The 56,182-nt window shown below is 30.9% G+C and carries 41 protein-coding genes (1 of these 41 running past the window's edge); 18 read left to right on the forward strand and 23 right to left on the reverse strand.

Annotated features, from left to right (window positions below):
- Nucleotides 1–3: the 5' end (the start) of a DMT family transporter gene (locus ACTF56_RS06485; protein WP_438966097.1), read on the reverse strand. It extends 867 nt beyond the left edge of the window; only the first 3 of its 870 coding nucleotides appear in the window; the start codon lies at nt 1–3; the stop codon falls past the left edge of the window.
- A 350-nt stretch (nt 4–353) separates the two neighbouring features.
- Here ACTF56_RS06485 and ACTF56_RS06490 point away from each other — a divergent pair, with 350 nt between their 5' ends.
- The gene (locus ACTF56_RS06490; RefSeq protein ID WP_438966098.1) at nt 354–722 is read left to right on the forward strand and encodes a heavy-metal-associated domain-containing protein; all 369 of its coding nucleotides are present in this window, start codon (nt 354–356) and stop codon (nt 720–722) included.
- Nucleotides 723–765: 43 nt separating this feature from the next.
- Here ACTF56_RS06490 and gldD read toward each other — a convergent pair whose 3' ends face one another.
- The 4 genes from gldD to mutY form a co-directional block, all read right to left on the reverse strand.
- The gene (gldD, locus tag ACTF56_RS06495) at nt 766–1,323 is read right to left on the reverse strand and encodes a gliding motility lipoprotein GldD (protein ID WP_438966099.1); all 558 of its coding nucleotides are present in this window, start codon (nt 1,321–1,323) and stop codon (nt 766–768) included.
- A gap of 14 nt (nt 1,324–1,337) precedes the next feature.
- A complete protein-coding gene (gene gldE / locus ACTF56_RS06500; RefSeq protein ID WP_438966100.1) occupies nt 1,338–2,630 on the reverse strand; it encodes a gliding motility-associated protein GldE in 1,293 nt (430 codons plus the stop codon).
- A 69-nt stretch (nt 2,631–2,699) separates the two neighbouring features.
- Nucleotides 2,700–3,089, reverse strand: coding sequence for a single-stranded DNA-binding protein (locus ACTF56_RS06505; protein ID WP_438966101.1), 390 nt, complete (start codon nt 3,087–3,089; stop codon nt 2,700–2,702).
- 37 nt (nt 3,090–3,126) lie between these two features.
- A complete protein-coding gene (gene mutY, locus ACTF56_RS06510) occupies nt 3,127–4,170 on the reverse strand; it encodes an A/G-specific adenine glycosylase (protein ID WP_438966102.1) in 1,044 nt (347 codons plus the stop codon).
- 131 nt (nt 4,171–4,301) lie between these two features.
- Between mutY and ACTF56_RS06515 the strand changes: the two genes are divergently transcribed.
- Complete coding sequence (locus ACTF56_RS06515) at nt 4,302–4,595, forward strand: HU family DNA-binding protein (RefSeq protein ID WP_438966103.1); 294 nt, start codon at nt 4,302–4,304, stop codon at nt 4,593–4,595.
- A gap of 347 nt (nt 4,596–4,942) precedes the next feature.
- A complete protein-coding gene (locus tag ACTF56_RS06520) occupies nt 4,943–6,490 on the forward strand; it encodes an Rne/Rng family ribonuclease (RefSeq protein WP_438966104.1) in 1,548 nt (515 codons plus the stop codon).
- Nucleotides 6,491–6,712: 222 nt separating this feature from the next.
- Here the strand turns inward: ACTF56_RS06520 and pbpC are convergent, their stop codons facing one another.
- Nucleotides 6,713–9,091, reverse strand: coding sequence for a penicillin-binding protein 1C (gene pbpC, locus ACTF56_RS06525; protein WP_438966105.1), 2,379 nt, complete (start codon nt 9,089–9,091; stop codon nt 6,713–6,715).
- Nucleotides 9,092–9,145: 54 nt separating this feature from the next.
- Entirely contained in the window at nt 9,146–14,638 is a 5,493-nt protein-coding gene (locus ACTF56_RS06530; protein WP_438966106.1) for an alpha-2-macroglobulin family protein, read from the reverse strand.
- A 185-nt stretch (nt 14,639–14,823) separates the two neighbouring features.
- Here ACTF56_RS06530 and ACTF56_RS06535 point away from each other — a divergent pair, with 185 nt between their 5' ends.
- Together ACTF56_RS06535 and ACTF56_RS06540 are read left to right on the forward strand one after the other, a co-directional pair.
- Complete coding sequence (locus ACTF56_RS06535; protein WP_438966107.1) at nt 14,824–18,984, forward strand: choice-of-anchor L domain-containing protein; 4,161 nt, start codon at nt 14,824–14,826, stop codon at nt 18,982–18,984.
- A gap of 165 nt (nt 18,985–19,149) precedes the next feature.
- Nucleotides 19,150–23,301: a choice-of-anchor L domain-containing protein gene (locus ACTF56_RS06540; protein WP_438966108.1), complete on the forward strand. Its 4,152-nt coding sequence runs from the start codon at nt 19,150–19,152 to the stop codon at nt 23,299–23,301.
- 2 nt (nt 23,302–23,303) lie between these two features.
- Here the strand turns inward: ACTF56_RS06540 and ACTF56_RS06545 are convergent, their stop codons facing one another.
- Nucleotides 23,304–23,747 carry a nucleoside deaminase gene (locus ACTF56_RS06545; protein WP_438966109.1) on the reverse strand — a complete coding sequence of 148 codons (444 nt, stop codon included), beginning with the start codon at nt 23,745–23,747 and terminating at the stop codon, nt 23,304–23,306.
- Nucleotides 23,748–23,807: 60 nt separating this feature from the next.
- Here ACTF56_RS06545 and ACTF56_RS06550 point away from each other — a divergent pair, with 60 nt between their 5' ends.
- The 3 genes from ACTF56_RS06550 to ACTF56_RS06560 are packed head-to-tail and all read left to right on the forward strand — an operon-like array spanning nt 23,808 to nt 27,412.
- Nucleotides 23,808–24,698 (forward strand): energy transducer TonB, encoded by an 891-nt coding sequence (locus ACTF56_RS06550; protein WP_438966110.1) that lies wholly within the window; start codon nt 23,808–23,810, stop codon nt 24,696–24,698.
- A gap of 37 nt (nt 24,699–24,735) precedes the next feature.
- Complete coding sequence (locus ACTF56_RS06555; RefSeq protein WP_438966111.1) at nt 24,736–26,511, forward strand: 1-deoxy-D-xylulose-5-phosphate synthase; 1,776 nt, start codon at nt 24,736–24,738, stop codon at nt 26,509–26,511.
- Nucleotides 26,504–27,412 carry a DUF3078 domain-containing protein gene (locus tag ACTF56_RS06560; protein ID WP_438966112.1) on the forward strand — a complete coding sequence of 303 codons (909 nt, stop codon included), beginning with the start codon at nt 26,504–26,506 and terminating at the stop codon, nt 27,410–27,412. Before ACTF56_RS06555 ends, ACTF56_RS06560 begins: the two co-directional genes overlap by 8 nt.
- A 1-nt stretch (nt 27,413) precedes the next feature.
- On the opposite strand, the gene ACTF56_RS06565 is transcribed toward ACTF56_RS06560, so the two are convergent.
- The 7 genes from ACTF56_RS06565 to ACTF56_RS06595 all read right to left on the reverse strand — a co-directional run bounded on the left by ACTF56_RS06565 (nt 27,414) and on the right by ACTF56_RS06595 (nt 34,622).
- A complete protein-coding gene (locus ACTF56_RS06565) occupies nt 27,414–28,754 on the reverse strand; it encodes a deoxyguanosinetriphosphate triphosphohydrolase (protein ID WP_438966137.1) in 1,341 nt (446 codons plus the stop codon).
- Between the two features lie 21 nt (nt 28,755–28,775).
- On the reverse strand, nt 28,776–29,246 hold the full coding sequence (locus tag ACTF56_RS06570; RefSeq protein WP_438966113.1) for a GNAT family N-acetyltransferase: 471 nt from the start codon (nt 29,244–29,246) through the stop codon (nt 28,776–28,778).
- A gap of 36 nt (nt 29,247–29,282) precedes the next feature.
- Nucleotides 29,283–29,792, reverse strand: a complete 510-nt coding sequence (locus tag ACTF56_RS06575) for an RDD family protein (protein ID WP_438966114.1) — start codon at nt 29,790–29,792, stop codon at nt 29,283–29,285.
- Nucleotides 29,793–29,797: 5 nt separating this feature from the next.
- Complete coding sequence (locus ACTF56_RS06580; RefSeq protein WP_438966115.1) at nt 29,798–30,022, reverse strand: hypothetical protein; 225 nt, start codon at nt 30,020–30,022, stop codon at nt 29,798–29,800.
- 99 nt (nt 30,023–30,121) lie between these two features.
- Nucleotides 30,122–32,563: a ribonucleoside-diphosphate reductase subunit alpha gene (locus ACTF56_RS06585; protein ID WP_438966116.1), complete on the reverse strand. Its 2,442-nt coding sequence runs from the start codon at nt 32,561–32,563 to the stop codon at nt 30,122–30,124.
- 212 nt (nt 32,564–32,775) lie between these two features.
- A complete protein-coding gene (locus ACTF56_RS06590) occupies nt 32,776–33,753 on the reverse strand; it encodes a ribonucleotide-diphosphate reductase subunit beta (protein ID WP_438966117.1) in 978 nt (325 codons plus the stop codon).
- A gap of 302 nt (nt 33,754–34,055) precedes the next feature.
- Nucleotides 34,056–34,622 (reverse strand): DUF3109 family protein, encoded by a 567-nt coding sequence (locus ACTF56_RS06595; protein WP_438966118.1) that lies wholly within the window; start codon nt 34,620–34,622, stop codon nt 34,056–34,058.
- Between the two features lie 166 nt (nt 34,623–34,788).
- Here ACTF56_RS06595 and ACTF56_RS06600 point away from each other — a divergent pair, with 166 nt between their 5' ends.
- Both ACTF56_RS06600 and ACTF56_RS06605 read left to right on the forward strand, forming a co-directional pair.
- Entirely contained in the window at nt 34,789–34,989 is a 201-nt protein-coding gene (locus ACTF56_RS06600) for a hypothetical protein (protein ID WP_438966119.1), read from the forward strand.
- A 29-nt stretch (nt 34,990–35,018) separates the two neighbouring features.
- Nucleotides 35,019–35,627 (forward strand): FAD-dependent oxidoreductase, encoded by a 609-nt coding sequence (locus ACTF56_RS06605; protein ID WP_438966120.1) that lies wholly within the window; start codon nt 35,019–35,021, stop codon nt 35,625–35,627.
- 13 nt (nt 35,628–35,640) lie between these two features.
- On the opposite strand, the gene ACTF56_RS06610 is transcribed toward ACTF56_RS06605, so the two are convergent.
- Genes ACTF56_RS06610 through ACTF56_RS06620 form a run of 3 tightly spaced genes read right to left on the reverse strand, consistent with a single transcriptional unit; the run spans nt 35,641 to nt 38,256 of the window.
- On the reverse strand, nt 35,641–37,224 hold the full coding sequence (locus ACTF56_RS06610; protein WP_438966121.1) for a S41 family peptidase: 1,584 nt from the start codon (nt 37,222–37,224) through the stop codon (nt 35,641–35,643).
- Between the two features lie 4 nt (nt 37,225–37,228).
- Nucleotides 37,229–37,657 carry a deoxycytidylate deaminase gene (locus ACTF56_RS06615; protein ID WP_438966122.1) on the reverse strand — a complete coding sequence of 143 codons (429 nt, stop codon included), beginning with the start codon at nt 37,655–37,657 and terminating at the stop codon, nt 37,229–37,231.
- Nucleotides 37,658–37,659: 2 nt separating this feature from the next.
- On the reverse strand, nt 37,660–38,256 hold the full coding sequence (locus tag ACTF56_RS06620; RefSeq protein WP_438966123.1) for a HupE/UreJ family protein: 597 nt from the start codon (nt 38,254–38,256) through the stop codon (nt 37,660–37,662).
- A gap of 129 nt (nt 38,257–38,385) precedes the next feature.
- Between ACTF56_RS06620 and ACTF56_RS06625 the strand changes: the two genes are divergently transcribed.
- A complete protein-coding gene (locus ACTF56_RS06625) occupies nt 38,386–38,817 on the forward strand; it encodes a TerB family tellurite resistance protein (protein ID WP_438966124.1) in 432 nt (143 codons plus the stop codon).
- Between the two features lie 57 nt (nt 38,818–38,874).
- On the opposite strand, the gene fbp is transcribed toward ACTF56_RS06625, so the two are convergent.
- Nucleotides 38,875–39,879 carry a class 1 fructose-bisphosphatase gene (fbp, locus tag ACTF56_RS06630; protein ID WP_438966125.1) on the reverse strand — a complete coding sequence of 335 codons (1,005 nt, stop codon included), beginning with the start codon at nt 39,877–39,879 and terminating at the stop codon, nt 38,875–38,877.
- 113 nt (nt 39,880–39,992) lie between these two features.
- Here fbp and ACTF56_RS06635 point away from each other — a divergent pair, with 113 nt between their 5' ends.
- The 4 genes from ACTF56_RS06635 (at nt 39,993) to ACTF56_RS06650 (ending at nt 48,804) form a co-directional block, all read left to right on the forward strand.
- Nucleotides 39,993–40,469, forward strand: coding sequence for a GNAT family N-acetyltransferase (locus ACTF56_RS06635; RefSeq protein WP_438966126.1), 477 nt, complete (start codon nt 39,993–39,995; stop codon nt 40,467–40,469).
- 27 nt (nt 40,470–40,496) lie between these two features.
- Complete coding sequence (locus ACTF56_RS06640) at nt 40,497–41,750, forward strand: aspartate kinase (protein ID WP_438966127.1); 1,254 nt, start codon at nt 40,497–40,499, stop codon at nt 41,748–41,750.
- Nucleotides 41,751–41,866: 116 nt separating this feature from the next.
- Nucleotides 41,867–45,268: a hypothetical protein gene (locus ACTF56_RS06645; protein WP_438966138.1), complete on the forward strand. Its 3,402-nt coding sequence runs from the start codon at nt 41,867–41,869 to the stop codon at nt 45,266–45,268.
- A gap of 77 nt (nt 45,269–45,345) precedes the next feature.
- Nucleotides 45,346–48,804 carry a T9SS type B sorting domain-containing protein gene (locus ACTF56_RS06650; protein WP_438966128.1) on the forward strand — a complete coding sequence of 1,153 codons (3,459 nt, stop codon included), beginning with the start codon at nt 45,346–45,348 and terminating at the stop codon, nt 48,802–48,804.
- Nucleotides 48,805–48,857: 53 nt separating this feature from the next.
- On the opposite strand, the gene ACTF56_RS06655 is transcribed toward ACTF56_RS06650, so the two are convergent.
- From ACTF56_RS06655 to ACTF56_RS06665, 3 genes are all read right to left on the reverse strand, one after another.
- Nucleotides 48,858–50,558, reverse strand: coding sequence for a DUF6029 family protein (locus ACTF56_RS06655; RefSeq protein ID WP_438966129.1), 1,701 nt, complete (start codon nt 50,556–50,558; stop codon nt 48,858–48,860).
- 29 nt (nt 50,559–50,587) lie between these two features.
- Nucleotides 50,588–51,061 (reverse strand): TlpA family protein disulfide reductase, encoded by a 474-nt coding sequence (locus ACTF56_RS06660; RefSeq protein ID WP_438966130.1) that lies wholly within the window; start codon nt 51,059–51,061, stop codon nt 50,588–50,590.
- Between the two features lie 188 nt (nt 51,062–51,249).
- Nucleotides 51,250–53,115, reverse strand: coding sequence for a choice-of-anchor J domain-containing protein (locus ACTF56_RS06665; RefSeq protein WP_438966131.1), 1,866 nt, complete (start codon nt 53,113–53,115; stop codon nt 51,250–51,252).
- A gap of 88 nt (nt 53,116–53,203) precedes the next feature.
- Here ACTF56_RS06665 and ACTF56_RS06670 point away from each other — a divergent pair, with 88 nt between their 5' ends.
- The 3 genes from ACTF56_RS06670 to ACTF56_RS06680 all read left to right on the forward strand — a co-directional run bounded on the left by ACTF56_RS06670 (nt 53,204) and on the right by ACTF56_RS06680 (nt 55,656).
- A complete protein-coding gene (locus tag ACTF56_RS06670) occupies nt 53,204–53,935 on the forward strand; it encodes a T9SS type A sorting domain-containing protein (RefSeq protein ID WP_438966132.1) in 732 nt (243 codons plus the stop codon).
- A gap of 6 nt (nt 53,936–53,941) precedes the next feature.
- Nucleotides 53,942–54,979 carry an Omp28-related outer membrane protein gene (locus tag ACTF56_RS06675; protein ID WP_438966133.1) on the forward strand — a complete coding sequence of 346 codons (1,038 nt, stop codon included), beginning with the start codon at nt 53,942–53,944 and terminating at the stop codon, nt 54,977–54,979.
- A 227-nt stretch (nt 54,980–55,206) separates the two neighbouring features.
- On the forward strand, nt 55,207–55,656 hold the full coding sequence (locus ACTF56_RS06680) for a 6-pyruvoyl trahydropterin synthase family protein (protein WP_438966134.1): 450 nt from the start codon (nt 55,207–55,209) through the stop codon (nt 55,654–55,656).
- 70 nt (nt 55,657–55,726) lie between these two features.
- Here ACTF56_RS06680 and ACTF56_RS06685 read toward each other — a convergent pair.
- Nucleotides 55,727–56,182, reverse strand: a 456-nt coding sequence (locus ACTF56_RS06685; protein WP_438966135.1) for an OmpA family protein, incomplete at its 5' end; no start/stop codon positions are given.

Raw genomic sequence — 56,182 nt, forward strand, 5'->3', positions numbered from 1 at the left:
CATTCACAGAATTATTTTTTGCAATTAAAAGTTTATAAAGTGCAAAAATGCGTCTTTATTTTCAATTTAACAGTGCTTATTGAAGGCTTTTGTTTGTGATAATTGTAACATTTAAAAAAAAGAGAATTACTATCTTTGTATTTTAAATTATTCGTGAGAATTATGAAATCGCTACTAACAACAAGTTTGTTGCAAACAAACACCTAAATAGATAAGGAGATACCATATGAACAATAAAAATCAAATAATTATCTACATATGAAATCGCCATTAACAACAAGTTTGCATAAGCAAACACCAATAAATAAAGAGGCGATAACATATATGACCACTAACAAATAAATTTTACATATATGAAAATAGTAAAAAAAGCACTTTTAGCAGCAACAATATCCTTATTAGCTGTAAGTTGTAAAAATCAAGAAGTAAAAGTAAGTCAAGAAATTGCTTCAGAACCTGTTGAAAATATTAAACCAATTCCATCAAATCCAAAAACAGCTTCATTCGAAATTGAAGGAATGACCTGTGCTGTGGGTTGTGCCAATTTAATTGAAGGAAAACTTTCCAAATTAGATGGTGTTGCACAAGCTAAAGTTGACTTTGAATCTAAAACAGCAACTGTAACTTATGATGCAGATCTATTAGACCAACAAAAAATTACTAAAACTGTTGAGGCAGTTGGCGGTGGAAAATTGTATAAGGTTTCGAAAGTTAAATCTTAAAAAAGGTTTACAAGTTTTAAACAGAAAATCTAAAATACCAAATCTAATTCTCCCATTTTATTGTTTCCAACATATGTTTCATATCTTTTGTAATGTAGTTGGCCGCTGGCATAATGGAATCAAAATTAGGTTTGGCGTAAAAGTATACACTAGCTGTTACAAAGTTTTTAGTACTATCAGTTGCATAAAACAAGGCATTAGTTGCTGCGTCACCTCCTACAGAGTAAAACATACCGTAAACCCTATCATCAGGATTTATAAAAGGCTGTTCTATAATTTCATCTGCTTTGATTACGTGATTTTTATAGGTTAACTTTTGTGCATCTAAAAGCAAATCGTTTAAATCGTTATTTACAGATTTATAGGTTAAATAAACAGTAGCCTTCATTTTTGGATAGTGAATTTCTACAGCACCATTAGATTTATTTTGCAATTTAGAAAAATCATTAATTTCTAAACTAAAAGGATATTGAGTAAGGGTATCATAATACGCTGGCATTGGATATTCTAAACGAAGTAAACTTGTCGGTTTTGGAGTAACATCTCCACCACAAGAAACCAAAGCAATAGCAAAAATTATAAATAATATGTAGTTTTTCATTTTTAAGTCTTTAGTTATTGTAACGTAATTTTTAATTGTTTTATTCTACGTTTATCAACTCCAACCACTGTAAAAAGGCAATTTTCAAAAGTTATTTTGGTATTTTTCTTTGGAAAGTTTCCTGAAATTTCTAAAATAAATCCTGCCAAAGTTTCAGCTTCACCTTTAGATTCTTCAAACTTATCTTCATCAACTTCGATAACTCTGTAGAAATCTTTTAGACTAACTTTTCCTTCAAAAAGGTAATTTTTATCATCAATTTTAGAAAAACTAATGTCTTCTTCATCAAATTCATCACTAATATCACCCACAATTTCTTCCAAAATATCTTCCAATGAAACCAATCCAGAAGTACCACCATATTCATCAACAACAATTGCCAAATGATTTTTCATACCTTGAAATTCTTTTAAAAGATTATCCAATTTTTTGTTTTCTGGCACAAAAAAAGGTTCTCTCAAAAGGGTTTGCCATTCATAATCTTTATGATCGATAAACGGAATTAAATCTTTGATAAACAAAACACCTTCTATGTGATCAATTCCTTCCTTATAAACTGGAATTCTGGAATATCCTTTTTCGACAATTTTTGGCATAATTTCCTTGAACGATTCCGAATATTCAATGGCAAAAATATCAATTCTTGGACTCATGACTTGTTTTACATCGGTGTTTCCAAAGGTTACAATTCCTTCCAATATTTTTTGTTCTTCGGTAGTAGTTTCTTTTTGATCGGTTAATTCTAATGCTTGCGACAATTGGTCCACTGAGAAATTGGTTTTCTGAACACTGAACTTTTTTTCAATATAAACCGTAATGTTTCGCATTGGAACACTAATTGGACTCAACAATTGATTTAAAATTGAAACAGGAAGACTTACTTTTTTGGCAAAAGAAATCTTGTTTCTACTCGCATAAATTTTAGGTAAAACTTCCCCAAAGAGAAGAATTAGGAAAGTCAATAAAAGCACTTCAACCGAAAAACGAAGGATTTTATTTACAATGCCTTCAAATAATTTTTGATTTATAGATGAAAATAAAATTACAACACCAATATTGATAAAATTATTGGCAATTAATATAGTAGCTAATAGTTTTTTGGGACGCTGTAATAATTCGTTAATTAACTTCCCTTTTTGTGGACTGTGGTGATCTAAATCATCCAAATCTTTTTGATCTAATGAAAATAGTGCAACTTCTGAACCAGAAATAAAAGCAGAGCAAACAAGAAGAATAATGACTCCTAATAAGCCAAAAATCAAACTAAAATCTATTGTATTTAAAAAACTGGAAGGATCTGAGTCCAAATTGGAAAATATTAGTTAAACATTATAAAGAAAAAATCTTTATTATTTTAGACCACAAAATTAGTCATTTTACATATCACTTTCACCAGAATTGAAATTTTGTTTGTTAGCATCAGAATCTTTTTTTGTTGCTAAAAACGTAAATTCTGTAACTTGAATTTCGGTAGTGTACTTGGTAGAACCATCTTCAGCTTGCCAATTTCTAGATTTTATTCTTCCTTCAACATAAATTTTATCTCCTTTTGAAAGATATTTTTCACAAATTTCAGCAGCTTTATTTCTTACCACTAAATTATGCCACTCTGTTGAAGTGATTTTTTCACCAGTAGTTTTATTAATATAAACTTCATTGGTGGCTAATGGAAATCTTCCAATACAGTTACCACCATCAAAATAATGCATTTTTACTTCGTCACCTAAATGACCTATCAACATAACTTTATTCAATGTTCCGCTCATGGCTTATAATTTTATATATCAAATGTACTAAATATTTTTATTTGCCATAATAACTTTCTAAAAAATTATAAATTACAATTGGAAAAGGCATTTTTTTTATTTCATTAATTGACAAACCTTCTGGAATTATTTCATCTAATATAACTTTACAAAATTGAATGTGTAATTTTTGATGCGAAAGCTTATGAATTACTTTTTCTGCAACTAAAACTTCAATAGAATCAATTTTATATTCATTTTTAAACGTTTCGTTTATCGTTTCAATTAATTGAGAATTATCTAAATCTCCTTGAGTTTCTATCAAAGGAAACTCATATAAATTTTGCCAAATTCCTTTTTCTGTACGTTGGTTAATTATTGAATTTTCGTTTAAATCTTCAAAAATAATATAATTCAAAAACCTCGAAGTAACTTTTGTTTTTTTTGTCTTTACAGGCAAGCTGGCAACTTTTTTGTACTGAAGTGCAGCGCAACTGAACGATAAAATGCAATTGGTGCAATCAGGACTTTTAGGAACGCATTGTAAGGCTCCAAATTCCATAATAGCTTGATTATGTATATGAGAATCTTTAGAAGGCAAAACTTCTTGAGCTAGATTTTGAAATATTTTTTGCGTTGAACCCATTGAAATGTCGTTTTCAACATTAAAGTATCTTGACAAGACACGATACACATTTCCATCTAAAACAGCAACAGGTTCGTGTTTAGAAAAAGAGGCAACTGCTGCGGCTGTGTATGCTCCTACACCTTTTAACTTTAATAATTCATTGTACGAATTTGGAAAAACACCGTCTAGATGTTCAACAACAAATTTTGCAGTTGCATGAAGATTTCTTGCTCTTGAATAATATCCCAAACCTTGCCAAAGTTTCAAAACTTGTTCTTCATTAGCGTTTGCTAAGTCAAAAACTGTTGGAAAATTACTCAAAAAAGATTCAAAATAAGGCAAACCTTGAGCTACTCTTGTCTGTTGTAAAATTATTTCGGACAACCAAATTGTGTAAGCATCATTTGTATTTCTCCAAGGCAAATCCCTTTTGTTTTGTAAATACCAATGAATTAATAAGTTAGAAAAAGTCATAAAAATTGTTAATGGAACAAAAATAACTTTTATTATATTAAAATTTAATTGATTATGCTTGAAATATTGTTTTTTTAATTCCTATATTTGCACACTCAAAAAAAATTTGAATAATATTAATACGTAAGAAAATGACGAAAGCAGATATCGTAGCAAAAATTTCTGAAAAATTGGGTCTTGAAAAAGGAGACGTTCAATCTACCGTTGAAACATTTATGGAAGAAGTAAAAGATTCATTAGAATCAGGAGACAATGTTTATTTAAGAGGTTTTGGTAGTTTTATAGTTAAAACTAGAGCTGAAAAAACGGGTAGAAATATTTCAAAAAACACTACTATTAAAATTCCAGCACACAATATTCCTGCATTTAAACCAGCTAAAGTTTTTGTTGAAGGAGTAAAAACAAAAACAGAAGTTACAGTATAATTATTTATTAATCTAAACCAACAACATTATGCCAAGTGGTAAAAAAAGAAAAAGACATAAGGTAGCAACTCACAAACGTAAAAAGAGAGCGAGAGCTAACCGTCACAAAAAGAAAAAGTAGTTTAAAACTACTTTTTCTTTTTTTAAGTAAAAAAAAGAAGTTCTTTGAAACTAGCCGACTTTCAAAAGAGGCTATCGGGAAAAAATCCTGTAAAAAAATTAATGTTTAATCCATCTGTACTGCAGAGTAATTAGTAATTAGTTAATAGTAATTAATGTGTCTTTTCTCACACCATAACTATCAACTACCAACTATCAACTAAATAGTATGGATAAAAATGTACAACTTGAACAAAGAATTAATTATTAGATCTAGTTCAGACACTGTAGATTTTGCCTTATTAAAGGATGGAAAACTAATTGAATTACACAAAGAAGAAGAAAACAGTAGCGGAAGTAACTTTGCGGTTGGCGATATTTTTATTTCTAAAATAAGAAAACCAGTTGCAGGACTTAATGCTGCTTTTGTGAATCTAGGTTATGAAAAAGATGCTTTTTTGCATTATCATGATTTAGGCCCAAATCTTCATTCGATGACTAAATTCATTAAACTTGTAAGCGCAGGTAAAATAAAAGATTATTCACTCAAAAATTTTCCTTTTGAAAAAGAGATTGACAAAGATGGTAGTATCGCAGATATTATTAGTGCTAATCAATCACTTTTAGTTCAAATAGTAAAAGAACCCATATCTACTAAAGGTCCAAGAATTTCCTCGGAAATTTCATTAGCTGGTAGATTTGTAGTTTTAGTTCCTTTTTCAGATCGAGTTTCTGTTTCACAAAAAATAGAATCTAAAGAAGAAAAAGAACGATTAAAAAGACTGGTTCAATCTATTAAACCAAAAGGATTCGGAGTTATTGTGCGAACAGTAGCTGAAGGCAAAAAAGTAGCTGAACTAAACAAAGATTTACAAAATTTATTAGACAAATGGTCTAATATGTGTAAAAAATTACAAACAGCCCATCATCCATCAAAAGTATTAGGTGAAGTTAACAAAGCTGCCACCATACTTAGAGATGTATTTAATGATACTTTTACAAGTATTCAAATTGATGATGAAGAACTGTTTAATCAAACAAAGGACTATTTGCAAGAAATAGCTCCAGAAAAAGCGTCTATCGTAAAACACTATCAATCAAAAGATTTGCCATTATTTGAAAAATATCACGTAGAAAGACAAATAAAAACTTCCTTTGGTAAAACAGTTTCTATGAGTAAAGGAGCTTATTTAATTATCGAACACACAGAAGCATTACACGTTGTGGATGTTAATAGTGGAAATCGATCAAATAAAGCTCGAAACCAAGAAGATACTGCTTTAGAAGTAAACATGATTGCTGCTGCAGAAATTGCACGCCAATTGCGTTTAAGAGACATGGGAGGAATTATTGTTGTCGATTTCATCGATATGCAAAATCCTGACAATCGTAGAGTTCTTTATGAATTCTTAAAAGAAGAAATGAGTGACGATAAGGCCAAGCATAAAATCTTGCCTCCTAGCAAATTTGGATTAATTCAAATTACTAGACAAAGAGTTAGACCAGAAGTAAATATCAAAACTAGAGAAGAAGACCCAAATGAAAATGGGGAAATTGAAGCTCCAATTTTGATTATTGATAAAATTGCGTTTAGCCTTGAAAAAATTATTAAAGCCCATAAAAAAGTTACACTTCATGTGCATCCTTTTGTGGCAGCATACCTTGAAAAAGGTTTTCCATCAATACGTTCAAAATGGTTTTTTGAACATAAAAAATGGGTGAAAATCATACCTCGTGACGCTTACACGTATCTTGAATACCATTTCTTTGACGACAAAGGAAAGGCAATCAAGTAACACTGAAATAAATTCAGTGTAAAAAATATTAAACCGTTATTCTTAATTGAGTAACGGTTTTTTTAGTTTATAAATATACCTGAAGTCCACGACTTCCTCCTCTTAATCTCAAATCTCGTGACGCTTACACGTATCTTGAATACCATTTCTTTGACGACAAAGGAAAGGCAATCAAGTAAAAAAATAAAAACCGTTTAGATTAAGTTCTAAACGGTTTTTTTATTACTCAAACTCAACCTTTCTCCTAATTTCATTACCCAATTCATCAACAACTGTTATGATATGAAAACCCGTTTTAGCAGAAATTGGCATTTCATGAAAGGTTTTAGTGTTGCCTAAATAAGTATCGTCTAAATACCAAAAAAGTTCAGTTTCTCTGTTGGTATGGGCAACTTTAAAAATGGCTGGTTGAAGCTTACTTTCAAAATTTTTAGTTAAAATGATTTTGGTATTCGTTTTTGGATAAATAAAATCCATTACTTTTTCATCTGAATTTGAAACACAATCTGCTCGAAATGGTGGTAAAATCATGTAATTTGGATTGTTACTTTTATAATACCACTCCATAACTGGTGGCAAAACAAACCATGATTTTGAAATCATATTATCTACACTTTCACAAGTAGAATTCACTCTAAATTGTTCACTTTTATCCAAATGTATTAATTTATGATAAGGACAATTTTCTGTTTTCTTAGCTGTTTTTGGAATCCATTGTTTTTTGTAGGGACAATTCTCTTGAGCCAAATAACCTGAAATACCACAAACATTGGCTTCTTCTAAATCATTATAAGGAGTTTCAAACCATTTTGATTTTGGTAATAAATGAAAGACATCAAATAAAATAGGCGCTGCACTTTCTACACCTGTTAATAATGGTCTTCCTTCACCAGTTGCGTTTCCAACCCAAACTCCAACTACATATTCTTTGGTTACACCAATTGCCCATGCATCTCTACTTCCAAAACTGGTTCCTGTTTTCCATGCAATTTCTAAGGAAGAATCATAAAAACGCCAAGCTTCATCACCTTCTGGTCGGTTCACTTCTTTCATGGCATTAAACGTGTGCCAAATCGCTCCAGCTCCAAACCCATTTTTTTGTCGTGTTGGTTTTCCAAAATCAGATTTTTTATTAAAATCTAAATTTAGACTAGTCAATTCATTGGTACGATATTCATCATTGAATTTATTAAAATGATTCAACGAACTTGACATGTAAGCATAAGCATTACACAAATCCCACAAATTCGATTCGGCACCACCTAAAATTAGAGATAAACCATAATTACTTGGTTGTCTGTTAATATTGCTCAACTTTAGCTTTTGTAACTGTTCATAAAACTTATTCACCGAATAATCTTGCAACATCAAAACAGAAGGAATATTTAGAGAACGAGACAAAGCTCTGCTTGCAGGAACAGCTCCATCAAAAGTGAGATTGTAATTCTGAGGAGAATATCCTGAAATTTGTGTAGGAATATCTGGAATTAAAGTATTAGGTAAAAGTTCTCCATCATCAAGCATAGAAGCGTATAAAAAAGGTTTCAAAATACTTCCAGTACTTCTTGGCGCAGTAATTATATCAACATCTTTTTGGTGGTTTTTGTCGGTAGGACTATTTCCAACATATGCTATTACATTTCGAGTTTTGACCTCAACAACTAACACCGAAATATTATACACTTGATTTTGTTTGTATAAATTATAATATTGTCTTACAATTTCGTTTGTTTGTTCTTGAATATGACTATTAATAGTCGTTTTAACCTTTTCACCACGATTTGTTTTGGCAATTTTTTCAAGCAAATGAGGTGCAATTTGTGGTACATCAAAAGGTTTTTGAGGCAGTGTTTCTTGAAGTGCTAATTCATAAGTCTCTTTATCAATTACTTCATTTGAAAATAGTTTTTTAAGTAATAAATTTCGTTTTTTAAGTAATCGTTCTTGGTTTTTTCCTGGATAAATTAAACTTGGCGCATTAGGTAAAACGGCTAAAGTTGCGGCTTCTGCCCAAGATAATTGATTAGGTTGCAACCCAAAATATTTCCACGAAGCCATTTCTAATCCTACAACATTACTTCCAAAAGGTGCATGAGCTGTATATAATTGTAGAATTTCATCTTTTGAATGTCTAAACTCTATACGAGTCGCTAAAATGAGTTCTACTACTTTTTCGAAATAACTTCTACTTTTTCCATTTCTGTGTAAACGAATGACTTGTTGAGTTAATGTACTTCCACCTCGAACCACTTTATTGGCTTTTCGATTTTGCAAAAAAGCGTGATACATAGAAACTGGATTAAATCCAAAATGTTGGTAAAAATGTTGGTCTTCAAAAGCAATGATGCATTCTTTAAACTTTGTTGGAATACTATCACTTTCAGGAAAACGCCATTGTCCATCTTTGGCAATTTTAGCTCCTAATAATTGTCCGTCATTACTTTCTATGACTGTTGCGTAATTATTTTCGAATAATTTTCTGGGTAATGAAAAGTAATAAACTACCATCAAAATAAGGATGATGGTAGTTTTTATTTTATTGTTTTGGATAAACCTAAAAGGTTTTGAAAACCTGTTAGGTTTTTTTAAGTTTTTATTCATTGTTTTTTGATTAGACCTGACAGGTTTTAAATACCTGTCAGGTCTTCCAATCTATTAATCCTTTACAATTTTTACCCATTGTCCTTTTGTTCTAACAATGTAATTATTGTCATACATAGCTTCACATTGAATGCCTGGGAAATAATAGTCTCCTAAATAAGTAGCATTTAATAAAACCGTAAAAGTTCTTGATTCATTGGCACGAAGTCCAAAATAGAATTGTGTTCTATCATCACGAATATCGATGTAATCCGCTTTATTTTGAGCAAAATCACCAAAATCTGTAAAACGTGAATTCATAATTTCAAATCCAGACGGAATTATTTGTGATAACGCTACATTGTCAATATTATCATTCGATTGGTTTCTAATAGTGACTTGAGCTACAATTTCAGTTCCTTGTTTGATTTCGTTTAAAGAAATTGCGTTTCCATTTCTAGTCTTAAATATGATATTTCCGAAGAAGTTGTTTTGCATTACTTTTTCTTCGCCTACAGGCAAGATTCCGCTGTTTAGAACACGAACATAGATTGTATTGTCTTTGTTGTTTTTGATGGTCACACTATTTGAACCATTTTTCACAATTAGTTTTCTATCAGCAATAGATTTGTTGGAAGTAATAGTTTCCGATTTTCCATTATTAGTTAAAGATGCATTGATTCCTCTTCCACCATTTTTAATGGCAAATTTTGACATGGCATACAAACAATAAGCAGTTGTTTGCGTACTCATATAATTTTTAGACGAAAGTGAATTAGCAATTTTTGTTGCTAAAGTAAACGCTTTTTGGTTGTCATTCACCAACAAATAAGTTTCTAAAAGCATCGCTTTATTTCTTTCTGAAGAACCATAATAATAGTAATATCTATCGCTTGAATCATCTACAGTAGTTGCATTTAACAAAGCTAAAGCAGTATTTTTTTGTCCTGTTAAAGCGTAAGTTGCAGCTAATCTTATTTTAGATCCATTTGAAATGCCAGAAGTTTCTCTTAAACGATTCATAGAACCCATATCTGGAACTCCAGCTAAAGCTAATGTATACAAACGATAAGCTTGAGCAAAATCATTATGATATTGTTGGTTAAATCTCCATTTTTTTGCTTCTGTTTGTTGGTACGAAATCCATTTTTGTTTGAAAGAAATTGGTAAAACATAGCCTTTTTTCTCTGCTTCTAAAAGGAAATGACCTGCATAAGAAGTTCCCCAATCATCCGAACTACTAATTCCTGGCCAATACGACAATCCACCATTTACTTGTTGGAAACCTCCTAATTTTTGAATTCCAGCGTTGATGTTTTTTTGCATTTCAGCTTTTCTATTGCTATCTAAATCCATCACATCACCCAAATACAATTGTGGAAAAACACTCGAAGTTGTTTGCTCTACACAACCATGAGGATATTGAATCAAATATTGAATTCGCCCGTTAAAATCAATTGTTGGAAAAGAAGAAACTTCTAATCTAGCCTTATTACTTCCGTCAACTCCAAAAGTATTCCATTGAATGGTTTTACTTGAATTAGGTTCCACAACCACATCTACAAAATCATTTGTTATTGGATTTGGATTGGTAACATCTAATTCAACTTCATAAGTAGCTCTTTCATTTCCTGATGTGGCAATTACTTCTATTTTTCCGATTCCTAAAACATTTCCGACTTCTAAATCAAAATACACCATTTTTTCATCAGGTGAACTAAAACTCACATTCTGTTTTGAGGCAGAAGTTAAACGAACCGCATTATTGGTTTTTAATTGAACCGTTACATTTTTTACATGATTTTCCATTGCAAAAACCGTAATTGGCAACGTAACTTTTTCGTTTGGAGAAATTTTTCTTGGAACTGAAGCCAACACCATTAAAGGTTTTCTTACTGGAGTTGTTTTTTCTGCGCTTCCATAAGCGTTTGTTTTGGCATCACCAGCTACAACCATTGTACGAACTGAACCAATATAATTTGGCAATTCAACTGTGTGTGATTTTGTTTGTCCTTTTTCTAATTTGAAAGGTCCTAAATAAATTACAACTGGTTTAAATCTATTGGCTTTTTTGGCATTTCCACCACCTAAATCTTCATCACCACCAATGCTAAAAATCTGATTTATTTTTCCACCATAAGCACCAATTACATCGTCATAAACATCCCAAGTTTTTACTCCTAAAGCTTGTCGAGCATAGAATTTATCCCAAGCATTTGGAGTTTTGAATCGTGTTAAGTCTAATAAACCATCATCTAAAATAGCTAATGTGTAAGTCATCTCTTTTCCTTCTTTTTCACTTACTTTTATAGTAGTTTTAGTTTCAGGTTTTAGAACACTTGCCATTGCAATTTGAGGTTGAAGAACTGTATTTTTATCAATAACTTCAATTGGTAAAATTCCATACATTCTAATTGGTGTATCGTTTACTGTTGAAGCATGCGGTTTTAATAATGAAATATTTACATACACATTTGGAGCCATTTCTGGTGTGACTGGAATTTCAACTTTTGTTTCTCCTTTTTGTGTCATTGCCCAAAATGATGAGATTACTTTGGAACCATTTTCAATTGAAATTAAAGCTCTTCCACCTTGACTTGATGGAAATGAAACGGTTGCTTTTTCACCAACTGCGTATTTTGTTTTATCCGAAGTAAAAACCAACATATTTGCTGTGGAAGCATCTCCAGATTTTGTTTTTCCAGACCAAATTGGCCAATCGATAATTTCGGTTTTACTTGTTGCGTGACCTCCTTCATTGTCAACTACTCTGATTAAGTATCTTCCCCAATCGTTTTCAGGAACTTTAAATTGAACACTAGCTTTTCCTGAAGCATTTGTACTTACATTAAAATTTTTATAAGCTGTTGTTACTTGAGAAGAATTGTATCTTGACAAATCATCACCTGAACTATTCCACCACCAACGCCAATCGACTTTATAAACTCGTACTTCAAGATTTTTGACTGCTTTTGGTTTTCCATTTTCATCTACAGAAACAATATCGAAACGATTTATTTTTTCAGTTTCTAACATTCCGTATTTGTTGGGTTCTGGACTTTTTATTCCAACATAAGTTTTATAAGGTAAATAGGTTGCTGTTACAACATCTGTACTAAAATCACCTCCATTTTCATAGGCTTTGGTTTGAAAAACAACTTTCAACTTTCCTGGTGCTTGATTTTTAATTTTTGGTTGAATCGTAACGTTTGTTTTCCCTAAATCATCCACTTTTCCTGAAAAGACATTGACTTCTTCTGTTGAAAATTTTCGAACCTCATCATCAAAATCATAGTTTGAAAAGCCTTTAAAAGTTGTGACTTGTTGCATAAATTTGGCTTGCATATCCACTTTTAAGTTTTTTGCAATTGCTCCGTGCAACCAAGCTACTTCAATAGTACCGTTATTAGGTTTGTTGCCCGATAAATTTCCATCAGCAAAACTATTTTTGATTTTTAGACGGTTGGGTTTTATAGTTTCAATTTTGATACTTTTATAAAAATGAACACCACCTATTGATATTTTCGCTTCCCAATTTCCAGTAATATCTGAATCTTTAGTTACAACTTTAAACTTATAATGATTATTCTCATTGTATATTTGAACCGCAACATACATTGCTTTTCCTTGTGGGTTTGACAACTTGAATTTTATGGGATGTGCTTTTTCTAGTTTACTTTCATTGTCGTTTAACATAAATGCAATATGCAACGTATCACCTGGACGCCAAACACCTCTTTCTCCATAAATGTAACCTTTCAATCCTTTTTGCAATTGCTCACCACTTACATCAAAATTACTTACAGACAAAGATTGTCCTTCATCTAACTTAACGTAAGTTGTACTTTTATCTTTGGTAACTATAGCAAAATAAGCATATTTAGTAATATCTGCATTAGCTAAACCATCACCATTTGTGGATGTAGATGCTAGTTTTTGTTGCTGGAAATTATATAAATCAATTGTCGCTCCAGAAACAGGTTCAGTTGATACTATATCATTAACTGCAAATGTGTAAGAGCCATTTTCTCCTCTTTTTGCAATAACTCCTAAATCAGTTGCAATTACATTGGTGAAAATTTTGTTGTTATAATAATATGAATTTGAACAAGGATCTTCTCTTTCATTCCAATTGTAATCATCATAATAATAATCGTCATAATAATATTGATTGGAGCGAACTTCGTCATCATCTTCCGTTTCTTCCTCCTCTTCATCAACAGTTGTTGTAGCACATTTATAAAGTGAATATTTCTTTTTGATAGATAATTCAACTCTATAAATTGAACCTGGATCAACCATGATTATTTTAGATAAATCCAAAGCATAAGCATTCCAATCCCCATAATTTGCTAAGTTGTTCGTTTTTAAAGTTATGGTTTGTTTTACAATTGGAAGTGCAACATTTCTAAGGTTTTGGCTTCCATTAATTTCATTGTATTGAAGAAATTGAAGAATATTATTTTTATAAATCTGATACACTTTCACATCCACAGCTTTCAGATTTACAGCTTCAAAATTGATTTTTAAATTGTTTGAACTAGGCAATATAGTACCGCTTTTTACAAATCTAATTTCAGGTTTTACTTGATCAAAAGTTACTTTTTCGGCAAAGTCTTTTTTCATTTTGTAACCGTCTTCGCTTTGAATACCTTGAAAAACTTCCACCATTAATTCACCTTTTAAAGATTTAGTAAAAAATACTTTTAAAAGATTTCCTGCTGTGGCAAATTTTAAATTAGTCGCTGATTCCACTTGAACCAAACCGTCTAAATTTTGACCTTTTTTAATAGGATCAGAAAAATTTATCAATAGCACTTGAGCATTATCTTGCTGGATTTCAGCTGAAATAACTTTGAAATTATTCTTCCCAGGAATTTCAAAATCAACTTCACCTTTTTGATCAATATCCAAAGTTGAACCATCCCAAATAATATTGATTTTACTATCTTCAACTTTTCTTTGAATACTATCAATGACAAATTTGCATTCTTTTGGATTAGATACTTCTTTATCAAATTTTATTTTTAAATCTTTATCGCCTTGTTTGGCTTTTATGATTTTCTTCGCAGATTCAATATCCATGTTATCACTAAATGAAATAGTAGCATTTAGATATTGGTATTCTTTGCTATAAGATTGTAAATCAAGTGTATTGACTAAAAAATCTTGTTTAATAGTTTTTATGGTGAAATTAAATTCTTCTATTTTTTTGGGAACGTCTTTTACTTCATCCAAATGAAAAGTCACTTGATATTCTGTATCTTGGTTTAATTTTTTAGAAGGAACAAATGCTATGGTATTTGAAGAAAGTGCTACTACTTTTCCATCCACACTTGGTGAAATTGAAAACAAATCGCTGTCTAATTCTTGATTGGCTGTCCACTCTTTTTTGTCAAATGCTAAAACGACTCTAATGTCTGAATTGGCTGAAACTAAACCTGAACTAAAATTGAGAATATAATCTTTGTACAGATTAAAATCGGAATTAAAATTTTTTTTAGAATCCGAACAAGAAAAGCTAAACAACAACAAAAATATTATTTGAAATAAATGATTTTTTCTCATGTTAATCAATTAAAAGTTTTTAGTAAATAAAAATATAAGTTGTGAAAAACTTACACAATTGTAAATATAAAACTAAATGACAAATTTTAGTTAAAAATTAATTACTAATTGATGCAAAAAAGTAATTATTTTTTTTTGTTGTATTGATTTTATGCTATTTTTGTAGTCCCCCCAAACGTCTCATAATGAAAAACATAATATTAATTATCCTATTCTTATTCTGTAAGAATGGTTTCTCGCAAACCGTGAGTGTTGACAATACAACACAAACTCCCGTTAGTTTAGTAAACACTTTAATAGGAAATTCCTGTATTGAAGTCAGTAACATTTCCATTTCATCCTCTCAGTCTGTTGGATATTTTAACAGAAATAATTCTTCATTTCCTATAAATGAAGGGATTATAATTAGAAATGGAAACGCAAAATTTTCGGAAGGTAGTTACACCGGTACCAATTTAGACAGTCAAGTTAATTCAAACAATGATGCTGCTTTACAAGCTTTAGTTGCAGCACAGGGTCAAACAGGAAACATAACTGATGTTGCTTTTTTGGAATTTGATTTTGTACCCTTATCCAACAATTTTAGTTTTGATTTTTTATTTGCATCTAACGAATATGGTCAATATCAATGTGCTTCATTTGATACATTTGCTTTTTTATTAACCGATTTAACCACAAATATTACAACAAATTTGGCTGTAATTCCTGGTACAAATACACCTGTATCTGTTTTAAGTATTAGAGATAACGCCTATAATTCTGGTTGTTCTTCTTCAAATTCTCAACTTTTTAGTACTTATAACGTAACTAACGCTGCAGCTTCAACTATAAACATGAGAGGATTTACTACTGTGATGAATGCTTCTTCAATAGTTAATCCAAATAATCCCTATCGAATTAGACTTGTAATTGGTGATTATTCTGACTTTAGATTTGATTCCGCTGTATTTTTATCTGCAGGTAGTTTTATTACAACTATTAATTTAGGGGAAGACACAACCATTTGTACGGGTAATACGCAAACCATTACCACCGGATTAGATAATACAATTTACAATCATGTTTGGTCTAGAAACGGTGTTGTACTTAGTGAAATCAGCAATTCACTAATTATAAATGAACCTGGAACTTATAATGTAACAGTAACAACTAATACTTCAAATTGTATAATTTCTGATGAAATAATTTTTTACGAATTAAGTTTAAATCCTCCTGTTGATTTGATTGATTGTTTTACTACTAATGGTGCTTCACACAATTATAATCTTACCCTTAATAATGAAAGTTTTTTAGAAATAAACGACACTTTGTATGACTTGTTTTATTTTGCTTCATTGGCAGATATAACCTCAAATACTCCAATTTCTGCATCAGAAATTACAAATTATGCAAGCTTAGGCAACGAAACTATATATGTTAAAATTTTCAATACGCAATCCAATGAATTTTGTGATGCAAACTATAGTTTTGATTTATTAGTAGAAGATGAAATTCCATTGATAACTCCGCCTATTTTGAGTGAATGTGCGGCTACAGTTTCAACAGCTGTTAACTTATCGAATCATTTTCTGTTTTCGAATCCTTTAGACACGGATGACTTTACCATTACTTATTTTGAATCCTTATCCAATGCACAAACATTTACTAACGAAATTATTGATCCATTTGTTTATATAATTCCCAATGGAAATTCAACTACTTCTATTTGGGTTAGAGTTTCTAATATAAATTTTCCTGATTGTTATTCAATTGTAAATTTTGATGTAGTAATCAATTTACAACCTGAAGTTGATACTTTAGATTTAGTTTTAGAATGTTCCGAATACACTTTACCACCACTTACTAACGGGAATTATTTTACTGGTCCTTTTGGAACAGGAACTCCTTTAAATGCTGGTGACATAATTGATGAAAATGGTACTTATTACATTTTTAATGGCCCAGATGCTAATGGTTGTGTAAACCAAAGTACCTTTGAAATATTTTTAGCAGAAGATTACGAAATTCAAACCGATTATTGCGGACAATTTAGCGTTCCAACTCCTTTATTGGGTGAGTTTTACACACAAACTGGAGGCCCAAATGGATCAGGCACATTGTTGGCTCCTGGAACCATTTTAAATGTCAATCAAACTATTTATTATTACGCTGAAGTTAATGATGTTTTTTGTATTGAAAAACCCTTTTCTATTGTTATAAATATGTTGCCTCCAATAACTATTTTACCTGATGTAATTACTTGTAATAGTTATACTCTTGAAGCAATTCCTAATGGAAATTATTACGATTCAGATGGTGGATTTTTATCCAATGGAAGCCAAATTACAGAATCTCAACAAATCACTATTATTAATGGTCCTGATGCCAATGGTTGTTCAAATTTTAGCTTTTTTAATGTTACAATAATAAATAACATTGTAAATCAAACCGCTTGTGGAAGTTATACCTTACCAGCCCTTACAGTAGGTGAATATTATACTTTGCCTGGTGGACCAAATACAAGTGGAAATACTTTAATTCCACAATTAACAGAAATCAATACTGTTGGAACAAATACTTTTTATATTTATGCTGAAACTAGTACTGCTCCAAACTGTACCGAAAATCTATCATTTATAGTTGAAATTTTACCAAGACCATTAGTTGACGATTTAGCAGATGTGATAGAATGTGGCAGCTATGCTTTACCTAATTTAACCAATGGCAATTACTATCTTTTGCCTGGTGGACCAAATGCTGTTGGACAAGTAAGCTACTTTGCAGGACAAATTGTAGATTTATCTGGAATACGATTAAATCCAGGAACATTTTATATTTATTCGCCACCAGATGCATCAGGTTGTGATAATCAATCATCATTTGAAGTTATAATAAATCCTTTACCCGTAACTCCGGAAGTAAGCGATTTTTCAAGTTGTCAACCCTATTCTTTACCAAATCCTTCGGCTGGAAATTATTACACAGAACCCAATGGACCCAATGGAACTGGAATTCTTGTTACAGCTTCAACGTTATTTACGGAAACAAGAACTTTTTATTTGTACAGTCAAGATCCAAATACATTGTGTTTTGTAGACAAACCTTTTACTGTTTTTTACAATACTTTGGGCTTGCCTGATTTTGACAATATTAATGAATGTGATTCTTACACCTTACCTAACCTTACTTTTCAACCAACATTTCCAAATGATTTTGAAATAAATTATTACAGTCAACCAGGTGGAAATATAGCCGATATTATTGATCCATCTGCTTATACTTTTTCAACTGTTGGTACTTATGATGTTTATGTTTATGCCACTAATGGAGATCGATTTTTTGCATGTACCGAGGAAAAAAGTTTTACCATTAGCATATCCGAAACTCCAATTTTAACTCCATATAATTCTATTGAAAGTTGCGGCTCTTATACATTACCTGCATTACCTGCAAGTACATTCAATATAAATTATTACACTCAAACCAATGGTGCTGGATTAATTACACCAAGCAATTATACTTTCAGTACACCAGGAACATATGATATTTATGTTTACACAGAAAATCCAACTAATGCCAATTGTAACGATGAAGAACATTTTGTATTGACAATTTATCCTTTGTTAAATTTGAATATTGATGATGTGATTATTTGTGTAGATCCTATTACGAGAGATCCTATTGGAACAGTTACTTTACAAAGTGGATTAAATCCTTCTTTTTTCGAAGTAAATTGGTTTTTTAACAACCAACTTGTTTTTACTGGACCAAATTACACAACAAGTCAATCTGGAATTTACACTATAGAAACCACAAAACTTTTCCCAGTAGTTGGTGCGGATTGTAATTATGATGTAACGACAGCTCAAGTATTTGAATCAAGTAGTGCAATTGCTACTATATATCAATCTTCAGATTTTGATGAAGTTTCTAATTTAACCATCGAAATAACTAATGGTTTAGGAACTTATGAATTTTCATTAGATGGTGGTCCATACCAAACAAGTAACATCTTTAACAATGTGAGTTCTGGAGAACATATTGTAACTATAAGAGATACTTTTGGTAATTGTGATGTTTTAATGTTAGAAACTATTGTTTTAAAATACCCCCAATTTTTCACTCCAAATGGTGATAATAATAATGAAACTTGGAATATTTTTGATATGCAAGATTTTCCTGGTGCTTTAATTTCAATATTTGACAGATATGGAAAATTAATTAAACAATTTTCACCAGCTACTTTTGGTTGGGATGGCACCTTTAATGGATACACACTACCTGCTACAGATTACTGGTTTGTAGTAAATTACACCAGAAATGGACAAGAAAAAGTATTTAAAAGTCATTTTTCTTTAGTGAGATAAAGCTAATAATTACAATCCATTTAACTCAAATGATGTTTGTAATTTTCAATTGGTAAAATAAAATCTCAAAACCAAAATGTTAAGTAAAACTTAATTTTTAAAATACGATACTAATTTTTACAATGGCTACTTTTGCCAAATTAGTTTTTAAAACCAAAAATTAACATGAAAAAAATAATTATTATACTAGTTGTTTTTATCTCAAATAATAGCTTTTCTCAGGCAGTCAGTATAGATAACACTACTCAAACTCCTATTAGTATTGTAAATACACTGCTAGGTAATTCTTGTATTGAAGTCAGCAATATTTCTATTTCATCGGCAGAATCTGTTGGATATTTTAATAATAATAATTCTTCATTTCCAATCAGTGAAGGAATAATTATAAGAAATGGAAACGCGAAATTTTCGGAAGGCATCTATACTGGGGATAATTTGGACAGTCAAATTAATTTTAACAACGATCCAGAATTACTATCAATTATTACAGCACAAGGTATTTCAGGAAACATAACCGATGTTGCTTTTTTAGAATTTGATTTTATTCCTTTGTCAAATAATTTTAGTTTTGACTTTCTATTTGCTTCTAATGAATATGGTCAATATCAATGTTCGTCGTTTGATACATTTGCTTTTCTCTTGACGGATTTAACCACAAATGTTACCACTAATTTAGCAATAATACCTGGAACAAGCACACCAGTATCTGTTTTAAATATTAGAAAAAACACTTTTAATGCTGGATGTTCTTCTGCAAATTCGCAATTTTTCAGTACTTATAACGTCACAAATCCAGCAGCTTCAACAATTAATATGCGTGGCTATACTAAAATCATGAATGCCTCTTCATCAGTAACTCCAAACAATCCCTATAAAATTAGGATTGCCATTGGAGATTATTTTGATTTTCGATATGATTCTGCTGTTTTTTTGTCTGCCGGAAGTTTTATTACAACTATTGATTTAGGTGAAGATACGACCATGTGTTCAGGAAATACTCAAACTATTACTACAGGTTTAGATGATGTTTTTTACAATCATGTTTGGACAAAAAATGGAATAGTTTTAAGTGAAACCAGCAACGTATTAACCATAACAGAAGCAGGGACTTATGCTGTTACAATAACAACTAACAATTCGTCATGTATCGTAACAGACGAAATAATTTTTAACGATTTAACCCTAAATCCACCTGTTGATTTAGTTTCATGTTTTTCCACAACTGGTGCATCACATGATTATAACTTAACAACAAACAACGAAGTATTATTAGAAATTGATGATGCCATTTATGATATATTTTATTATTCATCTCTTGTAAATACTACTACTAACACATTTATCTCTCAAACAAACGCAACTAATTATTCTAGTTTAGGAAACGAAACTATTTATATTAAACTTTTTAACACTCAAACCAACGAATTCTGTGATGCTATTTACAGTTTTAACTTATTGGTAAATAATGAAATTATTCCTATAACACCACCAAATTTAAGCGAGTGTGTTCAATCTAATACAACTTCCGTAAATTTAGAAAGTCATTATTTAAGTTCAAATCCAATTAATCCACTTGAATTTAGTGTGAAATTTTTTGAGTCTTTAGAAAATGCTGAAACTTCAATGGATGCAATTACAAATCCTTCATCTTATTCAATCCCGAATGGTGTTTTAACTAAAACTATTTGGGTTAGAATTACCGACGTAAGTTTTCCTGATTGTTTTGCTATTATATCCTTTGAAATAATCATCAATCCACTGCCTCTAGTTGATGTTATTGATAGTCCATTAATTGTATGTACAGAATTCATTTTACCGGTACCAACAAACGGTAATTATTTTTCTGAACCTAACGGAAATGGCACAGCTTATTTTGGAGGAGATGTTCTCAATGAAACTGGAACTTATTATATTTTTAACGGTCCAGATGAAAATGGTTGTGTTAATGAAAGTTCTTTTTATCTATATGTAATTGATGAGTATACAATTGAATTAGAGCATTGTGGAAAATACATCATTCCATCTCCAATAGCTGGTTCCTTTTATACTGATTCAGCAGGACCTTTAGGTAGTGGAACAATAATTCCACCTGGCACTATACTAATTAGCAGTCAATCCATATTTTTTTATGCAGAAGTAGATGATATAGTTTGTAGAGATGTGGAATTTCAAATTATCATACACCCTTTACCACTTGTTGATCAGTTAAGTAATGTGGTTACTTGTTTTAGTTATACTTTACCTGTGCTTACTAACGGGAATTATTCAGGTTCTTTTGTTGCTGGAGATGTAATAACTCAAACTAGAACTTTTACTATTGTAAATGGACCCGATGAATTTAATTGTTCTAACAGCAGTACTTTCAAAGTTACCATTATACCCAACGTTGTTGATAAAATAGTATGCGGAAAATATACTTTGCCTAATTTAGCAGTTGGTGATTACTATTTAGAACCAGGAGGTCCAACTAATCCCAACAATACAATAGTTCCTGAATTAACTGAAATTACTACCTTAGGAACTTCAACTTTTTATGTTTACGCGAATACTACTACAACGCCAAATTGTACTTATAACTTGTCTTTTCAAGTAACTATAAACCCAAAACCAATTGTTGATGAATTAGACGATGTTACAGAATGTGGTAGTTATATTTTACCTCCATTAACAAATGGAAACTACTTTCTGTTATCAGGAGGTCCTTCTGCATCAAATCAAGTAAGTTATAACGCTGGTCAAATAGTGGATTTGTCTGGAATCCGTTTAAATCCGGGAACATTTTATATATATTCTCCTCCAAATGAATTTGGATGCGACAATGAGTCTTCATTTCAAGTTACGATAAACCCCTTGCCGCAAACTCCTGAAGTTCGTGACTTTTCAAGATGCCAACCTTATTCGTTACCCAATCCATCCGCAGGAAATTATTATACAGAACCAAATGGGCCCAACGGAACTGGCGCAATAGTATTACCTAATACCGTTTATACTGAAACTAAAACTTTTTATCTGTACAGTCAAAATCCAACAACATTATGTTTTGTGGACAAACCATTTACAGTATATTTTAATACTATTGACTTACCAGATTATGATGATGTTTTCGAATGCGATACTTATACTTTACCAAATCATACCCATCTTCCATTATACCCTAACCAATATGAAATAAATTATTACAGTCAACCAGGTGGAAATATGACAGATATTATTGATCCATCTGCATATACTTTTTCAACTGTTGGTACTTTCGATGTTTATGTTTGCGCTACTAACGGAGATCGATTTTTTGCTTGTAACGAGGAAAAAAGTTTTACAATAACCATTTCTGAAACCCCAAGTTTAAACTCTTTCTCAAATATTGAAAGTTGCGGCTCGTTTACATTACCAAATTTGCCATCAAGTAATTTTAATATCAACTACTATAGTGAAACCAATGGTGTAGGATTAATTTTACCAAATAATTATACTTTTAATACACCTGGAACTTATGATGTTTTTGTTTATGCAGACAATCCAAATAATTCCAATTGTAATGATGAAGAACATTTTATATTAAAAATAAATCCTTTGTTGGATTTAAATATTAACGATGAAATTATCTGTGTAGATCCAATTACTAGAGCTCCAATTGGAACAGTAACATTACAAAGTGGATTAAACCCAAATTTTTTCGAAGTAAATTGGTTTTTTAACAACCAACTTGTTTTTACTGGGCCAAATTACGCAACAAATCAATCAGGATTATATACTGTAGAAACAACAAAACTGACACCCGAATTTGGTACTAATTGTAATTATGCAAGTACAATTGTACAAATTCTTGAATCAAGTAACGCAATTGCAACAATAAACCAATCCTCAGATTTTGATGAAATTGCAAATTTAATCATTGAAATCAATAGTGGATTAGGAACTTATGAATTTTCATTAGATGGTGGACCATACCAAACAAGTAACATCTTTAACAATGTGAGTTCCGGAGAACATATTGTAACAATAAGAGATACCTATGGTAATTGTGAAGAAGTAATATTAGAAACAATAGTCTTAAAATATCCGCACTATTTTACTCCAAATGGAGACGGAAATAATGAAACTTGGAATATATTTGATATGCAAGATTTTCCTGAAGCAATGATTACAATTTTTGATAGATATGGAAAATTAATTAAACAATTTTCACCAGCTACTTTTGGATGGGACGGTACTTATAATGGTCACAAATTACCCGCAACCGATTATTGGTTTGTGGCAAACTATACAAGAAATGGACAAGTAAAAGAATTTAAAAGTCATTTCTCTTTAGTGAGATAAGACTATTTTCTCCTCTTTCTAAAAAATGCTCTCATTAATAGGGAGCATTCTTTTTCCAAAACACCAGCAATAACTTTTGTTTTTGGATGCAATTGAGTTCCCATGTTCAAAAAACCTCTATTTTCATCAGATGCGCCATAGACTATTTTAGAAATTTGACTCCAATACAAAGCACCCGCACACATTTGACAAGGTTCAAGAGTAACATACAAAGTGCAATCCCTCAAATATTTTCCGCCAATAAAGTTTGCTGCACTGGTTATGGCTTGCATTTCGGCATGAGCAGTAACATCGTTTAACAATTCGGTTAAATTGTGGCTTCTTGCTATTACTTTATTATCAACAACAATAATGGCACCAACTGGAATTTCGTCCTTTGCAAAAGCTACTTCAGCTTCTTGTAAAGCTTTTTTCATAAAATACTCATCAGTAAATACATCTATCATAAGAACAAAATTACAACTATTTGGAATAATTTTTGTTACAAGTTTAAAAACTATACTACTATGAAAAATTTACTACCAACAATTCCGAAACCTTGTAATGAAAATTGGAAAAAGATGCAACCCGAAGAAAAAGGAAGATTTTGTCAATCTTGTGCCAAAACAGTAATAGATTTTACTAAAAGCTCAAAAGCTGAAATTTCTCAATATTTCCATGAAAATAATAGCATTAAAACCTGTGGAAGATTTAAAAGAGAACAATTAAAAAGTATTACTATTGAAATTCCAAAAAATTTAATTTACAAACCAACTTCTTTCAGAAAAGCATTTCTACTAGCCCTTTTCATAACAATGGGAACAACCCTTATTAGTTGCAAAGATGAAAACAATACGGTTCATAGACTTGGAAAAGTTGTTGTGATTGAAGATAGTATTTCAAACAACAAAGACACCTTAGTTAATACTGTAAATAAAACCGATTCTTTGATTGAAAAAGAAAAGATAAAAAGTAAACTAAACAGATCAAATTTAACGCCTCGACCACAAATACATACTATGGGAATTATTGAAATAGAACCAATAATTACAGGTGAAATCATCATGACCCCAAGTAACGAAAAACCAGAAACGATAAATCTAAATAAAATTTATAATGCTGCCGAAGTTGAAAAGGTTCCCACTTTTTCAAATAACGAAATTGAATTTCAAAATTACATGACTAAAAACTTAACTATTCCTGAAAACATAATTGAGCCAATAACAACAATTGTACAATTTGTAATAAACAAAGAGGGCAAACTTGTTGACTCAGTCGTAATAAAAGGAAAATACGAAGCAATAAATCAACAAATTATAAAAGCACTCCAAAATTCACCACTTTGGATTCCTGGAGAAATTAAAGGTGAAAAAGTAAATGTAAAAATGACTTATCCAATTCGAATAAAACCTCAATAATCTAAAAACAAAAGCTTAAATTTGCTTTTTGTATTTTATGAACAGTCCATTTTTATCTCAAATAAACAATCCCACAGATTTAAAGAAACTTTCTCTAGATCAATTGCCTCAATTAGCCAAAGAGTTGAGAGGTTTTATAATTGAAATAATTTCAAAAAGTGAAGGCCATTTAGGAGCAAGTTTGGGTGTTGTTGAGTTAACCATTGCACTTCATTATGTGTTTAACACTCCAAATGATTTATTGGTTTGGGATGTTGGTCACCAGGCCTACGGTCATAAAATACTAACCGAAAGAAAAAATGCTTTTGAAACTAACAGAACGTTAAATGGCATTTCAGGCTTTCCCAAAAGAAGCGAAAGTATATTTGATACCTTTGGCGTAGGGCATTCCTCAACTTCTATTTCTGCAGCTTTAGGAATGGCAATTGCTTCCAAAATTAAAGGTGATTTTGAAAAACATCACATTGCAGTAATTGGTGATGCATCAATTGCAAGCGGAATGGCTTTTGAAGGTTTAAATCATGCTGGTGTTACAGATGCGAATTTACTTGTAATTTTAAATGATAATGCCATCGGAATTGATCCAAGTATTGGTGCTTTAAAAAATTATTTAACAGCCGTTAAAGAAGGAAAAAATCCAAAACAAAACAACATCATCAAATCATTAAACTTTGATTATTCTGGACCAATTGATGGACATGATTTACCTAAGTTAATAAGTGAATTAGAACGTTTAAAAAAAGTAAAAGGACCCAAATTCTTACATGTAATTACTACCAAAGGTAAAGGTTTACAATTGGCTGAAGAGCATCAGGTAAAATACCATGCACCAGGAAAATTTAACGCCATAACAGGAGAAATTCTTTTAAAAAATGAAGACAATTTACCTCCAAAATTTCAGGATGTTTTTGGATTGACCTTAGTTGAATTGGCCGAAAAAAATAAAAAAATTATAGGAATTACACCTGCAATGCCAAGTGGTAGCTCCATGAAATACATGATGGAAGCTTTTCCACAAAGAGCTTTTGATGTTGGAATTGCCGAACAACACGCGGTGACTTTAGCTGCAGGAATGGCAACGCAAAATATGGTGGTTTTTTGCAACATCTATTCTACATTTATGCAACGTGCTTATGATCAAGTAATTCATGATGTTGCTTTACAAAATTTACCTGTTATTTTTTGTTTGGATAGAGCTGGTTTGGTGGGTGAAGATGGTGCTACACATCATGGCGTATTTGATTTGGCTTACATGTCGTGCATACCTAACATTATTGTTTGTGCTCCAAAAGATGCTATCGAATTACGAAATATAATGTTTACTGCTTCAGAAGGTTTAAATCATCCAATAGCAATTCGTTATCCTAGAGGAAGAGGAGAAATTGTCGATTGGAAAAAACCGTTTCAAAAAATTGAAATTGGCAAAGCAAAATGTTTAAAAGAAGGTTCCAAAATAGCAATTCTTTCCACAGGTACTATAGCTAGTAATGTAGAAAAAGCATTTCAAAGTATAGAAAATAATACAATTGCGCATTATCATTTTCCGTTTGTTAAACCATTAGACTACATTTTTTTACAAGAAATTTCTAAGCAATATTCACAAATTATCACCATTGAAGATGGAACAATAAAAGGTGGTTTTGGGAGTCAAATCAATCAATATATGTTAGAAATTAATGCCAATTGTTCCATAAAAAATATTGGAATCCCTGATGATTTTATAGAACATGGTTCCATCCTTCAATTACAAGAAATTTGCAAAATTGACGTTTCCTCATTAATTAAATTATTCAATTCGTTTTTAAATGATTAAAAAAAATTTATTTATTGGCCTACTTTTAATGAGCTTTACTTCTTTACAGGCTCAAAAAATAATAACCCAACTTCCTGACACCATCTCCAATTGGAAAAAAGAAAATAAAATTGGTTTTGATGTTTCTCAAAATGCTTTTCTAAACTGGAACGCTGGAGGAAATAATTCGGTGGCTGGTTTACTAAAAGGTAATTTTAAAAGAGATTATATTGAAGATAAATGCAATTGGCGTAATGAATTGATATTTAGATACGGAATTAACAAACAAGAAGGAAGAGAAGTTAGAAAAACCGATGATCAGTTGCAAATTAATTCAACTTTTGGATACAGAAGCGATACCATTTCCAATTGGTTTTATGCTGGTAAATTTAATTTCAATACACAATTTGCTAACGGTTATGCCTATCCAAATACCGATTTAGCCATTTCTAAACCTTTTGCTCCTGCTTATGTTTTTTTAGGAATTGGAACAGAATACAAAAGAAAAGATTTAAACTTAAATGTTTATATTTCTCCATTGACACTAAAAACAACTTTTGTTTTTGATGAACGATTATCAAATCAGGGTGCATTTGGTGTAGATGTTGGGAAAAAACATCGTACTGAAGTTGGTTTTCTTTTGACGAATAATTACAAGACTGAGATTTATAAAAACATGGTTTTAGAAAACCGATTGAGTCTATACAGTGATTACATTAACAACTTTGGAAACATTGATGTTGATTGGCAAATTATATTAGAAATGACTGTAAATGAATACGTAAAAGCAACTATTGGCACGCATCTTTTATACGACGATGACATCAAATTTAAAGAAGAAGAAAATGGTGTTCAAGTTATTAGAGGACCAAGAATTCAGTTGAAACAAATGCTAGGAATTGGTTTTGTATATTCGTTTTAAACTACCTATAACCGTTAATTGTTTTATATAAATCCAAAGCTTTTCCATCGGTCAACATGGATATGTAATGGCAAATGTGTAAAAGTCTTTCATAAAGATTTTCCTTTTGATCTTGATATCGTTCAGGTAACATTTTAAGAACAATTGCATCATAATTTGAAGCTGTTCCTTCGATCGTGTTGTTGTATGCCGTACAAAATTTATCTAAAAGTGTATGAATTACTTTATATCCTACTAACTCTTTTTCAATAACTTCTCTGCTTTGATAAACATTTTTTATACTGATTTGTATGATGTCATTCATTTGTGCTTTGTATTGGCTTTTATCCATCAATGAATAAGGAAATGCTCCTTTTAAAATAGCTTCCTCATTTTCAATAAATATCTTCACCGCATCTTGAATCAAACTTCCTATGGCTAAGGCTCGTAAATAACTAATTCTATCTTCTTTAGTAGTTAATGAATGATATTTGTTGGTGTCTATAGCGTTTTTAACCAGCTTAATTAAATATTCTAAAGCAAATTCTTCTTGAATTAAACCTAAATTAATTCCGTCTTCAAAGTCAATTATGGTATAACAAATATCATCAGCTGCTTCTACTAAATAAGCTAATGGATGGCGTTCAAAACCAATATTATTTGCTGATTTATTATTTAATAGGCCTAATTCATTAGCAACATCGCAAAAAAACGATTTGTCATTTTGAAAAAAACCATACTTTTTATCACAAATTTTTGAGGTTGGCTTTTTAGGCAAACTCTCTTTTGGATATTTCATAAAAGCGCCTAAAGTTGCATACGAAACTCTCAAAGCACCTTCAACTCCTTTTCTAGAAGAAGTGAGTACTGAAAATCCATTGGCATTTCCTTCAAAATCAATTAAATCTTGCCATTCTTTGTCGGTTAGCTGTTTTTTAAATTGCTGACCGTTTCCTGTTTTAAAATATTCGCCAATAGCTTTTTCTCCAGAATGTCCAAAAGGTGGATTTCCTATATCGTGAGCCAACGCTGCTGCTGCTACAATAGCCCCAAAATCATTCATGTGATAGCCATGTTCATTGGATAAATAAGGATATTTTTCAATTATTTTTTTTCCCACTAATCTTCCTAAAGAACGTCCGACTACTGAAACTTCTAAACTGTGCGTTAATCTATTGTGTACAAAATCCGTTTTTGAAAGAGGAATGACTTGAGTTTTATCTTGTAAACTTCTAAAAGCAGACGAAAAAATGATTCTATCGTAATCTACTTCAAATCCTAAACGCGTATCATCTTCTTCTTTACGAAGTCTTTTATTGGTATCACCGTGTCTTTTTAAAGATAATAATTGTTCCCAGTGCATCATAAGAAAGTTACTTTTTGATTAATGATTTTTGATTGTGGAAGTTGTGAATTCTTTTCTAAAGCAAATGCTACTTGCTACTCCAACATATTGTCCGTAATTTGGAATGTTTTTATATCCAAACTTTTGATAAAGAGCAATTGCTTTTTCTAATTTTTGAGAAGTTTCTAACTGGCATGAAACAAAATTCATTTCTTTTGCCCATTCTTCTAAAGCCGTCAGAATTGTACTTGCAATACCTTTTGATCGAGCATTAGGTACAACAAACATTCTTTTAATTTCTCCTACTTTTGGATTAATTTCTTTTATCGCACCACATCCTAAAGGAATAGCGTTTTCATAAAAAATTAAAACATTTTCAATATAAATTTGATTGTATTTAGCAAAAAAATCTTTTTCATCGCCATCAATTTCAACTAAAAAATCATCAAATAAATTACTTAATAATTTAAAATCCTCATGATTGGAATTTGTTCTAATCAAATGTTTCATTTTGGATAATTTGTTGAATAGTTGATTGAAAAAAAATTAAATTTCGCTACCTATTTCTGAAATTGAATCGATACTGTTTTTGATTTCATTATATTTTTTCAAATCAACAACAACTGTGTCCGACCATGTATCATGCCATCCTTTTGCTTCATTTCCCAAAAAAGAAAAGCCTTCAAAAGGTACAATTCTACTTAATGATCTGTATAAAATTTTATCTGCTTCAGGTTTTGAACCGTCAATCATAAACACCTTAGTGTTTGTAAAGTATTTTCCAATAGTTCTACTAGTCAGACTTTCGAAGAACATATAATAAATCAAAAGAAAAACATACGAAATTACATAATCGGCCAAAGTACTAATGTTTTCCAACGCATTTAAAAGCTCTTCGTCGCCACTTATTTGGGCATACATGGCAATTAGAACACCTACAAGAAAAGTCACTATAAATCGCACTATCATGTCGATAATAAAATTGGCAAATCGTTTTTCTTTTGAGGCTAACATTTCGTTAGTAATTCGAATTTTGGTTTCTTTTTTTGAATTCATAGATGCTACTCTTTTTCGTTGGCTAAGAAAAATAATTTAGATTTTTTTGGATATTTATCGTAGCTGATATCGCTTGGATTTTCTATAACAGATTTTAAATTAACTTCATCACCAATTTTGAAGTTAGCTACTGTGTATTTATAATCTAACAAATAAGCACCACAGAAGAAATTTCCGTCTGCATCTTGTTCTATTTTTCCTGTATAAACTCCTTTTTTATCTTTTGACATAACTTTTTATTTATTTTTTCAAATATACTTTAAATAAGTAAAACAGCCATCAAATTAATGATAGCTGCTTTTCTTATTTATCTTTAATTTAATTTATAATTAAGATCCACACATTTCACAATCCTCTGGACCAGCATTTTTGGCTAATTCAACCATTGCTCTGTACTCTTCTGCAGACATTGCTTGCGGCTCAACCATTGAAGGTACTGCTACTTTTAAAGGTTCTGCTTTAGGTTCTTCTACTAATGCAGCTGCTACAGATTCTTGTTTTTTATCATTATTTAAGGTAAACTTGATAGCATCAACTGCTGCTTTAGTTCTTAAATAATACATTCCTGTTTTTAAACCACTTTTCCAAGCGTAAAAATGCATTGAGGTTAGCTTAGCATAATTAGCATCTTGCATAAACAAATTCAACGATTGAGATTGGTCAATAAAATAACCTCTTTGTCTAGACATGTCAATAATATCTTTCATTGACATTTCCCAAACGGTTTTGTATAGTTCTTTTAAATCTTGTGGAATGGCATCAATATTTTGTACAGAACCGTTATGACGCATAATTTCTTGCTTCATGGTTTCGTTCCACAAACCTCTATCTACTAAATCGTGTAATAAATGTTTGTTTACAATGATGAATTCTCCTGAAAGAACTCTTCTGGTATAAATATTTGAAGTATAAGGCTCAAATGCTTCGTTATTCCCTAATATTTGAGAAGTTGAAGCTGTAGGCATAGGAGCAACTAATAGCGAGTTTCTAACACCATTTGCAAGAACTTCTTTTCTTAAAGCAGCCCAATCCCAACGACCTGATAATTCTTCGTCTTTAATGTTCCACAAATTATGTTGGAATTCACCTTTAGAAATTGGTGAACCTTCATACGTCGAATAAGGTCCTTCTTCTTTGGCCATTTCCATAGAAGCTGTAACAGCAGCATAATAAAGTGTTTCAAAAATATCTTGATTAACTTGTTTTGCTTCGTCACTTGTAAAAGGCAAACGCATCATGATAAAAGCATCTGCTAAACCTTGAACTCCTAATCCAACAGGTCTGTGTCTTAAATTAGAATTTTCAGCTTCTTTTACAGGATAGTAATTTCTATCTATAACTTTGTTTAAGTTTCTAGTAACTCTTTTGGTAACTTTAAACATTAAATCGTGATCAAACTTGCCGTCTTTAACAAACATTGGCAAAGAAATGGAAGCTAAATTACAAACGGCAATTTCGTCTGGAGAAGTGTATTCCATAATTTCTGTACATAAATTTGAAGAACGAATTGTTCCCAAATTTTTCTGATTTGATTTACGGTTAGCTGCATCTTTATACAACATATACGGAGTTCCTGTTTCGATTTGAGATTCTAATATTTTTTCCCAAAGTTCACGAGCTCTAATTTTTTTTCTTCCTTTTCCTGCAGCCTCGTATGAAGTGTATAAAGCTTCAAATTCGTCTCCATAAACATCGCATAAATCTGGACATTCGTTAGGACACATTAAAGTCCAGGTACTATCTTCTTCTACTCTTTTCATGAATAAATCGGAGGTCCACATAGCAAAAAATAAATCTCTTGCACGCATTTCTTCTTTACCTGTATTTTTCTTCAAATCTAAGAATTCGAAAATATCGGCATGCCAAGTTTCCAAATAAATAGCAAAACTTCCTTTACGTTTTCCACCACCTTGATCTACATAACGCGCTGTATCGTTAAAAACACGTAGCATTGGTACAATTCCATTAGAAGTTCCATTGGTTCCTCTAATATAAGAACCCGTTGCTCTTACGTTGTGAATAGACAAACCAATTCCACCAGCAGATTGAGATATTTTTGCGGTTTGTTTTAGTGTATCATAAATTCCGTCAATACTATCATCTTTCATAGTTAAAAGAAAGCATGAAGACATTTGAGGTTTTGGTGTTCCAGCGTTAAATAATGTTGGTGTAGCGTGTGTAAAAAACTTTTTAGACATTAAGTCGTAAGTTTCAATTACCGATTCTAGGTCATTCATGTGAATTCCGACAGAAACTCGCATTAACATATGTTGAGGGCGCTCTACAATTTTTCCGTTAATTTTTAACAAATAAGAACGCTCTAAAGTTTTGAATCCGAAATAATCATAATTAAAATCTCTTGTATAAATGATATGAGAATTTAAAAATTCTGCATTCTCTTGAATTACTTGATGTACCTCATCAGACAACAAAGGGGCTTTTTGATTGTTTCTTGGGTTTACATAATGATACATATCATTCATAGTTTCCGAGAATGATTTTAGCGTATTCTTATGCAAGTTAGAAATGGCAATTCGTGCAGCCAACTGAGCATAATCAGGATGTGTAATGGTCATTGCAGCAGCAGTTTCAGCAGCCAAATTATCTAGTTCAGAAGTAGTTACGCCATCATACAACCCTTCAATAACCCTCATTGCCACTTTAACAGCATCTACCATGTCATTTAATCCATAACAAAGTTTTTTAATTCTATTGGTAATTTTGTCGAACATTACTGGCTCTTTATGGCCATCTCTTTTTACTACGTACATACTTTAAAGTGTTTTGTAAAATAGAAAATCCCTTCCCTATTTTGAGTTATTTGTTAATTTGTTTGTTTGTTGCCCTGAAGGCTATTTTTGCCAAAAGGGATAAGAGCACAAGGCTTTCAATGCCTTGTGTTTAGATTTAAATTATAATTGTATTTTTATTAAATACGATTTTTAATTGTTCTATTCGGTTATAATATTTGTGCTATAGAATACTAGAAATCAGCATCAAAACTAATTTTTCCAGCCTCTGCATCAGTGTTCATTACACCTGCTTTTTGATATTCAGCAACACGTTTTTCAAAAAAATTGGTTTTTCCTTGAAGTGAAATCATATCCATAAAATCAAAAGGATTTGATGAATTAAATACCCTTTCGCATCCTAATTCTACTAACAATCTATCGGTAACGAACTCTAAATATTGCGTCATTAAAGTAGCATTCATACCAATTAAACTTACAGGTAAAGATTCTGTAATAAATTGACGCTCAATATTTAAAGCATCTACAATAATTTCTTTAATTCGTTCTTTAGGAACCTTATTTATTAAGTGATGGTTGTGTAAATGGACAGCAAAATCACAGTGCATTCCTTCATCACGAGAAATTAACTCATTAGAAAATGTTAGTCCTGGCATTAAACCACGTTTTTTCAACCAATAAATTGAACAAAATGAACCTGAAAAGAAAATTCCTTCAACTGCTGCAAAAGCAATCAATCGTTCTGCAAAAGAATCAGAAGATATCCATTTTAAAGCCCATTCTGCTTTTTCTTTAATTGCAGGAAATGTTTCAATTGCATGAAATAATTTACTTTTTTCTACTTCATCTTTCACATAAGTATCAATCAAAAGAGAATACGTTTCACTGTGAATGTTTTCCATCATGATTTGGAAACCATAGAAAAATTTTGCTTCAGGATATTGCACTTCATTTACAAAATTTTCAGCTAAATTTTCATTAACAATTCCGTCAGAGGCAGCAAAAAAAGCTAAAATATGTTTTACAAAGTAACGCTCGTCGTCATTTAACTTATTGTTCCAATCCGTTAAATCTTGGTGCAAATCAATTTCTTCTGCCGTCCAAATACAAGCTTCTTGTTTTTTATACCATTCCCAAATATCTTGGTGTTTGATTGGAAAAATAACAAAACGATCTTTGTTTTCTTGTAAGATGGGTTCAACTGCTGTCATGATTTTATATTTTGGTGTGTGTTTTTATTCTTTTTTGATGTTTACAAAGTTGACAAATTATTAATTGAAATGAAAGTCAAACTTATTCACAATCGCAAGAAGTTTTTAACAAAGGGTAAAAAAAATCTTACCTCTAAAAATTTTTTAAAACTCTGTAATACAGCATATTACGAATTATAAAACAAATGTTAAAAACAACTAAAACAGTAGTAAATACAACAGATGAGAGCTTTTTGAAGTGTGAAAATAATGTTAAAATGGTTTTCAAAAATCGAATACAAAAAAATGAAAATACCTAATTTTTATTTTTTTAATTCTTGTGCAATTTTATCCAACTCATTATACCATTCTTGACCAAATTTTCTGATTAAGGATTCTTTTAGGAAAACATAAACAGGCACACCAAGTTCTTTACCTAAATCGCAAGCATCGTCACAAATATGCCATTTATGATAATTGACAGCCGCAAAATCAGCATATTCTTTTATTCGAATTGGGTATAAATGACAAGAAATTGGTTTTTTCCAGGTAACAATTCCTTGGTTATAGGCTTGTTCAATGCCACAAAGAGCAGTTTTACCGTCAAAAATAACATAAGCACAATCTTTACCATCAATAAGTGTGGTTTCAGGTTCACCGTCAAAACCTATAACAGATGTACCTTGTTCTTCAATAGCTTTTATGCCTTCTTTACGTAAAAAAGGTTTTACTTTTGGATAAATTTCCTTTAAAATATCAGTTTCCTCTAAACTTAAAGGTGCACCTGCATCGCCATCTACACAACAAGTTCCTTTGCAGGCAGAAAGGTTACAAACAAATTCTTTTTCTAGAATTTCTTCCGAAACAATGGTTTTGTGAAGCTGAAACATATTTTTAGATTTTTATATTTTCGGAAAAAGATTTTCGGAAATTTATTTGAAGCAAAGATATATAGATTTTCGAATTATAAGTTTTCAAAAGATACTTTTTATAATGTAACGTTAAATACAAGCAACACTTTTGACAATATTATTATATTTGTAAAAATTTAAAAAAATGAAAATATTTAGTTACGTAATAATAGCAATATCATTGGCTTTAATTATTTTTAACTTTACTAAAGTAGATTTTAGTAATCCTTTTGAAGGAAAAAGTACCGTTGCACTAATTGGAGTTGTTAGTGGATTTTGTGCTATTTTTTTAATGTTGATTTTTAGGATTTCTAAGAGTATTGAAGAAAAAAGTAAAGAGGATTAAATTAAAAATTTTAAAAAAAAATTGCTTTTATGTATGATGTTTTGATAATTGGCGGTGGTGTTTCTGGAGTTTCTTGTGGGTTGATTCTTGGTTCAGCTAAGCAAAAACCTTTCGCATTGGACAAAAAAATTGGAATCATTATGCATCAAAAAGCATCTTCTTTACAAAATGCTGTTTTTAATAATGCCTACGGAATTGCTTCAGGGAAATTAGGCTCTGAATTATTAAAAGAAAGTAGCGAACATCTGCAAAACTCGTATCCACATGTTGAACAAATTACTAACGAGAAAGTAATGGAAATAGTGGGTGAAAGTGGCGATTTTACTGTAATTACGAATAAAAATAGCTATAAGACTAAGCTAATTTGCATTGGAATTGGTGCTTCAAATCCGTTTGGAATTACTGGTTTAAATGAATTTGTTATTCCACACAAAAAAACTGCTGTAGAAAAAAACAGAATTCAACTGCAAAACAAGGATCATTTGGTAAAAGCAGGAATCTATGTGATGGGAACTTTAGCTGGTCATAGAAGTCAACTTGCAATTGCTGCTGGTAGTGGAGCTGCTGTTGCAACGGATATTTTAACCTTTTGGAACGATGGCAATCCAGTTCAGGTTCACGATGCTTTAGGTAAGTAATTAGTCAAAATTCTTATTTATTTTGTTCTAAAACCTTCTTAATCATAGCATCTTGATAAAGAATTATTTGATAATAAGAATCCTCATCATACAATTGACGCACAAATTCTGCATATAAAAAGGTTGCAATTTTCTCTTTATACTTATTGACTTCTATGGGAAAACCACTTTCCGTTAGATAATTTTTATAATCTTTAAGGTATTTTGGGTTGTTATAAATTTCATTTTTTAAAGATTCTTTATTGAATTTATTGAAGTAAGCTCTATCCTTATCTAATTCTTCAAAAACAAAATAACTGGCATTTCCTGATTGTAAAATATAAGTCAAGGCTTCGTTGGCATGATTCTTAGCACTTTCCAAAGGCACAAAAATATCAGGAGTAATACCACCTCCACCATAAACAATTCTGCCTTTTTTGGTTCTAAATTTCAGGCTATCAGCAACTTTTATGCTATCAGCTTCATACAATTCACCACTTTCAAAACGTTTTTGAAATTCATTAAAATAACCTTCAGCTTTATCTTTATAAGGTTTTTGTATGGAACGCCCTGATGGTGTATAGTATCTTGCAATTGTTAATCGCACCATAGAACCATCTCCTAAAGGCATTTCTCTTTGGACTAAACCTTTACCAAAAGAACGTCTTCCTATAACCAATCCTCTATCATTATCCTGAATAGCTCCAGCAATGACTTCACTGGCAGAAGCACTATTTTCATTAATTAAAACGTATATTTTTCCTGTTTCAAAATTTCCTTTTTTAGTTGCAAAAGTTTTGTCTTCTGTTCCTTTTTTATTGATAGTTTTAACAATAAGTTCTTTGTCTTTTAAAAACTCATCGGCAATTTCTGAGGCAATTTCTAAGTAACCACCACCATTATCTCTTAAATCGAGAATTAATTGTTTAGCCCCAAGATTCTTGAGTAATATAATGGCTTTTTTGATTTCGTCATAAGAACTTTCAGCAAATCTGTTTAATTTTATGTAACCAATTTCATCTGTAACTAAAGTAGCAACATCAACACTTTTTATGGGAACTACACCTCTTGTAATGTTGAGTTTGATTTTTTTGTTTTCAGATTTGCGAAAAATAGTTAGAGCAACTTTAGAACCTTCATCTCCTTTAAGTTTAGAAAACAGGTATTCATTTGTTAGTTTTTTATTGAATAATTGAAAATTGTCAGCAAATAGAATTCTATCACCTGCTTTAATTCCAGCTTTTTCGGAAGGACCATTGGGAATAGGTTTTAACACAACCACAGAATCTTTGTAAATATAAAAATTAATACCAATTCCTACAAAATCACCTTTCATAGATTGGTTAATTTGTTCCACATCATTTTTAGCAATGTATACTGAATGTGGATCTAGTTTTTCTAAAATTCCATTCACTGTCAAATCTACAATTGAATCTGTATTAACATCATCAACATAATCCTTATCGATATAATTAATAAGTTTTTGAATCTTATCTATGTGTGGATTTCTTGAAAATACTTGGTTGGGCATAAAAGAATTTATAAAATTGCCTAATAGCAAGCCAAAACCGACTGCTAAACCTAAAACTATTGGCAAATAAATTCTACTTATTTTCATTTTACTATTGATTCAAATCGTTGATTAGTTGAACTTCTACACCTGCATTTTTTAAAAAATCTATTCCCGAAGTATCTTTGTATTCATTATAATATACCACGCGTTTTATTCCCGATTGATGAATAAGCTTACTGCAATCTTTACACGGAGAAAGCGTTATGTACAAAGTTGCACCTTCACATGATTGCGTGGAACGTGCCACTTTCAAAATCGCATTGGCTTCTGCATGAAGTACAAACCAATGTGTGTTGTTGTCTTCGTCTTCACAACAGTTTTCAAATCCTGAAGGAGTACCGTTATAACCGTCAGAAATGATCATCTTATCTTTAACAATTATGGCACCGACTTTTTTTCTTTCACAGTAGGAAAGTTGTCCCCATTCTTTTGCAATTCTTAAATAAGCCTTGTCGTATTTTATTTTTTTTTCTGACATAATTATCGATTCCAAATTTCGCTTTTAATTACCAAAGGTATTACAACACCAATTATAAATGATGCCATTACTAAAGTCCAATCGCGTTTAGAAAATCTAAAAACAGTTTGAACCAAATAGGATAGGAATAAAACAATAAAAACTACAATTAATTGTGCTGCTTCAATTCCTAAAGCAAATTCTAAAGATGGAAGAAGCTTATCAGATGTATTTCCTGGTAAAATGGCTTTAAAATAATTAGAAAATCCCAAGCCATGAATAATTCCAAAAAACAAAGTAATGATAGCAACGAATGAAATATTATCGTTTTTTTTATTGGTCTTGCCAGCTGTAAATAAATAATACAAAGCAGTAACAAGTATTGTTATGGGAATTAAAAATTCAACTAAATTTACTTTCACAGAAATTATTCCAAACACTGAAAGCAGTAAAGCTATGGTATGACCAATAGTAAATAAAGAAATCAATACTAAAACCCTACTCCAATCTTTAAAATGGTAAGGAATAATTAGTGCCATTAAAAACAAAACATGGTCATAAGCATTAATATCTAAAACATGTTTAAGACCCAAGTTGAAATACACCCAAAATTCTGACATTCTTTACAATTTTTTAAAAATCAAACTTACAACTATTTTTCAAAATTTTAAAATGATAGTAAAAAGCTTAAGAAAACTTTTTAATAAATTCTAAATATAAAGTATATTTGCAAAATTAAAATTAAAACTATGTCATTTTCAGATTTATTTGATAACGAATTCAAGAATAGAAATAAAGGTCATTTTTCAGCAATTGTAAGAGTAGCTTTGTCTGACGGAGCGTTAACTACTGAAGAAAAAGCCTTTTTAGACAAATTGGCAATTCGCTTAGAAATTTCTCCAGCAGAATATGAGGAAATTCTTGAAAGTCCTTCAAAATACCCTATTAATCCGCCTGTATTGCATACGCAAAGATTAGAACGTTTGTATGACTTATCTAGAATGGTATATGCTGACCACATTTTAGGTCCAAAACAAAAAGCAATTCTTACTCGTTTTGCCTTAGCTTTAGGTTTTACGCCAAGTAATGTTTCTTATATTGTTGACAAAGCGTTGTCTTTATTAATATTGAATGTAGATTTAGATACTTTCATGTACGAAATGACTCATATGAATAAGTAATTATTAAATGATTATAAAAAAAGCTCCAATTGGTATTTAACTTTTGGAGCTTTTTTATTATGAATTTTTCATAAATTCTTCCGCTTTTTCAACCATGTTATAACTTCCACAGAAGAATGGAACACGTTGATGCAATTCTGTCGGTTCAATTTCCATGATTCTTTGATAACCATCAGAAGCTTTTCCACCTGCTTGTTCTGCTAAAAATGCCATTGGATTGCATTCATAAAGTAATCTCAATTTACCGTTTGGAGCTTTTGAACTGGTTGGATAAATGTAAATTCCTCCTTTAATCATGTTTCTATGAAAATCAGACACTAAGCTTCCTATATATCTAGATGTATAGGGCCTATCACCTTCTTCGGCTTGACAATATTTTAAGTAATCCTTTACACCTTTAGGAAAATGAATGTAATTTCCTTCATTTATTGAATAAATAGTTCCATCCTTTGAAAATTGCATGTTGGGATGTGAAAGATAAAAAGTTCCTATGGCAGGATTTAAAGTAAAACCATTAACCCCATGACCAGTTGTATAAACCAACATAGTTGATGTTCCATAAATTACATATCCAGCTGCCACTTGATTAATTCCAGGCTGCAAAAAATCCTCAGATTTTACTGGCGTACCGATAGGTGTTACTCTTCTGAATACTGAAAAAATCGTTCCTACAGAAACATTAACATCAATATTTGAAGAACCGTCTAAAGGATCCATCAAAACTACATATTTGTTGTTGTGCGAATTATCACTTCCTGCTACTGTAATAAAATCATCGTTTTCTTCAGATGCAATTCCACAAACAATTTCTCTATTGATCAACGTTTGAATAAAAGTATCATTAGCAAAAACATCTAATTTTTGTTGGTCTTCGCCTTGAATATTTTGTTCGCCAGCAGCACCAACAATATCCACTAAGCCGGCTTTATTCACTTTATAATTTACAACTTTAGCTGCTAAACGAATAGAATTTATTATTCTAGACAATTCACCAGTTGAATATTGAAAAGCGTTTTGATTTTCAATAATATATTCCCCTAAAGTTTTGTTTCTTTCTTCCATTTCGAAATCGTTGTAGTTGTGTTAATGGCACAAATATCGTATTTTTTGTGAAAAGAAATAAGATTTTTAGGTATATGTTTTTCTTAATCTTATTTTTGCTTAAATTTTACATTATGACCGTTAGAAAAGGAACAAAAGAAGATATGAAAGCGGTACTCGATTTAATTATTGAGTTGGCTGTTTTTGAAAAAGAACCTGATGCTGTTGTGGTAACTGAAGAAGATTTAATTAGAGATGGATTTTGTTCAAACCCTTTATTTTATACTTTTATTGCCGAAAATAATGGTGAAATTGTAGGAATGGCTTTGTATTATTACAGATATTCTACTTGGAAAGGCAAAACCATTCACTTAGAAGATTTAGTGGTAAAAGAAAGTCAACGTGGTACTGGTGCAGGAATCGCTTTGTATAGTGAAATCATAAAACAAGGAAAAAAAGACAATGTCAGAAGAATTGAGTGGAATGTTTTAGATTGGAACGAAAATGCCATAAAATTCTACGAAAAATCAGGTGCAAATATTCTAAAAGATTGGTACGTTGTTCAAATGAACGAAATTGGAATCGATAACTTTTTAAATCTTAATACTTAATACTCTTATCTTAATACTTACGAAAGAATGAAAATATTCAAATTTGGTGGTGCTTCAGTTAAAGATGCTGATGGTGTAAAAAATGTTTTAAACGTGCTTAAAACAGTTGGTCACGATGATGTTTTAATCGTGATTTCTGCCATGGGAAAAATGACCAATGCTTTGGAAGAAGTTATTAAAAACTATTTTGACAAATCAAGTGAATTCAATGCTTCTTTGCAAGAAGTTAAGAAATACCACAATCAAATTTTAATGGATTTGTTTGAAGACGAAGACAACGATGTGTTTTTCGCTGTAAATAGCCATTTAGCCGATTTAGAATATTTTTTAAGAAGCAATAAATCACCAAATTATAGTTTTGTTTATGACCAAGTAATTAGTTATGGTGAAATTATTTCTACAACAATTGTAAGTCACTATTTCAACGAACAAGGTTTAACAAACAATTGGATAGATGTTAGAAATTTCATAAAAACCGACAATAATTACAGAGATGGAAATGTAGATTGGGAACAAACCCAACAATTAATTTCAAAAGGAGTTCAAAAAAACAACCTAAATATTACTCAAGGCTTTTTGGGTTCTGATGAAAATAATTTTACCACAACATTAGGAAGAGAAGGTTCAGATTACACGGCTGCTATTTTTGCTTATTGTTTAGGTGCAGAAAGTGTAACCATTTGGAAAGATGTTCCAGGTGTAATGAATGCTGATCCAAGATTTTTTGAAAACGCTATCCTTTTAAATCAAATTTCGTATCGTGAAGCTATTGAGTTGGCATTTTACGGAGCCAGTGTCATACACCCAAAAACATTGCAACCGCTTCAAAGAAAAGAAATTCCACTGTTTGTAAAATCGTTCATCAATCCACTTTTACCAGGAACTTCGGTTTCTAAAGGAGCTGATTTAGATCCTCATACACCTTGTTTTATCATTAAAAGAAACCAATTATTACTTTCGTTATCTTCATTAGATTTTTCCTTTATGATGGAAGATCACATGAGTGAAATTTTTGCCTATTTTGCCGAATATAAAATAAAAGTAAACTTAATTCAGAATTCAGCTATTAGTTTTTCTGTTTGTATTGAAGACAAATATGGAAATTTTGAAGCTTTGAAAAATAGTTTAGCTAAAAAATTTAAAATTTCATTTAACGAAAATGTTTCGCTTTTCACGGTTAGACATTTTGATGAAGAAGCCTCTCAAATTGTAGAACAAAACAAAACAATTTTACTAAAACAAATTTCTGAAGGTACTTTACAAGTTGTGACTAAAGAATAGCAGATTTACGCCACAGATTTACATTTTAAGTAATAATTTGCAAGTTTGTGGCAAAACTATTTTGAAGCAAAACCCAAAAATTATACTACTTTTGAAAATTGAGAGTTATAGTATTTATGGGCAAGAATTGGTTTTTGTGGATTAGTTTGTTTTTTGTTTCGGGCATTTTGGCTCAAGAAACACAAACTCCTTATAAATCAAAAAAAATTGTTGCTACAAAAGATACTATTTCTTTAGAAAAAGTTAGTATTAATAAAGCTTTCTTCAAAGTTTTAGATAAAGATGGAATTGAAATCGATTCCACTTCTTACAAAATTGACTTCAAAAGCGGGAAGTTACTTTTCAAAGAAAATTTCACTTCAAAAGATACACTCGAAGTCAAATACTTAACATTTCCTGAATTTTTGACCAAAACCTATTCCATTTATGATGAAAACAAAGTGGTTCCCAATGAAGCTGGGCAACTTTTCGCTATAAAAAAACCTAACAAAAGCACTTTCAAACCTTTTGATGGTTTAAATACCAATGGAAGCATAACTAGAGGTGTTACTATTGGAAATAATCAAAATACGGTTGTAAATTCAAATTTAGATCTTCAAATTACAGGAAAATTATCGGATAAAGTTAGTTTACGAGCTTCTATTCAAGATAGTAATATCCCTTTGCAAGATGGCGGATATTCACAAAAACTGGATGAATTTGACCAAATTTTCATCGAATTATTTTCTAACAAATGGAACATCAGAGCAGGAGATTTATTTTTAGAAAACAGAAAATCTTCCTTCTTAAATTTCAATAAAAAAGTTCAAGGAATTTCTTCTCGTTTCACATTCGGTTCTAACGAAAACAAAACCGATATTTTTGCTTCAGCTGCTTTAGTTCGTGGACAATATGCTCGAAGTGCTTTTACAGGTCAAGAAGGCAATCAAGGTCCTTATAAATTGCGCGGAAATAATGGTGAATTGTATGTGTTAGTGATTTCGGGTTCTGAACGCGTTTTTGTGAATGGAATTTTATTAACTCGAGGAGAAAACAATGATTATATTATAGATTACAATGCAGGTGAAGTGATTTTTACGTCTTTATTTCCAATAACTTCCGAAATGCGTATCAATGTGGAATATCAATATACAGATAGAAATTATACCCGATTGGTAACCTATGCTGGAGCTACTCATGAAACTAAAAAATGGAATATTGGTGGCTTTCTATATTCAGAAAATGATGTGAAAAATCAACCCTTACAACAAAATTTATCGCAGGAACAAATAACGGTTTTACAAAATGCTGGTGATGATTTAACATTAATGAATGCTTCTTCTGCGTATTTGGACAGTTATTCTGAAAATAAAATTTTGTATAAAAAAGTATTTATTTCTGGTGTTGAAGCTTTTGAATATTCAACAAATCCTGATGATGAATTGTATAATGTCCGCTTTAGTTTAGTTGGAAATAATCAAGGGAATTATATTCTAGTAAACAATCAAGCTATTGGAAAAATATACGAATACATTGAACCCATTGCGGGAATTCCACAAGGAAATTATGAACCTATTGCTCGTTTAATAGCTCCAACAAAAATTCAAATTGCTACTATTTTAGGAGGTTTTAATCCTTCTGAAAAAACAAAAGTTGATTTTGAAATCGGGATTAGCAATAATGATCAAAATTTATATTCATCGTTAAATGACGATAATAATAATGGAATTGCGGGAAAAATAAATACAAAGCAAAGAATTTTAAACAAAAAAACAGTTGTCGATGGTTTTGCTAATTTTCAATTTATTCAACAAGATTTTAAAACTATTGAACGTTTATTCGCTATAGAATTTAATCGGGATTGGAATTTAACTTCACCAAAAGGAAATCAAAGACTTTTAATTTCTGGATTAGATTTTAATTTCAATAAAAAAGGCTTTGCAAAATATCAATTAGAGAAATTGGATTTTTCAGAAAATTTTTCTGGAACAAAACACAGTCTTTTTGCTAATTATAAACATAAAAACATCCATTTTTTCAACCAAAGTAGTGCCATGAAAAGTGATGGAAGTTTTTCTGATACAAAATTTATTAGAAATCAAACCAAAGCAAAATACAATTTCAAAAAAAACTGGTTTGGTGGAAATTTTAATTATGAAAACAATTTAGAACAACTTGCAGCAAGCAACGAATTTTCAGCTTTGAGTCAAAAATTTTCAGAATATGGTGCTTTTATTGGTCGTGGCGACTCCACTAAAGTGTTTTTAGAATTAGGCTATTTACAAAGACAAAATGACAGTTTACAAAACGGAATTGTGCAACGAGTCAATCACTCGAATTCCTATTATCTAAATTCACAATTAATTAAAACAGAAAAAAGTAATTTAAGTGTTTTTATAAAATACAGAACTCTAAAATTTGAAAACACCAATCAAAAAGATCAACCCTCATTAAACTCTCGAATAATTTATAACGATCGTTTTTGGGATCAAATAATACAATTATCTACCATTTATGAAAATTCTTCTGGAACTATCGCCCAACAAGAATTTACTTATTTAGAAGTTGAACCAGGACAAGGAGTTTATACTTGGAACGATTACAATGACAATGGAATTCAGGAATTACAAGAATTTGAAATAGCTCCATTTCCTGATTTAGCCAAATATGTTCGCGTATTTTTACCTAATCAAATATTTTTACAAACACACCAAAATAAATTTTCACAATCGCTAACTTTTAACCTAAATCAATGGCAAAACAAAAAGGGTTTTAAAAAATTTATGTCCAAATTTTACAACCAAACGTCTTATTTAATTGATAGAAAAATTAATAGAAATACTACTGATTTTGATTTAAATCCTTTTTCAAACTCTAGTGAAAACTTAGTTGGATTAAATAGTAGTTTTCGAAATAGTCTTTTTTACAATAGAGGCAAACAAAACCATTCCATTACTTACAATTTTTTAACCAATGATGCTAAAAACTTACTTTCTGTTGGTTCTGTTGAAAACAGAGCAAAATCACATCAATTGCAGTATCAGCATTTAGTTCAAAAAACTTGGTTATTCACTTTGGCAGGAAAAACCATATTTAGTGCCTCTTTTTCAGAAAATTATCCGACTCGAAATTTTGAAATAGAAGGTTTTCAGGCCAGTCCAAAAGTTGCTTATCTTTTTTCAAAAAATGCCAGTTGGGATGTGTTTTATGAATTTCAAAACAAAGAAAATCAAATAGGTGCTTTTGAAAGTTTAAATCAAAACCGATTTGGAAGTTCGTTCACATTTAATAGTGAAAAAGGCTTTAGTGTTAATGGCGAATTTTCATTGTATAACAATTCATTTGAAGGTAATTCGCTATCAGCCGTTGGATTTCAACTCTTAGAAGGCTTGCAAATTGGAAAAAATCAAACTTGGCGTTTGTTTCTTCAAAAGAATCTAACTACCTACTTAGACATTAACATAAATTATCAAGGGCGAAAAAGCGAAACCTCTAAAATAATTCATACAGGAAATGTGCAATTGAGGGCTTTCTTCTAGGAAATTATTTTAAATTCTTATTAAAATAAGGTATTGCCATCTTTTTTCTTTATTTTTACTTTTCTAAAATAAAATCAATGCGTTATTTACTTATATTTTTATTGTTTATTACTTCCATTTCCTTCGGACAATTAAGTAACAAACATTGGATTCCACCCATACATGCAAGAGATGCTTCTGTTGTAGAAGATCATTATTTGTATCTTTCTACACCAAATCCTACTCCTTTTGAAGTAAATGTTACTTATGGAAACGGAATATTAGTTCCTGGTTCACCTTTTACAATTTCTCAAGGAAATCCACAAACGATAGAAATTGGATTTGGACAACCTTCTCCTATGTTTATGAGCCTTCAAAACGTTAATGTGGTTACAAATATAGGTGGATTAATTTTAACTGGAACGGAAGATTTTTATGCAACCTTTAAAATTAGAGCTCTAAATCATGCTGAAATTTTAGTATCCAAAGGAATTCCGGGAACAGGAACCAGTTTTAGATTGGGTAGTTTACCACAAGTTTCTGCTGGTGGCGCAAGAAACTTTGTATCAAGCTTTATGGCAACTCAAGACAATACAACTGTTACTGTTTCTGATTATGATACAGGAGTTGTTTTTGCTTCTGGAACTGGAGATGTTACTTTGGATTCACAAACGTTCAATTTAAATAAAGGCCAGTCGGTGGTTTTATCAGGTTATTCCGATATTGGTCCCAATTTAGCAGGATTTGTGGGTGCTTTGTTAACTTCAGACAAGCCCATTGCTGTAAATACCGGAAATGCCTTGGCTGGAATGACAAACCCTAGTCCTCCAGGCGGACAAGATTATAATTTAGATCAAATTGTATCCGTTGAAAATGTAGGTTCAGAATATCTTGTAGTTAAAGGAAATGGAAGTAATAATACCGAATTGCCCTTAGTTATTGCTACTGAAGACAATACAGATGTTTTTGTAAACGGAAGCGCAACACCGATAATAAACTTAAATGCTGGCGATTATTATACTATTCCTACATCAAATTATCAAGGAGTTAATAACAATCAAAACATGTACATCACTTCAAGTAAGGATATATATCTTTATCAAATTTTAGCTGGCTCGAGCAGTGATGCTACTACAGGATTGAATTTTATCCCACCTTTAAGCTGTTTTTTTCAAAAAAGTGTAGATTTAATTCCAAGTATAAATACAATAGGCAATATTAATTATTCAGCTGATATTATTGCTTTAACTTATGCAGATGCAGTCATATCTATCAACGGAACACCTACAACCGCACAGCCTCAAACTGTTTTGGGAACTAACCAATGGGTTACTTATAGAATTTCCGGTTTTTCTGGAAATGTAGTAGTTGAATCAACTGGGCCTTTAGCTGTTGGAGTTTTTGGAACTAATAACATTGCTGTTGGTTTTTCTGGTTATTATTCTGGTTTTGGTAGCGAACCTAGAGATACCGATGTAGTTTTATGCTCTAGCGGTATAACCAATTTATTAGATGAAATAGATGGAAATCCAGAACCTAATGGAACATGGACACCGCCACTGGCTTCTGGAACCGATTTTTTTGATCCTAATATAGATCTGCCAGGAATTTACAATTATTCATACATAGGCGATTGCGACATTATAGATGTAGATATTACTGTAACAATTCAGCAAGCCCCATTTGCAGGAACAGATACTAATTTGACCGTATGTAATAATGATGCACCAGTTGATTTATTTGCTTTATTAGGAACTGGTGCGACTGCAGGAGGAACATGGAACCCTGCTTTAGCTAGCGGAACTAATATTTATAATCCTTCTGTAGATTTAGGTGGAAATTATAATTATGTTATAGCTGGTGATGATGTTTGTGAGGAAATAACAGCAACAATTGCAATTACGAATTATCCTTTACCAGAAATAATCCCAATTACGGATTTACAAATTTGTGATGATGATTTAGATGGAGATGACACCAATGTCTTTGCAACTTTTGATTTAAGTATAAAAACTTCTGAAATACTAAACAATCAATCCAATATTTCAGTTACTTATCACATCAATCTATCGGATGCAGACAATAATTTGAATCCTCAAACCAATTATTATTCGAACTCACAATTGGTTTATGTAAGATTAACAAATGATGTTACTGGTTGCTACAATACAACTTCATTTAATTTAATAGTAAATCCATTGCCTGTGATAAATTCTGTGGTGGATTTAAAACAATGTGATTCAAACACAGATGCAATTACTGATTTCAATTTGACAGAAGTTAATTTAGCAATTTCATCTCAAAATAACTTAACCTTTACATTTTTTACTTCGCAAATAAATGCAGAAAACAATAGTAACCCAATTATTAATGATACAGATTACAATTCTGCAAATAATAGTATTGTATGGTGTAGGGTTGAAAATGAAAATGGTTGTGTTAGAATTGCTCAAGTTAATTTAATAGTTTCTACTACTACTATTCCCTCAAATTATTCTTATACTATTGAAGAATGTGATGAATATATTTCAACTGTTGATCCCGAAAATGACGGTTTTGATTATTTTGATTTTAGTGATGCTACATCAGACATATTGAGCTTATTTCCGGCTTCTCAAAATCTCATAGTGACTTATTATCTAAATGAGAATGACGCTTTAGCAGAACAAAATGAAATAACAAATACTACAGATTTTAGAAATACAATTCCAAACAATCAAGCCATTTGGGTAAGATTAGATAGTAATTTAAATAATGATTGTGTGGGATTAGGACCCTACTTAAAATTGAAAGTCAATCCCTTACCAATTATTAATTTAGGGGCTGACTTTATACTTTGCCTTGACCCAATCACTGGAAATGGATCACAAACAATTAATGCAACTCCAACCGTTGCGGGAAATTATACATACGCGTGGACACCTGCAAACCCAAATCTTAACGGTTTAGGAGAGCAAAACGCACAATATAATGTAACTCAGAGTGGCACTTATAATGTAATAGTTAAAAACAACACTACCGGTTGCGAAAATACTGAAAGCATATCAGTAACAACATCGTCAGAACCAGAAAATTTTAGTGCTCTATTAATAACGCCATTATTTGCATCAGGCTTGGCATCTATCGAAGCATTACCAACTGGAGGCTTCGGCACTTATGAATATAGTATTGACGGAGGAAATGAATGGCAAAATAGTCCTGTTTTTTCAGGATTAACCAATGGAAGTTACACCATTTTGGTTAGAGATGAGGCACAATGTGGAATTTTAGAATCTCAAATTATTCAAACGGTAACTTATCCAGCCTTTTTTACACCAAATGGAGATGGTTTTAATGATGTTTGGAATATTGATGGATTACTGCAATCCTACCAATCTAAAATATACATTTTTGACCGCTATGGTAAACTAATTACAGAAATAAAACCCAATAGTTTTGGTTGGGATGGAACTTTTAATAATCAAGATTTACCAGCATCTGACTATTGGTTCAAAATAGAATTTACACAAGATAATGTTAGAAAAGAATTCAAATCTCATTTTAGTTTGGTGAGATAAAAAAAAGGGTAAGTTTAAAAAACTTACCCTTTTTTAAGTTGATATATTGAGAATTAAAATGCCGTGTTAAATGAAAGTGAAATACCAGTACTTTCTGGAACAAATCTACAAACACCCCCTACACATACTAATCCACCTCTTTGTCTTCCATAAGCTAAAGAAACTCTAGATCTCCCTTTTCTGTAAGCTCCTCCAACAGTTAGATAATGTTTTTTACTTTCTTCTTCATGTTTAGTGTTACCATAATTTAATAAATCTAACATGTACAAAGAAAATTTCTCATTAAAATTGTATTCAACAGATCCACCAATCCAATTTTTAAAATCCGCATCAGCCCACATATGTTCTAAATCTGCACGAATAGATTTTGAATTTGTAAAATTATAAGTTATTTCACCATAAACTATGTGCGAATTAACGTCTTCTGAAGAATCTTCAACCCATGGCTTATTGTAATATTTGTTTATGTATAAAAACGAAGTTCTTGTTTTTTCTGAAAGTTGCTTTTTTACTTCAACATTGAATTCAGAAAAATATTTTTCTCCAACCCCAAAAAACTTAGTTTCATAAAATTCTGGAGAAGATCTATATGTTCCTGGTAAATTGAACCAACTAGAATAGTTTACAGCTAATTTAGTACCATATTTTCCCCCTAAAGCAGTTTCTTTTGCAAAATCATATACGATATCAATTTGTCCACCAGTTTCACCAGATTTCATTATTTCATCAGACTTAAATTCAACTCCTGTTTGTGCTTGATAAACATAAATATTGGCCAAATTGGAATGATTTTGTTTTGTTAACGCTGGTGCAAAATTAATTACTTTATCAAAATAGTTTAACGAAGATTGATTTAAACCTACTTCCTCAGGAATTCTCTCTGAAGTGAATAACATATTCTCCGTTCTTCTCAAAGTTAAGTCGATTCCTAATCCTTCTTTGGCAATTCCTAAATTAAGTTGATAAGAAGAACCATCCTTTATCAAATCATTAGAAATTTCATTGTTGATTCTATTTAAAACGGCATCTTTGGTTTTATAATTTGCTTCAAAACCACCATAGAAAAAACCTTTCATGTAATTAGCTCTAAATGAAAAAGCACTTGTAGTAGGGTCAAATTGAGGATTTGGAACTAACAATTCATCTATCTTTTCATATCTATTCACATTAGACAACCCAATTTCTAAATCGGCCGTTTCAAAATTTAATACAGAAGATAAATTAGCCTCAATATCAAAACCAAAGAGCTTTCCTTTAGAAACATCAAAACCTGTTCTTTGTTGTCCAAAAAAAGCTTTTAATTTTAAATTATTTGTAGGTTTATAACTCAATCTTCCGCCTCTTAACGCTGTGTTAATTCCTAATGCTCTATCTTCCCAAGCTCTTAAAATCATGCCTGAACCATATTGCTCGTAAAAATAACCTGCTGTAGCTTCAAGCTTTTTAGATTTATATTTTGCGTAATAAGTTGCTATGTTTGTTCCTTTAAAACCTGGATAATAATTTAACAAAGCTTGATTTGCATAACTTTCCGCTTGCAAACCAAAGGTCCATTTTGAAATTTCATAATTTACTTGAAGATAGTTATTGGAACGAAAATATTCCGGTGATTGCTCATCGTTTACAAATTCTAAATAACGTTGTGCGTTAGTTTCAAAACCTCCAAATAATCGGCCGTAATCTTTTTTTTTATCTTGAGCTTGTATACTTAAGGTGATGAAACTTAATAAAAATATATAAAATTTTAAATTCATTAGTTTGTTTGTTTGCTACATTAATAATTTTATAATTCTTTTAATTTTGTATATAATTCTTCTTCTGCTCCTTGAGAATAACCATTACTTATGTATACAATTTTTTCATTTTTTACTACTATTGTATAGGGTACATTAACAATAGACAAGGCTCTTTTTAAATCTTGATTGGTATCCAAAAGCACATCGTACGACCATTTTTTACCATTTAAAAGTGGTTTTACTCTTTTTTGTGTTCTTGTATCATCAATTGAAACAGCAATAACTTCCATATTTAGTTCTTCTTTAAGCTCGTCATATTTTTGATGAATCGCATCCAATTCGTTAATACATGGCGCACACCAAGTAGCCCAGAAAGAAAACACATAAAGTTTATCCGTTTCGTTGTAATCCGTACTTACATTAAAAGATTCTCCATCAACAGAACTAAGTTCAATATTTGGCATCTGAGTTTGACTAAAACCCCAAAAGGAGCATAAAATAAAAAAGAATATTTTTTTCATATATGTAAAATTTATTTGTTAGCGGTCATATATGGTATCGCCTTTTTATTTATTTGTGTTTGCTTATGCAAACTTGTTGTTAATGGCGATTTCATATTTACTAAGTTTCTAAAAAGCTATTCAAATATAATACCAAAGGAAGTTGATTGCTCAACTTCCTTTAAGTAAAATATATCGATAAATAAGATTTATTTTTTTATAAATTTGATGGTTTGATTTACATTTTCCCCTTTAACTGTAAAGAAGTAAACTCCAGAATTTAAATTAGAAACATTAATATCTGTTTGATCGTTTACGTTAGTTAAAGTCATTAAAGTTTTACCAGTTAAATCTGTTACTTGAACATTTACTACTTCAATATTTGATAAACGAATAAAATCTGCAGCAGGATTAGGGTAAAGTTTAACTGCATTAATTGAATTAGTATCAAGTGATAAAGCATCTGTTGCTCTAAAACTTTGCATTATTTCTTTAGTTGTAGGATTTTGAATAAACACAACAACTTCTAAATCTGTCATTTGCTCAATGAATGTTCCTGTTAAACTAGCAGAAATTTGCCCTGTAATTGGAGTTCCTGCAACACAATTTAAAGTAGTACCGTTTGCATCAGGAACCATTTTCATCATTACATGTTTAAATGATGTTTCTCCATTTGAAGCAACATTATTAGTTGTAACTTTTTCAATAACAGCAGCGTGCATTACATAATTTCCAGATAAATATGGAGTTACCGTATAATTTACTGCTGCATTATTACCTGTAAAATCTCTAGAAGCTGTTAAACCAAAATAAGCTGGTTTAGATGCTTCACTATTTACATGAGCTGTTAAAGCTGCTTGATTATTTGTAGTTGAATATTCAGAGCCATCAATCCATAAACTGGTAATAGCGTTTACACCATAGTAACCTCTTCTAGTACCTGCTTCTGCAATATAATAAGGATCTCCTGTACCTGGCCAACTCATTTGATAAGCAACATAATTGTAAGTGTCTGATGCATAAGTTGCATTATAAAATGGATTAAAAGTTGAATTATTATAAATAGCACATGGACCACATGTAGAACTTGTAAACTTTTCAATCATCGGTTTGAAAAGAGTAGAACCAGAGGATACTTGAGTGTTTTTAGATAAAGTGTTGTTTAAAGTATTTCCGTCTGCACCACTATTTACGGTTGAAACATTAAAATTTAACGCATAAGCTTGTCCAGCTGTAGCACTTAAAGCAACACTGTGTGTAAAACTGTGAGTAGCTCCTACTGCAATATTTACTCCCGTCACATCATAAGTATTTAGTGTACCTCCATTAGATTGCCAAGTAACTTGATAAGAAGTTACAGCATTTGTTCCTTGATTTTCAACTTGACCATTAAAAGTAAAGTTGCCCGCAGGAATAATTGCAGGTACAGTAACAGAATTTAATGATAAATCATTAGCAACTGGCCTTTTAGCCACAAAAGCATCAACACCTACATAGTCAGAATTATTTCCTGATGGTCCTCCGCTAGTTACAAAGTATCTGAAAGCAAATTTACAACCAGTTAAACTAGTTAGACCTGAAACAACATAAGTATATTTAGTCCAAGTATTAGGATACCCCGCAGTTGTTAAAGATGGATTAATAGTCAAACATACCGTTGAATAAGAACCAACATCAGCACTTCCTGTTGAAGGAGTTACTGAAGCATCTCCAGCTGTACTCATTCTGAATTCTAATCTGTCTGGATAAGTTGGAGAATCTACAGTTCTAGAATAAAATGATATTTCATCTCCATTTTGAACTTGAATGGTTGGAGTCATTAACCAAGTACTAATTGTACCTGATCCTGTTGAAACAGCTTGATAATTTGAAGCAATAAAACCTGCTCCTTCATGTGCAGCAAAAGGACCTCCTCCATTAAACCAAACAGATGTACTTGCACTTGCACTTTGATTAGTCATTGTCCATCCAGTTGGTAATGATACTGGACTTCCTAAAGCGTTAAAATTTTCTTGTAATAAGGTTTGAGCGTTTAAACCAGCAGAAACCATTAATAATAGTAGTAGTTTTTTCATAAAAGTTTGTTTTTTTAGCAATACAAATTTAATTTTTTTTTTTAATAATCAAATAATTATGATACTTTTGTTGAAATAAATAATAATTATGAAAAAAATTACTCTCTTATTTTGTGTTTTAATTTCTTATTTGACATGTGCACAATTTACAGTTAATAAAATTGACGGAACGCCTTTTACAAATGGTGAGATTGTTGAATTTACAAGTCATAGCAATCCCGCTTCAGAACTTAAATTTTTAGTTTATAATAATTCTTCTGAAAATTTAGACTTTAGAGTTCGTTGTATGGATATTGTGAATGCAACAGGAACTAATTTTCAACTTTGCTGGGGATACGAATGTATTCCAAATGTTTCTTCTGGTGGTACTTATCCAGACTATGCAAATGTTATTAATGCAGGTGGAAACACTGTTGGTCTTGGAGACAGTTTCAAAAATTTCAATCCTGGTGACGGTTCAAATTATCCAGTAGATTATAGCTTTAGATTTTTAACCAGAAATGTTACAACTGGTGCAGTAGTTGGTTCTAGTTTTAATTTAACTTACAGATATCAAGGACCTTTGAGCATTGATGTTAGAGATAAAATGGAATTAATGGGTGTTAAAGTTTTAAACACTTATGTTGAAAATTATATAGGACTTGAAGTTACAAAAGAAGCTCAATTTTCATTGACAAATTTACAAGGTCAAATTATTTCTAACGAAAGTATCTCTAACAACACTAATATAGACATGTCAAATGTTCAATCTGGTGTTTATTTATTGAATGTTAGTAATAATGATGGGCTTTCAGAAACAATTAAAATATACAAAAAATAGGTATAAATGAAATATTTACAATTTTTATTATTATTTGTTTTTTTTGGTTGTAGTAAGGATTATACGATATTAGAATCTGTTGATAATCTTATCTTATCAGCCGATCAATCTACGAAAATAATCAATCAGACTACTACCTTTAAATTACAAAAAAACAATGGTGAAAATATAACAGACAACACTGTTTTTTATGTCAATGGTACTATGATTAACGGAAACACATTTACTACAGATCAGGTAGGAACTTATTTTGTCGAAGCTAAGTATTTAGGTTTTGATGCTGTTAATAGTTTAGAAATCATTTACCATGATGGTTCTTTAGTATCTTTCAAAAGCAACGCAATGGTTGAAGACTACACTGGTGTATGGTGTGGAAATTGCCCCAGAGTTTCTTATGCTTTAGAATTAGCTAGCCAACAACTAGGAGTTAATAATGATCAATTAATAAAAGTTGGTATTCACCGATCGAGTTCTAACCCACAAGATTCTAGTTATGATCCTTACAATTTTGATTCTTCAGCATTTGAACCAAATGGTGGTTATCCTAAAGCTTTTGTTAACAGAAAAACTAGATGGACTCCTTTAGAATACAATAATCTAGACATGATTGTTAATCAAACACAATTAACGAAAAGACTGGGTTTAAAGTTGAGTACTGAAACACTTTCAAACAACTCTGTTAAACTGAATGTAAGTTGTCTTTTTACAGAAAATTATAGCGATGTGAAACTTGTAGTATATGTACTAGAAGACGGTTTGATTTATGATCAAGTTAACTACACTACATTTTATAATGGAGATGATATAATTGTTGATTTTGTGCATGATCATGTACTTAAAAAAATTATTACGCAACACAATGGAGATGTTATTGAAAACTCTGCTACTGGAAGTGAATTAAATAGAGAGTTTACAATAAATTTAGATAATATTTCAGATGTAAACAAAACTGAATATGTAGCTTTTATTATTGATACTAACGGTAATGTATTAAACTCTAGAAAATGTCACATCAATGAGTTTCAAGAGTATCAATTTCAATAATTTTATATAAAACATACAAAACAATTTAAGGTGAGTTGATTCTCACCTTTTTTTATTAATTTTGCTATAGTAATTTTTTTTCAAAAGACTTAATTTTTTAAATGTTTAAAGCTTAATTATTAGAGAAAAAGTAAAAAATCGGATAGTAAATTTCACCTTATTTATCTTTTATTTTTTAACGATAATTGTTGATTGCTTTTCATAATAAAACAAAAAACAGATAACTCATGTCATATATCAGAATAACCAAGCAATTTAGTTTTGAAACTGGCCATGCCTTATACGGTTATGATGGAAAATGTAAAAATGTTCACGGTCATAGTTATAAGTTGTCAGTAACTGTAATTGGAAAACCAATAACAGACAAAAGCAATGTAAAATACGGAATGGTGATTGATTTTACAGATTTAAAAAAAATTGTTCGTGAAGAAATTGTAGATGTATTTGATCACGCAACTGTTTTTAATCAAAACACGCCTCATATTGAATTAGCTAAAGAATTAAAACAAAGAGATCATCATGTTATTTTAGTAGATTATCAACCAACAAGTGAAAATATGGTTATTGATTTTGCAAAAAAAATTCAACAACGTCTACCTGATGCAATAAAATTACATTCTTTGAAACTACAAGAAACAGAATCGTCATTTGCAGAATGGTTTTCGTCTGACAACTAAACCTCTATTTCATTATAAAAAATCCCTAATATTTCTATTAGGGATTTTTAATTTTAGTTTGTTTTGGGTTTTATTTTTTCACGATCATAAATTCAGAACGTCTGTTTTGCGCGTGTTGTTCTTCGGTACAATCGTCACCACAAGAAACTTTTGGTTCTGTTTCACCAAAACCTTGTCCTGTGATTCTTTCGCTATTTATTCCTTTAGAGATGATGTATTGAACCGTTGCTTTAGCTCTTCTGTCTGATAAATCTAGGTTGTATTTATCTTTTCCTCTGTTATCGGTATGTGATTTAGCAAAGATAACCATTGTTGGATTTTCGTTTAATACTTGAACTAATTTATCTAACTCTTCTGCACCTTCTGCTGTGATATTGCTTTTGTTGAATTCAAAGAATATTGGCTCTAAGATAACTTCTGTTTCTGTAATGATAGGTACAATTGGGTTTAATTTTACTTTAGCCTCAAATTTACCACCATCAGTTTTAGTTACGTTATAACTATTATTTTCAAAACCTTGTTTAGA

The sequence above is a fragment of the Flavobacterium sp. genome, from assembly GCF_965657075.1.
Classification (GTDB): domain Bacteria; phylum Bacteroidota; class Bacteroidia; order Flavobacteriales; family Flavobacteriaceae; genus Flavobacterium.

Bases quoted from the DNA above. Each gene is read 5' to 3' on its own strand.
- ACTF56_RS06490 (WP_438966098.1), top strand. From the start codon at position 354: ATGAAAATAGTAAAAAAAGCACTTTTAGCAGCAACAATATCCTTATTA.
- gldD (WP_438966099.1), bottom strand. From the start codon at position 1,323: ATGAAAAACTACATATTATTTATAATTTTTGCTATTGCTTTGGTTTCT.
- ACTF56_RS06505 (WP_438966101.1), bottom strand. From the start codon at position 3,089: ATGAGCGGAACATTGAATAAAGTTATGTTGATAGGTCATTTAGGTGAC.
- mutY (WP_438966102.1), bottom strand. From the start codon at position 4,170: ATGACTTTTTCTAACTTATTAATTCATTGGTATTTACAAAACAAAAGG.
- ACTF56_RS06515 (WP_438966103.1), top strand. From the start codon at position 4,302: ATGACGAAAGCAGATATCGTAGCAAAAATTTCTGAAAAATTGGGTCTT.
- pbpC (WP_438966105.1), bottom strand. From the start codon at position 9,091: ATGAATAAAAACTTAAAAAAACCTAACAGGTTTTCAAAACCTTTTAGG.
- ACTF56_RS06530 (WP_438966106.1), bottom strand. From the start codon at position 14,638: ATGAGAAAAAATCATTTATTTCAAATAATATTTTTGTTGTTGTTTAGC.
- ACTF56_RS06535 (WP_438966107.1), top strand. From the start codon at position 14,824: ATGAAAAACATAATATTAATTATCCTATTCTTATTCTGTAAGAATGGT.
- ACTF56_RS06540 (WP_438966108.1), top strand. From the start codon at position 19,150: ATGAAAAAAATAATTATTATACTAGTTGTTTTTATCTCAAATAATAGC.
- ACTF56_RS06545 (WP_438966109.1), bottom strand. From the start codon at position 23,747: ATGATAGATGTATTTACTGATGAGTATTTTATGAAAAAAGCTTTACAA.
- ACTF56_RS06550 (WP_438966110.1), top strand. From the start codon at position 23,808: ATGAAAAATTTACTACCAACAATTCCGAAACCTTGTAATGAAAATTGG.
- ACTF56_RS06555 (WP_438966111.1), top strand. From the start codon at position 24,736: ATGAACAGTCCATTTTTATCTCAAATAAACAATCCCACAGATTTAAAG.
- ACTF56_RS06560 (WP_438966112.1), top strand. From the start codon at position 26,504: ATGATTAAAAAAAATTTATTTATTGGCCTACTTTTAATGAGCTTTACT.
- ACTF56_RS06565 (WP_438966137.1), bottom strand. From the start codon at position 28,754: ATGCACTGGGAACAATTATTATCTTTAAAAAGACACGGTGATACCAAT.
- ACTF56_RS06570 (WP_438966113.1), bottom strand. From the start codon at position 29,246: ATGAAACATTTGATTAGAACAAATTCCAATCATGAGGATTTTAAATTA.
- ACTF56_RS06575 (WP_438966114.1), bottom strand. From the start codon at position 29,792: ATGAATTCAAAAAAAGAAACCAAAATTCGAATTACTAACGAAATGTTA.
- ACTF56_RS06580 (WP_438966115.1), bottom strand. From the start codon at position 30,022: ATGTCAAAAGATAAAAAAGGAGTTTATACAGGAAAAATAGAACAAGAT.
- ACTF56_RS06585 (WP_438966116.1), bottom strand. From the start codon at position 32,563: ATGTACGTAGTAAAAAGAGATGGCCATAAAGAGCCAGTAATGTTCGAC.
- ACTF56_RS06590 (WP_438966117.1), bottom strand. From the start codon at position 33,753: ATGACAGCAGTTGAACCCATCTTACAAGAAAACAAAGATCGTTTTGTT.
- ACTF56_RS06595 (WP_438966118.1), bottom strand. From the start codon at position 34,622: ATGTTTCAGCTTCACAAAACCATTGTTTCGGAAGAAATTCTAGAAAAA.
- ACTF56_RS06600 (WP_438966119.1), top strand. From the start codon at position 34,789: ATGAAAATATTTAGTTACGTAATAATAGCAATATCATTGGCTTTAATT.
- ACTF56_RS06605 (WP_438966120.1), top strand. From the start codon at position 35,019: ATGTATGATGTTTTGATAATTGGCGGTGGTGTTTCTGGAGTTTCTTGT.
- ACTF56_RS06610 (WP_438966121.1), bottom strand. From the start codon at position 37,224: ATGAAAATAAGTAGAATTTATTTGCCAATAGTTTTAGGTTTAGCAGTC.
- ACTF56_RS06615 (WP_438966122.1), bottom strand. From the start codon at position 37,657: ATGTCAGAAAAAAAAATAAAATACGACAAGGCTTATTTAAGAATTGCA.
- ACTF56_RS06620 (WP_438966123.1), bottom strand. From the start codon at position 38,256: ATGTCAGAATTTTGGGTGTATTTCAACTTGGGTCTTAAACATGTTTTA.
- ACTF56_RS06625 (WP_438966124.1), top strand. From the start codon at position 38,386: ATGTCATTTTCAGATTTATTTGATAACGAATTCAAGAATAGAAATAAA.
- fbp (WP_438966125.1), bottom strand. From the start codon at position 39,879: ATGGAAGAAAGAAACAAAACTTTAGGGGAATATATTATTGAAAATCAA.
- ACTF56_RS06635 (WP_438966126.1), top strand. From the start codon at position 39,993: ATGACCGTTAGAAAAGGAACAAAAGAAGATATGAAAGCGGTACTCGAT.
- ACTF56_RS06640 (WP_438966127.1), top strand. From the start codon at position 40,497: ATGAAAATATTCAAATTTGGTGGTGCTTCAGTTAAAGATGCTGATGGT.
- ACTF56_RS06645 (WP_438966138.1), top strand. From the start codon at position 41,867: ATGGGCAAGAATTGGTTTTTGTGGATTAGTTTGTTTTTTGTTTCGGGC.
- ACTF56_RS06650 (WP_438966128.1), top strand. From the start codon at position 45,346: ATGCGTTATTTACTTATATTTTTATTGTTTATTACTTCCATTTCCTTC.
- ACTF56_RS06655 (WP_438966129.1), bottom strand. From the start codon at position 50,558: ATGAATTTAAAATTTTATATATTTTTATTAAGTTTCATCACCTTAAGT.
- ACTF56_RS06660 (WP_438966130.1), bottom strand. From the start codon at position 51,061: ATGAAAAAAATATTCTTTTTTATTTTATGCTCCTTTTGGGGTTTTAGT.
- ACTF56_RS06665 (WP_438966131.1), bottom strand. From the start codon at position 53,115: ATGAAAAAACTACTACTATTATTAATGGTTTCTGCTGGTTTAAACGCT.
- ACTF56_RS06670 (WP_438966132.1), top strand. From the start codon at position 53,204: ATGAAAAAAATTACTCTCTTATTTTGTGTTTTAATTTCTTATTTGACA.
- ACTF56_RS06675 (WP_438966133.1), top strand. From the start codon at position 53,942: ATGAAATATTTACAATTTTTATTATTATTTGTTTTTTTTGGTTGTAGT.
- ACTF56_RS06680 (WP_438966134.1), top strand. From the start codon at position 55,207: ATGTCATATATCAGAATAACCAAGCAATTTAGTTTTGAAACTGGCCAT.